General features: G+C 72.4%; 45 protein-coding genes and 1 pseudogene. 14 read left to right on the top strand and 32 right to left on the bottom strand.

The genetic code is table 11. From position 1 onward, the window contains the following. Positions 1-213 precede the first annotated feature (213 nt). Positions 214-636 (bottom strand): secondary thiamine-phosphate synthase enzyme YjbQ, encoded by a 423-nt coding sequence (locus tag ABTZ58_RS28255; protein ID WP_351362450.1) that lies wholly within the window; start codon positions 634-636, stop codon positions 214-216. A gap of 124 nt (positions 637-760) precedes the next feature. Here ABTZ58_RS28255 and ABTZ58_RS28250 point away from each other — a divergent pair, with 124 nt between their 5' ends. The 5 genes from ABTZ58_RS28250 to ABTZ58_RS28230 all read left to right on the top strand — a co-directional run bounded on the left by ABTZ58_RS28250 (position 761) and on the right by ABTZ58_RS28230 (position 4,798). Next, a complete protein-coding gene (locus tag ABTZ58_RS28250; RefSeq protein ID WP_313884353.1) occupies positions 761-844 on the top strand; it encodes a putative leader peptide in 84 nt (27 codons plus the stop codon). A gap of 157 nt (positions 845-1,001) precedes the next feature. Then, positions 1,002-1,871, top strand: a complete 870-nt coding sequence (locus ABTZ58_RS28245) for an ABC transporter permease (RefSeq protein WP_351362446.1) — start codon at positions 1,002-1,004, stop codon at positions 1,869-1,871. After that, complete coding sequence (locus ABTZ58_RS28240) at positions 1,844-2,584, top strand: ABC transporter ATP-binding protein (protein WP_351362443.1); 741 nt, start codon at positions 1,844-1,846, stop codon at positions 2,582-2,584. The genes ABTZ58_RS28245 and ABTZ58_RS28240 overlap by 28 nt, the downstream gene beginning before the upstream one ends. 70 nt (positions 2,585-2,654) lie before the next feature. After that, positions 2,655-3,683 carry an ABC transporter substrate-binding protein gene (locus ABTZ58_RS28235; protein ID WP_351362440.1) on the top strand — a complete coding sequence of 343 codons (1,029 nt, stop codon included), beginning with the start codon at positions 2,655-2,657 and terminating at the stop codon, positions 3,681-3,683. Positions 3,684-3,721: 38 nt separating this feature from the next. Further along, complete coding sequence (locus ABTZ58_RS28230) at positions 3,722-4,798, top strand: NAD(P)-binding domain-containing protein (protein WP_351362437.1); 1,077 nt, start codon at positions 3,722-3,724, stop codon at positions 4,796-4,798. A 67-nt stretch (positions 4,799-4,865) separates the two neighbouring features. Here the strand turns inward: ABTZ58_RS28230 and mltG are convergent, their stop codons facing one another. Continuing rightward, positions 4,866-5,708 (bottom strand): endolytic transglycosylase MltG, encoded by an 843-nt coding sequence (gene mltG, locus ABTZ58_RS28225; protein ID WP_351362434.1) that lies wholly within the window; start codon positions 5,706-5,708, stop codon positions 4,866-4,868. Positions 5,709-5,751: 43 nt separating this feature from the next. Next, on the bottom strand, positions 5,752-7,554 hold the full coding sequence (locus ABTZ58_RS28220) for an ABC transporter ATP-binding protein (RefSeq protein ID WP_351362431.1): 1,803 nt from the start codon (positions 7,552-7,554) through the stop codon (positions 5,752-5,754). An 87-nt stretch (positions 7,555-7,641) separates the two neighbouring features. On the opposite strand from ABTZ58_RS28220, the gene ABTZ58_RS28215 reads away from it, so the two are divergent. Then, positions 7,642-8,091: a MarR family winged helix-turn-helix transcriptional regulator gene (locus tag ABTZ58_RS28215; protein ID WP_351362428.1), complete on the top strand. Its 450-nt coding sequence runs from the start codon at positions 7,642-7,644 to the stop codon at positions 8,089-8,091. Between the two features lie 115 nt (positions 8,092-8,206). Here the strand turns inward: ABTZ58_RS28215 and ABTZ58_RS28210 are convergent, their stop codons facing one another. Beyond that, positions 8,207-9,790 carry a peptide-N4-asparagine amidase gene (locus ABTZ58_RS28210; RefSeq protein ID WP_351362424.1) on the bottom strand — a complete coding sequence of 528 codons (1,584 nt, stop codon included), beginning with the start codon at positions 9,788-9,790 and terminating at the stop codon, positions 8,207-8,209. Between the two features lie 224 nt (positions 9,791-10,014). On the opposite strand from ABTZ58_RS28210, the gene ABTZ58_RS28205 reads away from it, so the two are divergent. The 4 genes from ABTZ58_RS28205 (at position 10,015) to ABTZ58_RS28190 (ending at position 14,563) form a co-directional block, all read left to right on the top strand. After that, a complete protein-coding gene (locus ABTZ58_RS28205; RefSeq protein WP_351362421.1) occupies positions 10,015-11,820 on the top strand; it encodes an ABC transporter ATP-binding protein in 1,806 nt (601 codons plus the stop codon). After that, positions 11,817-13,598: an ABC transporter ATP-binding protein gene (locus ABTZ58_RS28200; protein WP_351362418.1), complete on the top strand. Its 1,782-nt coding sequence runs from the start codon at positions 11,817-11,819 to the stop codon at positions 13,596-13,598. The genes ABTZ58_RS28205 and ABTZ58_RS28200 overlap by 4 nt, the downstream gene beginning before the upstream one ends. Positions 13,599-13,785: 187 nt before the next feature. Further along, positions 13,786-14,256, top strand: coding sequence for a DUF5709 domain-containing protein (locus ABTZ58_RS28195; RefSeq protein ID WP_309094680.1), 471 nt, complete (start codon positions 13,786-13,788; stop codon positions 14,254-14,256). A gap of 61 nt (positions 14,257-14,317) precedes the next feature. After that, the gene (locus ABTZ58_RS28190; protein WP_309094679.1) at positions 14,318-14,563 is read left to right on the top strand and encodes a type B 50S ribosomal protein L31; all 246 of its coding nucleotides are present in this window, start codon (positions 14,318-14,320) and stop codon (positions 14,561-14,563) included. 42 nt (positions 14,564-14,605) lie between these two features. Here the strand turns inward: ABTZ58_RS28190 and ABTZ58_RS28185 are convergent, their stop codons facing one another. Then, positions 14,606-15,400: a metal-dependent hydrolase gene (locus ABTZ58_RS28185; RefSeq protein WP_351362415.1), complete on the bottom strand. Its 795-nt coding sequence runs from the start codon at positions 15,398-15,400 to the stop codon at positions 14,606-14,608. 145 nt (positions 15,401-15,545) lie between these two features. Here ABTZ58_RS28185 and ABTZ58_RS28180 point away from each other — a divergent pair, with 145 nt between their 5' ends. The 3 genes from ABTZ58_RS28180 (at position 15,546) to ABTZ58_RS28170 (ending at position 19,980) form a co-directional block, all read left to right on the top strand. Continuing rightward, the gene (locus ABTZ58_RS28180) at positions 15,546-18,059 is read left to right on the top strand and encodes a DEAD/DEAH box helicase (protein WP_351362412.1); all 2,514 of its coding nucleotides are present in this window, start codon (positions 15,546-15,548) and stop codon (positions 18,057-18,059) included. Between the two features lie 36 nt (positions 18,060-18,095). After that, positions 18,096-18,968 (top strand): acyl-CoA thioesterase, encoded by an 873-nt coding sequence (locus ABTZ58_RS28175; RefSeq protein WP_351362410.1) that lies wholly within the window; start codon positions 18,096-18,098, stop codon positions 18,966-18,968. A 106-nt stretch (positions 18,969-19,074) separates the two neighbouring features. Further along, the gene (locus ABTZ58_RS28170; RefSeq protein ID WP_502996142.1) at positions 19,075-19,980 is read left to right on the top strand and encodes a DMT family transporter; all 906 of its coding nucleotides are present in this window, start codon (positions 19,075-19,077) and stop codon (positions 19,978-19,980) included. Positions 19,981-20,060: 80 nt separating this feature from the next. On the opposite strand, the pseudogene ABTZ58_RS28165 reads toward ABTZ58_RS28170, so the two are convergent. Then, positions 20,061-20,789: pseudogene (locus tag ABTZ58_RS28165) on the bottom strand (DNA-formamidopyrimidine glycosylase family protein). Between the two features lie 37 nt (positions 20,790-20,826). Then, complete coding sequence (locus ABTZ58_RS28160) at positions 20,827-21,405, bottom strand: helix-turn-helix domain-containing protein (RefSeq protein ID WP_351362407.1); 579 nt, start codon at positions 21,403-21,405, stop codon at positions 20,827-20,829. A gap of 17 nt (positions 21,406-21,422) precedes the next feature. Between ABTZ58_RS28160 and ABTZ58_RS28155 the strand changes: the two genes are divergently transcribed. Beyond that, positions 21,423-22,643: an MFS transporter gene (locus tag ABTZ58_RS28155; protein ID WP_351362404.1), complete on the top strand. Its 1,221-nt coding sequence runs from the start codon at positions 21,423-21,425 to the stop codon at positions 22,641-22,643. On the opposite strand, the gene ABTZ58_RS28150 is transcribed toward ABTZ58_RS28155, so the two are convergent. From ABTZ58_RS28150 to ABTZ58_RS28030, 25 genes are all read right to left on the bottom strand, one after another. After that, positions 22,617-23,402: a helix-turn-helix transcriptional regulator gene (locus ABTZ58_RS28150; protein WP_351362401.1), complete on the bottom strand. Its 786-nt coding sequence runs from the start codon at positions 23,400-23,402 to the stop codon at positions 22,617-22,619. The genes ABTZ58_RS28155 and ABTZ58_RS28150 overlap by 27 nt on opposite strands. Before the next feature lie 339 nt (positions 23,403-23,741). Continuing rightward, a complete protein-coding gene (locus ABTZ58_RS28145; RefSeq protein WP_351362398.1) occupies positions 23,742-25,088 on the bottom strand; it encodes an MFS transporter in 1,347 nt (448 codons plus the stop codon). Then, the gene (locus ABTZ58_RS28140; protein WP_351362395.1) at positions 25,079-25,846 is read right to left on the bottom strand and encodes a thioesterase II family protein; all 768 of its coding nucleotides are present in this window, start codon (positions 25,844-25,846) and stop codon (positions 25,079-25,081) included. The genes ABTZ58_RS28145 and ABTZ58_RS28140 overlap by 10 nt, the downstream gene beginning before the upstream one ends. Continuing rightward, positions 25,843-26,604, bottom strand: a complete 762-nt coding sequence (locus tag ABTZ58_RS28135) for a thioesterase II family protein (protein ID WP_351362392.1) — start codon at positions 26,602-26,604, stop codon at positions 25,843-25,845. The genes ABTZ58_RS28140 and ABTZ58_RS28135 overlap by 4 nt, the downstream gene beginning before the upstream one ends. Continuing rightward, positions 26,601-27,500, bottom strand: coding sequence for an alpha/beta hydrolase (locus tag ABTZ58_RS28130; RefSeq protein ID WP_351362389.1), 900 nt, complete (start codon positions 27,498-27,500; stop codon positions 26,601-26,603). Before ABTZ58_RS28130 ends, ABTZ58_RS28135 begins: the two co-directional genes overlap by 4 nt. An 11-nt stretch (positions 27,501-27,511) precedes the next feature. Further along, on the bottom strand, positions 27,512-28,063 hold the full coding sequence (pat, locus tag ABTZ58_RS28125; protein WP_351362386.1) for a phosphinothricin N-acetyltransferase: 552 nt from the start codon (positions 28,061-28,063) through the stop codon (positions 27,512-27,514). A gap of 52 nt (positions 28,064-28,115) precedes the next feature. Beyond that, on the bottom strand, positions 28,116-29,951 hold the full coding sequence (locus tag ABTZ58_RS28120) for a non-ribosomal peptide synthetase (RefSeq protein ID WP_351362383.1): 1,836 nt from the start codon (positions 29,949-29,951) through the stop codon (positions 28,116-28,118). 33 nt (positions 29,952-29,984) lie between these two features. Next, positions 29,985-31,307: a hydroxymethylglutaryl-CoA lyase-like TIM-barrel protein gene (locus tag ABTZ58_RS28115; protein WP_351362380.1), complete on the bottom strand. Its 1,323-nt coding sequence runs from the start codon at positions 31,305-31,307 to the stop codon at positions 29,985-29,987. Further along, entirely contained in the window at positions 31,304-32,953 is a 1,650-nt protein-coding gene (locus ABTZ58_RS28110; protein ID WP_351362377.1) for a PhpK family radical SAM P-methyltransferase, read from the bottom strand. Before ABTZ58_RS28110 ends, ABTZ58_RS28115 begins: the two co-directional genes overlap by 4 nt. A 54-nt stretch (positions 32,954-33,007) precedes the next feature. Next, positions 33,008-34,408 (bottom strand): aldehyde dehydrogenase family protein, encoded by a 1,401-nt coding sequence (locus ABTZ58_RS28105; protein ID WP_351362374.1) that lies wholly within the window; start codon positions 34,406-34,408, stop codon positions 33,008-33,010. A gap of 62 nt (positions 34,409-34,470) precedes the next feature. Beyond that, a complete protein-coding gene (gene bcpA, locus ABTZ58_RS28100; RefSeq protein ID WP_351362371.1) occupies positions 34,471-35,361 on the bottom strand; it encodes a carboxyvinyl-carboxyphosphonate phosphorylmutase in 891 nt (296 codons plus the stop codon). A 57-nt stretch (positions 35,362-35,418) separates the two neighbouring features. Then, positions 35,419-36,624, bottom strand: coding sequence for an enolase C-terminal domain-like protein (locus ABTZ58_RS28095; protein ID WP_351362369.1), 1,206 nt, complete (start codon positions 36,622-36,624; stop codon positions 35,419-35,421). Then, positions 36,621-37,955 (bottom strand): CMP-5'-phosphonoformate--3-phosphoglycerate phosphonoformyl transferase, encoded by a 1,335-nt coding sequence (locus ABTZ58_RS28090; RefSeq protein ID WP_351362366.1) that lies wholly within the window; start codon positions 37,953-37,955, stop codon positions 36,621-36,623. The genes ABTZ58_RS28095 and ABTZ58_RS28090 overlap by 4 nt, the downstream gene beginning before the upstream one ends. Next, a complete protein-coding gene (locus ABTZ58_RS28085) occupies positions 37,936-38,490 on the bottom strand; it encodes an adenylyltransferase/cytidyltransferase family protein (protein ID WP_351362363.1) in 555 nt (184 codons plus the stop codon). Before ABTZ58_RS28085 ends, ABTZ58_RS28090 begins: the two co-directional genes overlap by 20 nt. Then, positions 38,487-39,680, bottom strand: a complete 1,194-nt coding sequence (gene aepY / locus ABTZ58_RS28080; protein WP_351362360.1) for a phosphonopyruvate decarboxylase — start codon at positions 39,678-39,680, stop codon at positions 38,487-38,489. Before aepY ends, ABTZ58_RS28085 begins: the two co-directional genes overlap by 4 nt. Beyond that, complete coding sequence (gene aepX, locus ABTZ58_RS28075) at positions 39,677-40,618, bottom strand: phosphoenolpyruvate mutase (RefSeq protein ID WP_351362357.1); 942 nt, start codon at positions 40,616-40,618, stop codon at positions 39,677-39,679. Before aepX ends, aepY begins: the two co-directional genes overlap by 4 nt. Positions 40,619-40,660: 42 nt before the next feature. Further along, positions 40,661-41,671 (bottom strand): C-terminal binding protein, encoded by a 1,011-nt coding sequence (locus tag ABTZ58_RS28070; protein WP_351362355.1) that lies wholly within the window; start codon positions 41,669-41,671, stop codon positions 40,661-40,663. Positions 41,672-41,681: 10 nt separating this feature from the next. After that, entirely contained in the window at positions 41,682-43,013 is a 1,332-nt protein-coding gene (hepD, locus tag ABTZ58_RS28065; RefSeq protein ID WP_351362352.1) for a 2-hydroxyethylphosphonate dioxygenase, read from the bottom strand. Continuing rightward, on the bottom strand, positions 43,004-44,185 hold the full coding sequence (locus ABTZ58_RS28060) for a phosphonoacetaldehyde reductase (RefSeq protein ID WP_351362349.1): 1,182 nt from the start codon (positions 44,183-44,185) through the stop codon (positions 43,004-43,006). Before ABTZ58_RS28060 ends, hepD begins: the two co-directional genes overlap by 10 nt. 63 nt (positions 44,186-44,248) lie before the next feature. Beyond that, positions 44,249-46,957 carry an aconitate hydratase AcnA gene (gene acnA / locus ABTZ58_RS28055; protein WP_351362346.1) on the bottom strand — a complete coding sequence of 903 codons (2,709 nt, stop codon included), beginning with the start codon at positions 46,955-46,957 and terminating at the stop codon, positions 44,249-44,251. Positions 46,958-47,200: 243 nt separating this feature from the next. Beyond that, positions 47,201-50,458: a non-ribosomal peptide synthetase gene (locus ABTZ58_RS28050; RefSeq protein WP_351362343.1), complete on the bottom strand. Its 3,258-nt coding sequence runs from the start codon at positions 50,456-50,458 to the stop codon at positions 47,201-47,203. A gap of 72 nt (positions 50,459-50,530) precedes the next feature. Next, the gene (locus tag ABTZ58_RS28045) at positions 50,531-52,276 is read right to left on the bottom strand and encodes a hypothetical protein (protein WP_351362340.1); all 1,746 of its coding nucleotides are present in this window, start codon (positions 52,274-52,276) and stop codon (positions 50,531-50,533) included. After that, positions 52,269-55,979 (bottom strand): non-ribosomal peptide synthetase, encoded by a 3,711-nt coding sequence (locus ABTZ58_RS28040; RefSeq protein WP_351362337.1) that lies wholly within the window; start codon positions 55,977-55,979, stop codon positions 52,269-52,271. Before ABTZ58_RS28040 ends, ABTZ58_RS28045 begins: the two co-directional genes overlap by 8 nt. Further along, positions 55,976-56,185: an MbtH family protein gene (locus tag ABTZ58_RS28035; RefSeq protein ID WP_351362334.1), complete on the bottom strand. Its 210-nt coding sequence runs from the start codon at positions 56,183-56,185 to the stop codon at positions 55,976-55,978. The genes ABTZ58_RS28040 and ABTZ58_RS28035 overlap by 4 nt, the downstream gene beginning before the upstream one ends. 570 nt (positions 56,186-56,755) lie before the next feature. After that, positions 56,756-57,523: a DUF6397 family protein gene (locus tag ABTZ58_RS28030; protein ID WP_502996141.1), complete on the bottom strand. Its 768-nt coding sequence runs from the start codon at positions 57,521-57,523 to the stop codon at positions 56,756-56,758. Positions 57,524-57,671: the final 148 nt, after the last annotated feature.

Below are 57,671 nucleotides of genomic sequence, written 5' to 3'. Positions count from 1 at the left end.
CCCGCTGCGCGAGCGTTTCTGCAGGGCGGGCCGGCCGGGTCCGGTGTCCGGGCGTTCATCCGCCTCACTCACGCCCCGCGCCTGCCCGCCGCCCCGGAAATGATCTCTCCGGGTCAGCACATCGCATCGACGAGGACGCGGGCCTTACGGGCACGCGTCACCGTGCGCCCGAGCGCCTCGGGCGCGGGGAGCGGGCGGGCCGGCCGGGTCCGCTCACCCCAGGAAGCTCAGCCGCACCTTGCGATCCGGGTTGTCCCGGTTGGTGTCGACCAGGCACACCGACTGCCAGGTCCCGAGCTCCAGCCGCCCACCGAGGACCGGCAGGGTCGCGTGCGGCGGGACGAGGGCCGGCAGGACGTGGTCGCGGCCGTGGCCGGGGCTGCCGTGCCGGTGTTGCCAGCGGTCGTCGGCGGGCAGCAGCGTGTGCAGCGCGGCCAGGAGGTCGTCGTCGCTGCCGGCGCCGGTCTCCAGCACGGCGATGCCGGCCGTCGCGTGCGGGACGAAGACGTTGAGCAGGCCGTCGCGCCCGGCGGCCGCCTCGCGCAGAAAGGACTCACAGTCGCCGGTGATGTCGACGACCCTCTCCGCGGAACCGGTGGTGATGTGCAGAACTCGGGTGGTGAAGGCATCTGGCATACCCTCCATCCTGACGCACCCGGCGGGGTTCACCCGGACCCGGCCGGCCGTGTTCCGGTACCGCCGGTCCACTGGACGAGACGCCCGTTGACCGTGCGCATGCCATCTGACTAGGTTTTGCGGCATGTTGCGTTCAGCCCTGCTCACCACGCGCGGTCACATCGACCTGCTGCGGGTGGCCTCCGCCGCGTGTCGCCGCGGCCGCTGACGCCCCTCCCCCCTCTTCCCCCTCTTCTCCTTTCGCCGCCCCTTCCCGCCTTCGTCGCGCCTGCCCGCCGGCCGGTACGGCCCGGGTCCGCTCGGCGTGACGCGCGTGTGAGGCGTGCCCTCACCTCGGCCCCCCGCTCTCCTCCCGTGGAGCCTTCATGAGCATCAGCCATGCCCCGCCCACCCCTTCGAAACCCGATATATCGCCTATGGAGGGTTCCGGTCCCGACCTTCAGCCCCTGGTCCCCGCCTCCTCCCGCCGTGCCCGGGTCCCCCGCTGGCTGCGCCGCACCAGCGGTCCCGTCCTGCTGCTGGCACTCTGGCAACTCCTCAGCAGTTCCGGCGTGTTGCCCTCGGAGGTCCTCGCCTCGCCCGGCCGCATCGCGCGGGTCGCCGGGGACCTGGTGGCGGACGGTTCACTGCCCGCGGCCATGGCCACCTCGCTGCAGCGGGTCGCCGCCGGGCTCGCGCTGGGCCTGGTCGTGGGGACCGGACTCGCCCTGATCTCCGGTCTGTTCCGGATCGGCGAGGACCTCGTGGACGCGCCGGTGCAGATGCTGCGGACCGTGCCGTTCGTGGGTCTGATCCCGCTGTTCATCATCTGGTTCGGCATCGGCGAGGCGCCCAAGGTCGCCATCATCACGCTCGGCGTGACCTTCCCGCTCTACCTCAACGTCTACGCCGGGATCCGTGGCGTGGACGCCCAGTTGATCGAGGCCGGGGAGTCGCTGGGGCTCTCACGCCGGGGACTCGTGCGGCACGTGGTGCTGCCGGGGGCACTGCCCGGCGCGATGACCGGCCTGCGCTACTCGCTCGGCATCGCCTGGCTCGCGCTGGTCTTCGCCGAGCAGGTCAACGCCGACTCCGGCATCGGGTTCCTCATGGTGCAGGCGCGGGACTTCCTGCGGACCGACGTGATCGTGGTCTGCCTGGTCGTCTACGCCTTCCTCGGCCTGCTCGCCGACTTCATCGTCCGCTTCCTCGAAAGGCTGCTGCTGCAATGGCGACCGACGTTCACCGGCCGGTGATCCCGCAGGCGGTCCACGTCCAGGGGCTCACCCGCTCCTTCGACGGGCGCGCCGTCATCGACGACCTGCGACTGGACGTCCGGCCGGGCGAGTTCGTGGCCCTGCTCGGCCGCAGCGGCTGCGGCAAGTCGACACTGCTGCGCATCCTCGCCGGGCTCGACCGCGAGATCGAGGGCACCGTGCTGGTGCCGCGCCGCAAGGCCGTCGCCTTCCAGTCGCCGCGGCTGATGCCGTGGAAGAAGGTGTGGCGCAACGTCCTGCTCGGTCTGCCCGGCAAGCCCGAGCGCGCCGTAGCCGAGCAGGCCCTGGACGAGGTCGGCCTCGGCCACCGCTCCGACGCCTGGCCCAAGACCCTGTCCGGCGGCGAGGCCCAACGCGCTTCCCTGGCGAGGGCTTTGGTGCGCGAGCCCGATCTGCTGCTGCTCGACGAGCCGTTCGGCGCGCTCGACGCGCTCACCCGCATCAAGGCCCAGCGGCTGGTGGGCGAGTTGTGGCAGCGCCGGGGCTGCGCGGTGCTGCTCGTCACCCATGACGTCGAGGAGGCCGTGCTGCTCGCCGACCGGGTCCTGGTGATGGACGGCGGTGTCATCGCGCACGAGCAGCGCGTCGGTCTCGACCGGCCCCGGGACATCACCGACCCGCGCTTCGCCGCGCTGCGCGCCGGCCTGCTCGGACGCCTCGGTGTCGAGGCGACGGCCGCCGGCACCGCCTGACCCTCCCCGCGACGACCGTAGGACCCGCCCGTACGCCCCTGCCGTTACGGCTCACACGAACGGAACCGCCATGCGACGACACCTCCCCCCCGCCGCCCTGCTCCTCCCCCTGGCCCTGCTGCTCACCGCCTGCGGCGGGAACTCGTCCGCCAGTACGTCGGACGGCGGCACCGACGGCCAGGGCTCGGTCACGATCAGCGTCGGTGATCAGAGGGGCGGCTCGGAGGCCGTCCTGCGGGCCGCCGGGGAGCTGGACGACCTCGACTACCGGATCAAGTGGTCGACGTTCACCTCCGGTCCGCCCCTGCTGGAGGCCGTCAACGCGGGGGCCGTCGACATCGGCGGCGTCGGCAACACCCCGCCGGTCTTCGCGGCCGGGGCGGGCTCGAAGATCAAGGTGGTGGCGGCCTGGCACGGCACCTCCAAGGGCGACACCATCCTCGTCCCGGACGACTCGCCCCTGAAGCGCCCGGAGCAGCTCAAGGGCCGCTCGGTCGCCGTCGCGCAGGGCTCCTCCGCGCACTTCCAGCTGGTCGCGTCCCTGAAGAAGGCCGGGCTGAAGCTGAGCGACGTCCGGGCCAAGTACCTCCAGCCGGCCGACGCGCTCGCCGCGTTCACCGCAGGCAAGGTCGACGCGTGGGCGGTCTGGGACCCGTACACCTCGCAGATCCTCAAGGGCGGGCAGGGCCGGGTGCTGACCGACGGCGACGGGGTGACCAACGGGCACACCTTCCAGGTCGCCGCACCGGCCGCGCTGAAGGACGGGAAGAAGGCGACCGCCGTCGAGGACTACCTGGAGCGGCTGCGGCGCGCCTACACCTGGGTCCACGACCACGAGGAGGAGTGGGCGAAGGTCTGGGCGAAGGAGACCGGGCTCCCCGAGGACGTGGCCCTGGCGGCGGTGAAGCGGACGTACACGACCCGGATCGCGGTGGCGGTCGACAAGCCGCTGATCGCCTCCGAGCAGGAGATCGCCGACACGTTCACGGCGCTGAAGCTCATCCCGCGCGAGGTCGACTTCGCCGCGTTCACCGACACCCGGTTCAACGGCGACCTGCCGCCGTCGACGTCGGCGGCCCGGCCCTCGAAGGCCTCGTAGCGGGGAAGATCCTCGCCTTCGGCACGGTTGGTAGAAGCGTGAACAACACACGCGAGGTCGAGGCGGTCGTCATAGGCGCGGGTCAGGCCGGTCTGGCCGGCGCCTATCACCTGCGGCGATCCGGTTTCGAGCCGGAGCGCGACTTCGTCGTGCTGGACCACTCCCCCGGGCCCGGCGGCGCCTGGCAGTTCCGCTGGCCGTCGCTGACCTACGGCAAGGTGCACGGGATGCACGCGCTGCCGGGGATGGAGCTCACGGACGCGGACCCGGCGCGGCCGTCGGCCGAGGTGATCAGCGCGTACTTCGACTCCTACGAGCGGGCCTTCGACCTCAGGGTGCGGCGGCCGGTCGACGTGCGGGCGGTGCGCGAGGGCACCGGCGGGCGGCTGCTGGTGGAGACCTCGGACGGGGTGTGGTCGGCACGGGCGCTGATCAACGCGACCGGCACCTGGGACCGGCCGTTCTGGCCGCGCTACCCGGGCCAGGAGACCTTCACGGGGCGACAGCTGCACACCGCGCAGTACCCCGGCCCGCAGGAGTTCGCCGGGCAGCGGGTCGTGGTGGTGGGCGGCGGCGCCTCGGGCACGCAGCATCTGCTGGAGATCGCCCCGTACGCCGCGGCCACCACGTGGGTGACGCGGCGCCCGCCGGTCTTCCGCGAGGGGCCGTTCGACGAGAACGCGGGCCGGGCGGCCGTCGCCCTCGTCGAGGAGCGGGTACGGCAGGGGCTGCCGCCCCGCAGCGTGGTCTCGGTGACGGGGCTGCCGCTGAACGACGCGATCCGGCAGGGCATCGCGGACGGGGTGCTGGACCGGCAGCCGATGTTCGACCGGATCACCCCGGACGGAGTCGCGTGGGACGACGGTCGGCACGTCGACGCCGACGTCATCCTGTGGGCCACCGGCTTCCGCCCGGCCATCGACCACCTGGCTCCGCTTCGGCTGCGCGGCCCCGGCGGCGGCATCCGCATGGAGGGCACGCACGCGGCCGCCGATCCGCGCGTCCACCTCGTCGGCTACGGCCCCTCGGCCAGCACGATCGGCGCGAACCGCGCGGGCCGGGCGGCGGTGCGCGACATCAGGCGGCTGCTGGAGCGGGAGCCGGCCGCCGCCTAGGGCTCACCCACCAGACGGCCGGCCGCGTCGGGAGCGGCCGCGGCCGGCCCGTCGGTTCCCCGTGTCCTCAAGGGCGCGCCTCCGCGCTCTTGGCGCGGTGGGCGTTGAACTCCGCCACGTTGCGCGTGTGTTGGCGGTAGTCGGCGGTGAAGCGGGTGTCGCCCGGGCGGACCGTGACGAAGTAGAGCCAGTCGCCCGGGGGCGGGTTGACGGCGGCGCGCACGGCGTCCTCGCCGGGGTTGTCGATGGGGGTGGGCGGCAGGCCCATGCGCTGGTAGGAGTTGTAGGGGCTGTTGATCCGGGTGTCGCTCGCCGTGGTCCGCAGGGTGGAGCGGTTCAGGGCGTAGTTGAGGGTGGAGTCCATCTGCAGCGGCATGCCGCGTTCCAGGCGGTTGAAGATCACCCGGGCGACCTTGCCCATGTCGGCGCGGGTGGCGGCCTCCGCCTGGACGATGCTGGCGATGGTGACGGCCTGGTAGACGTTCATGGCGTTGCGCTGCGCCCCGGCGGCGATGGGAACGCCGTTGAACTTCTCGTTGGCGGTGTCGACCATGAGCTGCAGGAGCTTCTCCGGCTTCGCCTTCTCCGGGAGCGGATAGGTGGCCGGGAAGAGGTACCCCTCCGGGTTGCCCTCGGCGTCGTTCGGCAGCTTCAGCATCGCCTTCGCGAGGGACTTCTTCGTGCTTCCGGCGGGCAGGGCGAGGGCCTTGTCGACGGCGGCGTAGACCTGGCTCGCGCGCCAGCCCTCGGGGATCACCAGGGTGGTGGGGCGGCTCTCCTCCTCGGGCGGCAGGGTCAGCAGCGGCACCGCCACGGCGGTACCGACCACGACGGCCCCGGTCACGACGAGGGCGATACGGCCCCGGCGCGTCAGTCGAATCGTGCTCCGTGGCGGAGTGTTCTTCTGCATGCGGGCACGGTAACCCGCATATCGCCACAAACCCGGCATATTTTCATCTTGTCGGCTCCAGTTGGGCGTCCCGGCGTACGAGGGCGGCGTAACGGCCGTCCTGCCGCAGGAGTTCCTCGTGCGTGCCGCGTTCGACGGCCCGGCCCGCGTCGAGGACGACGATCTGGTCGGCGCCCCGGACGGTGGACAGCCGGTGGGCGATGGTGATCGTGGTGCGGTTCGCCGACAGGGCGTCGATGGCGTCCTGGACGGCGGCCTCGGTGCGGTTGTCCAGCGCGCTGGTGGCCTCGTCGAGGACGAGGACCGGCGGGTCGCGCAGGATCGTGCGGGCGATGGCCAGGCGCTGCTTCTCCCCGCCGGAGAAGCGGTGGCCGCGTTCGCCGACGACGGTGTCGTACCCGTCGGGGAGGGACGCGATGTGATCGTGGATCTGTGCCGCCTTCGCCGCCCGGTGCAGCTCCTCGTCGGTGGCGTGGGGCTTGGCGAAGCGCAGGTTGTCGGCCACCGAGGCGTGGAAGAGGTACGTCTCCTGCGAGACGACGCCGACCGCGCGGGCCAGGGTGTCGAAGTCGAGGTCGCGGACGTCGACCCCGTCGAGCGTGACGCGGCCGCCGGTGACGTCGTAGAGCCGGGGCACCAGGTAACCGAGCGTGGATTTGCCGGCGCCGGTGGGGCCGACGATCGCGAGGCTGCCACCGGCCGGGACCGTGAGGTCGATGCCGTCGAGGACCGGGCCGCCCTTGTCGTCGTAGCCGAAGGAGACGTTCTCGAAGCGGACCTCTCCCTTGATCCGGTCGAGGCGGACCGGGTCCGGGCGTTCGGTGATGTCGATCGGCAGGTCGAGGTACTCGAAGATGCGCTGGAAGAGGGCGAGCGAGGTCTGGATCTGCACACCGGTCGACAGCAGGCTCACGGCGGGGCGGAACAGGCCCTGCTGGAGCGAGACGAAGGCGACGATCGTGCCGATGGAGACCTGAGGGCCGCCCAGCCGGAAGGCCATGCCGGCGGTCCAGTAGATGACGGCGGGCAGGGCGGCCATGACGATAGTGATGACGGCCATGCGCCAGCGGCCCGCCATGTTGGAGCGCACCTCCAGGTCGACGAGCTCCTCGGACTCGTCGGCGAAGGACTTCGTCAGCGAGTCGGAGCGGCCCATCGTGCGGCCGAGCAGGATGCCGCTGACGGAGAGCGACTCGGTGACCGTGGCGGCCATGGCGGCCATCTGCTTCTGACGCTGGGTGGTGATCTTCCGGCGTTCGTTGCCGACGCGGCGGCTGATCCACACGAACACCGGGAGCAGCAGCAGCGACACGACGGTCAGGCGCCAGTCGAGGACGATCATCGCGACGATGGTGGCGATCACGCTGGTGGCGTTGGAGACGAGCGAGGTCGCGGTGGAGGTGACGGTGGCCTGCATGCCGCCGATGTCGTTGGCGATGCGGGACTGCACCTCACCGGTGCGGGTGCGCGTGAAGAACGCCAGGGACATGCGCTGCAGACGGCCGTAGACCGCGGTGCGCAGGTCGTGCATGACGCGCTGGCCCACCGTCGTGGAGATCAGGGTCTGCAGCACGCCGAAGACGCTGGTGAGGACGGCGCTGAGGATCATGCCGAGGGCGAGCAGGCTGAGCAGGCCCGTGCGCCCCTCGGGGATGGCGACGTCGAGGATCTCCTTCAGCAGGAAGGGCGTGGCGACCGAGACCAGCGACGCGGCGCCGACCAGCAGGCCGACGATCGCGAGCCGGCCGCGGTAGGGGCGGAAGAGGCGCAGGATGCGGCGGACCTGCCGGGGCTGTTCCTCCGCTCCCGCGGGTGGGGTCCAGGGGGCTTCACGGTCGGGATGCATGGGCTCCTTCGAGAGGGTGCGGCGGGTCGGATCGTAGCTCATTGTTACCTACACTCACAATGAACATCATCCTGATATTGTTCCCGCATGACCACCCCCGATCCCGACGGCCTGCTCGCCGAGCAGTTGCTCCGGCTCACCCGCCGGGTGCACCGCATCCAGAAGCGTCATCTGGCCCAACGCGAGCTGGGCATCACGCCGGCGCAGTCCCGGCTGCTGCGCACGCTCGCGCACTGGGGTTCGCCGCCGCGCATGGCCGACCTGGCCGAGCGCCTGGAGGTGGTGCCGCGAGCCGTGACATCGCTGGTCGACGGGCTGGAGGCGAGCGGCAAGGTGCGGCGGGTGCCGGATCCGGCGAACCGGCGCGTGATCCGCATCGAGCTCACGGACGACGGGCGGGCCGCGCTGCGCGAGCTGCGGGCGGCGCGCAGGTCGGCGGCGGAGGAGATCCTCGCGCCGCTGACGGAGGATCAGCGGGAAGCGCTCGGGGAGTTGCTGGACACCCTCGTCGACGGCGCCCCCGTGCAGTCCTGCTGACCCGGGCGGTACCGGCAGCCGCCGGGGCCACCGCCGGTTCCGCCTCGGCGGCGACCGAGGCACGCGTCCGGAACCGGCCGGCCGGTTCCGGACGCGTGCTTGCGGTCCCTTCGCGTCAGCAGCGGTCGCGGTCCTCGGTGAGCACGCCCTGCACGGTGGTCAGCGTCCGGTCGTGGCAGCCGTGCGAGCCGTACAGGCGGTGGCGTTCGCTCGTGGTGCCGACCGCGTGGCGCTGGTCGCGGGGCACGTTCGCCGTGTAGGTCGCGTCGCCCGAGTAGGTGTCGTCGAGCCGTGACCAGGCGGTGCGCCGGGTGCCATCTGTCTCGACGGTCGTGGCGCGGTCGCCGAGGGTCAGGACGGTGCGCAGCCGGTCGCCCGCGCCGAGGGTGGTCGTGCCGTCCATCGTGTAGGTGCGGTACGTGCGCGTGGCGCGGCCGTCGATCGTCACCGACTCGGCGTCGGTCCACGTGGCTTCCAGCGCGTCACTCGTCTCGCCGTCGGTCCAGCGGTGCGCGGAGGTGTGGGCCAGAGCGCGGGCGACGGTGGTGTGGACGCGGCCGTGCGAGGTGTCGACGTAACCGGCGACGGTGAGGCGGTGGGCGCCCTCGGTGTCCACCCGGTGTTCCGGACCGGGTGTGTGGACGGAGGAGCCGGTCAGGTCTCCCGCACGGTGCGCGGTGAGCTGTCCGGTGACCCGCGCGCGCCGCTCGTCCTGCCAGACGAGGACCTTCACGGGCGTGCTCCAGCCGGTCTGTCCCTCGGGTACGCCCACCACCGAGACCTCGACGCGGTGCGGGCGGCCGTCGTTGAGGACCCCGGCGAAGGGGGTGAGGTCGTAGGTGATCGGCTTGACGTCGAAGGCGCGCGGGCCGGGGATCACGTACCAGAGGAACGGGTTGGACCAGCCCCCGGTCCACACGGTCGGGAACGGCGTGGCGATGCCCGCCAGCCGGCCGTCGACGCGGATCTGCACCTCGCGGTAGGGTACGCGGCCGGCCTTGCAGGAGTAGGGCGCCGGGTCGGGCACGGTCAGGTACCAGTACTCCTCGCAGCCGCCGCCGGAGCCGGTCGCGTAGACCTCGGCGACGATGCGTTCGCTGTTGCGCGGGGTGGTGAGGGTCGTGCCGCCGTCGAGGGTGAGGACCCGGTCGGGGTTCGCGGGGCCGGGGACGCCCGGGTGGAAGGTCAGTGTCACCTCGACGTCGAGCACGCCCGTGTAGGTGTCGTCGACGACGTTCCCGATGAGCATCTCGACGTCCTGGCTCCGGCGGAAGGTGTCGGCGTAGCGCGTGACGTCCTTCTCCACCGACCACTCGATGCCGTCGGGCGAGGGCTGCGGCGTCGAGGTGCGGAGGATCTCGACCCCGCCGACGCGTACGTGGCCGAGCCGGTCGTACTGACGGCCCTTCACCTTGCCGTCGAGCCGCAGCACCACCCTGCTCCAGCGGTCGCCGCAGTCCTGGGGCGGGGTGTAGGTGCCGCGGTAGGGGGTGAAGTCGCGGAACTGCGCCCGCGCGAGGGTGACGTCGCAGGACTTCCCGGGCGGCCGCTCGACGGGCGGGGCGGCCGTGACGGGGTCGTGCCAGTCGGTGCCGAACTCGGTGGGGACATCGGCCGCCTGGGCGGGACCGGTCCCGAGGAGGGTGCTCGCCAGGAGCGTCGCCCCGGCAAGCATGGACATGACGATTCGGCTCTTCATGTGCGGTGTTCTACGGGCAGTCCGCCGCCCGCGCAATGCGCACCGGTGCGCCGGGGCCGCCCTGTTCCCACCCGTGTCGGCCGGTTCCGTTCGGTGGGCGGAAAACCTGTTGCCTCCGACCACGTGGCGACGCGAACCTGTCACGGTTTGCTGCCTCCGGCCCGCACCCCTCACCCCGACTCCCCCTACCCCCCGTTCTCCCTGACACGAGCCACTGGGACGTCATGCAGATTCAAGACCTTCCGTATCCCGACCCGGGCGTGCCGGACGCGCGTTCGGGGCCCCGATTCCTGTGGTGGCTCTTCCGCAACCAGCTGGGCGGTCAGCTCAAGTCACTGGGCTGGGGGCTGCTGCACTTCGCCTCCGTCGCCGCCCTGCCGTTCTGCGTCGGTGTCGCCGTCCAGGCCGTCGTCGACCGCTCCGGCTCCCACCTGGCGCTGGCGGGCGGCCTGCTGGCGCTGGCCTGTGTCGGCAACGCGGTCGGGGACACCTTCCTGCACCGCACCGCCATCACCAACTGGATCACGGCCGCCGCCCGCGTCCAGCAGCTCCTCGCCCGCAAGGCCGCCCGGTTGGGCCCGGCGCTGACCCGGCGCGTCGCAGCCGGTGAGGTCGTGGCCGTGTCCACGGGCGACGTGGAGAAGATCGGCTGGTTCGTCGAGGCCCTGTCCCGCTTCACCGCGGCCCTCGTCACCATCGTGCTGGTCTGCGCCGGCCTGCTGGTCTACCAGCCGGCGCTCGGCGTGGTCGTCGCCGTGGGCCTGCCCGCGCTGGCACTCGCCGTGCTGCCGCTGCTGCCGCGCGCCACCCGGCGCGCCGACGTCCAGCGGGAGAAGGCCGGACGCGCCACCGAACTCGCCTCGGACACCGTCGCCGGCCTGCGCGTGCTGCGCGGCATCGGCGGGGAGGAACTGTTCCTCGACCGCTACCGCAGCGCCTCCCAGGAGGTTCGCCACGCGGCCGTGCGCAGCGCCCGGATGTGGTCCCTGATCTCCGCGATCCAGGTCCTGCTGCCGGGGCTGCTGCTCATCGCCGTCGTCTGGCACGGCGTGGGGCTGGCCCGCCAGGGCCGGATCACCGTAGGTGAACTGGTCACCGTCTACAGCTCGGTGATGGTCCTCACCTATCCCCTGCGGCACTTCGAGGAGATCGCCATGGCGTACTCCTTCTCCCGGCCCTCGGCCAAGCGGGCCGCGGGCGTGCTGTCGCTGGAGCGGGCCACGGACACGGCCGGATCGCGCGCCGCCGAGATCCCCTCGGGCGACCTGTACGACCCGGGGACCGGACTGCTCGCGCGGGCCGGCCTGCTGACCGCCGTGGTCTGCGGCGACCCGGACGCGGCGGGCCGGCTGGCGGAACGGCTCGGCGGACACCCCTCGCAGGAGGGCGTGCCCGTGCTGCTGGGCGGGGTGCCGCTGGACGACCTGCCGCTGGACAGCGCCCGTACGGCCGTCCTCGTCCAGGACAAGGACCCGGTGCTGCTGTCGGGCACACTGCGCGAGCTGCTCGACGTGCCCGCCTCGGGCGACGTCCCGCCCGAGGCGGCACTGGCGGCCGCGCAGTGCGACGACGTGCTGGCGGCGCTGGTGCAGGGCTCGCTGAACGCGGCCGACCCCATGGACGCGCGGATCACCGAGCGCGGCCGGTCCCTGTCCGGCGGCCAGCGGCAGCGGCTCGCGCTCGCCCGGTCGCTGATCACCGACCCGGAGGTGCTCGTCCTGGACGAGCCGACCTCCGCCGTCGACTCGCACACCGAGGCACGGATCGCCCAGGGCGTACGGGAGGTGCGTGCCGGACGCACGACCGTGGTGTTCACCTCCTCGCCCCTGCTGCTGGACCGCGCCGACCGGGTGGCGTTCCTGCACGAGGGCGAGGTCGTGGCGGTGGGCACCCACCGCGAACTGGTGCACACCGAGCCGCGCTACCGGGCCGTGGTCACCCGCGAGACGGACGACGAGGCCGCGCTGGACGGCTCCGTCGCCCTGAAGGACGTACTGCAGGAACTGGAAGAGATCGAGGAGAAGGCATGATCGGCGTCGCGCCCCCGGCGTACGACCCGGCGGCTCCGACCACGGCGAGCACGCTGCCCGTCGGTGCCCCGGCGACCGTCCGCGCGTACGTGGCCGAACTGCTGCGGCGCCACCGCCGGGCGTTCCTGCTGCTGATCGCCGTCAACACGGCGGCCGTCCTCGCCTCGATGGCCGGTCCGTGGCTGCTGGGCGGGCTCGTGGAGCGGGTGTCCGACGGGGCCCGGGACCTGCGGCTGGAGCTCACCGCCGGGCTGTTCGTGGTGGCACTGGCCGTGCAGGCGGTGTTCGTCCGTCAGGTGCGGCTGCGCGGCGCCATGCTGGGCGAGCGGATGCTGGCCGACCTGCGCGAGGACTTCCTCGTGCGGTCGGTCGGGCTGCCGCCGGGCGTGCTGGAGCGGGCCGGGACCGGCGACCTGCTGTCCCGGATCACCACGGACGTCGACCGGCTGGCCAACGCGATGCGCGAGGCCGTGCCGCAGCTGTCGATCGGCGTGGTGTGGGTGGTCCTGCTGATGGGCGGGCTGGTCGTCACGGCACCGCCGCTGGCGCTCGCCGTGCTGGTCGCGCTGCCGCTGCTGATCGTCGGCTGCCGCTGGTACTTCCGGCGGGCGCCGGCCGCCTACCGCTCGGAGGCCGCCGGGTACGCCGCGGTGGCCGCCGTCCTCGCCGAGACCGTGGACGCGGGCCGGACCGTGGAGGCCCACCGCCTGGGCGAGCGCCGGATCGCGCTGTCGGAGCAGCGGATCCGGGAGTGGACGGCCTGGGAGCGCTACACGCTCTGGCTGCGGTCGGTGCTCTTCCCGGTCGTCAACGTCACCCACGTGACCGTGCTGGCCTCGGTGCTGCTGATCGGCGGTGTGTTCGCCCTGGAGGGCTGGATCGACGTCGGCCAGCTCACCACCGGCGCCCTGATCGCGCAGATGCTGGTCGACCCGGTCGGCATGATCCTGCGCTGGTACGACGAGCTGCAGGTGGCGCAGGTGTCGCTGGCCCGGCTCGTCGGGGTCCGCGACATCGAGCCGGACGCCGGGGACGCCGCGGTGGTGCCCGAGGGACGCCAGGTGCGCGCGGACCGGGTCCACTTCGGCTACCGGGAGGGCGTGGACGTCCTGCGCGAGGTGTCCCTGAAGGTCGCGCCCGGCACCCGGCTGGCCCTGGTCGGCCCCTCCGGTGCGGGCAAGTCCACCCTGGGACGGCTGCTCGCCGGGATCTACGCGCCGAGGAACGGCCGTGTCACGCTGGGCGACGCCGAGCTGTCCCGGATGCCCGCCGAGCGGGTCCGCTCGCACGTGGCCCTGGTCAACCAGGAGCACCACGTCTTCGTCGGCTCCCTGCGCGACAACCTCCGGCTCGCCCGGACCGGCGCGGTCGACGCCGAGCTGTGGGCGGCGCTCGGCGCGGTCGACGCGGACGGCTGGGCCCGGGCCCTCGACGACGGCCTGGACACCGAGGTCGGCTCGGGCGGCTTGGCGCTCACCCCGGCGCAGGCCCAGCAGATCGCCCTGGCGCGCCTGGTGCTGGCCGACCCGCACACGCTGGTCCTGGACGAGGCGACGTCCCTGCTCGACCCGCGCGCCGCCCGCCACCTGGAGCGGTCCCTGGCCCGGGTCCTCGACGGCCGCACGGTGGTCGCCATCGCGCACCGGCTGCACACCGCGCACGACGCCGACGTCATCGCGGTCGTCGAGAACGGCCGGATCAGCGAGCTGGGCAGCCACGAGGAGCTGGTCGCGGCGGACGGGGCGTACGCGGCGCTGTGGCGGTCCTGGCACGGCTGAGCGGGCTGGGGCTGGGCGCCCGGGGGTCGTGGCGTTGCGCGGTGCCGAGGCTCGGTGGAAGGCTGGAAGCAGGCACCGGCTCGGGGAAGCCGGCGGGCGAGCGGTCCCCGGGCGGCGCCGGTGCGGTGCGGCGGCGGCCCGGCGCGGGCCCCGACGGCGGGCCCGTCCCCACCCCCTGGAGGTACCCGTGAACAGCTCCGACGGCTGGGGAGACGACGTCTACCAGCCGGATCAGGACGAGCAGAGAGAGGACACGGGGCTGCTCGACGCCGAGGACACCCTGGAGTACGACGGCGTCGACGATCCCCTGGACCGGGGCTGGTCCCCGCCGGAGCGGCCGTGGGCCGTCGAGCACCTCGGAGTGACGGCGGCCGAGCGGCTGCGGGGCGAGACGCTGGACCAGCGGCTCGCCGAGGAACTGCCCGACACCGTCGCCCAGGACGGCGACGGTCTCGGGGACTGCGCGGGCAGCGACGGGGAACTCCTGGACAACGAGGTCGGCGCCGCCCGCTCCGGCCGGCTCGTCGCCCCCGACGAGGGCGCCCACGAGGACGAGGAGCCCGCGCTGGTCGCCACGGACGTGGGCATCGACGGCGCCGCGGCGTCGGCCGAGGAGGCAGCCGTCCACATCGTCGACGAGGACACCCTGCCCGGTTGATCGCACCGGTTGATCGCACCCGTTGATTGCAGAACGGACCCGAGCCGCCCGAGGAGCATCCATGCAGCAGGACAAGCACCCCGACTACCACCCCGTCGTCTTCCGCGACCGCGCCGCCGGGTACGCCTTCCTCACCCGGTCCACGGCGACCAGCGACCGGACCATCGAGTGGGACGACGGCGAGACCTACCCGGTCGTGGACGTGGAGATCTCCTCGGAGAGCCACCCCTTCTACACGGGCAAGGCCCGCACGGTGGACTCGGAGGGCCGGGTCGCGGCCTTCGAGCGGCGGTACGGCAGCGGCTGAGCCCCGTCCCCCGGCGCCGCGGGCCCGGCTGGTGGACGGCGCTCAGATCACGTTGAGCGCCGCCGCGCAGCCCACCCCGCCGAGCAGCATGAACGCCGGCATCAGCACCCTGAGTTCGACCCAGCTGCCCGCCCGGAACCGCATGAACCTCGGCGGCCCGACCGGGTACCAGCGCTTGCGCCCGACCGGGATGGGCCACAGGATCGGGCAGCCGGAGACGGTCAGCGCGTCCCCGATGTCGTGCACGATCGCCCCCAGCACCACCGGCAGGCCCAGCCACAGGTACTCCTGGCCCGGCGCCGTGAACAGCCAGTCCGCGCCGTTGCCCGGCTTGGCGAGCATGCCCGCGAGGATCCACGCCGTGGTCGCGGCCAGCAGCCACACCAGGACGTCGGCGCTGGAGCCGCGGGTCGCCCGCCACAGCAGGCCCTCGATGGCCAGGACCAGGTGCACGAAGAGGATGGCGAGCACGCCCCAGCGGTCACTGCTGATCGCCACGAACGAGGTGCCCACGCCGATCAGCACCGCCCACAGCCAGGTGTGCGTGAGCGTGCGGTGCCCGCCGGAGCGGCGCGGGTCGCCCTGCTTCTTCGTGGCCTTGTAGACGGCGTACGACAGCTTGTCGACGATCTCGCACAGCCAGCGCGACAGCGGCCCGAAGGACCGGGAGATGGTGGCGGCCTTGTGGTCCAGGTCCGGGGCGAGGGCGGCTCCGGCGCAGATCAGGGCGCCGACGAGGAGGACCGGCCAGGGCATCGGCTGCCCGGCGGCGGCCGCGGCCGCACCGACGCCGAGCCAGGCGGCGGCGCCCGACAGTGAGTGTGCTGGTCCCATCATGGCCGTTGCCCGCCCCATTCCTCGTGTGCCGCTGTCCAGTTGACCGGGAGCGCTGACGCGTCGTCGGCGCCTCAGCGTAGCGTTCGTGATCTTCCGGACCGCAGCCGATTCCCGCATCGGGGACCGGGCCAGGCAAGATGGGGGCGTGACCCTCATCGATCAGCTGCCGCCGACCGCCGACCCCGACGCCCTGTACGAAGCCTTCGAGGCGTGGGCCGGTGAGCGGGGGCTCACGCTCTACTCCCACCAGGAGGAGGCGCTGATCGAGGTGGTCTCCGGCGCGAACGTGATCGTGTCGACGCCCACCGGATCCGGCAAGAGCATGATCGCGGCGGGCGCCCACTTCGCGGCCCTGGCCCGGGACGAGGTCACCTTCTACACGGCTCCGATCAAGGCGCTGGTGTCGGAGAAGTTCTTCGAGCTGTGCAAGATCTTCGGCACGGAGAACGTCGGCATGCTCACCGGCGACGCGTCGGTCAACGCCGACGCCCCGGTCATCTGCTGCACCGCCGAGGTCCTCGCCTCGATCGCGCTGCGCGACGGCAAGGACGCGGACGTCGGCCAGGTCGTGATGGACGAGTTCCACTTCTACGCCGAGGGCGACCGGGGCTGGGCCTGGCAGATCCCCATCCTGGAGCTGCCGCAGGCACAGTTCGTGCTGATGTCGGCGACGCTCGGCGACGTCTCCTTCTTCGAGAAGGACCTCACCCGCCGCACCGGCCGCCCGACGGCGGTGGTCCGCTCGGCGACCCGCCCGGTCCCGCTGTCCTACGAGTACCGCTACACACCGCTCACGGAGACGCTGACCGACCTGCTCCAGGCCCGGCAGGCTCCCGTCTACATCGTGCACTTCACGCAGGCACAGGCGGTGGAGCGGGCACAGGCGCTGATGAGCATCAACATGTGCTCGAAGGAGGAGAAGGAGCAGATCGCCGACCTGATCGGCAACTTCCGCTTCACCACCAAGTTCGGCCGCAACCTCTCCCGCTACGTCCGGCACGGCATCGGCGTCCACCACGCGGGCATGCTGCCCAAGTACCGCCGCCTGGTGGAGAAGCTCGCGCAGGCCGGACTGCTGAAGGTCATCTGCGGCACCGACACCCTCGGCGTCGGCGTCAACGTGCCCATCCGCACCGTGCTGTTCACGGCCCTGACCAAGTACGACGGCACCCGCGTGCGCACCCTGCGGGCCCGGGAGTTCCACCAGATCGCGGGCCGGGCCGGCCGGGCCGGCTTCGACACGGAGGGCTTCGTCGTCGCGCAGGCCCCCGAGCACGTCGTCGAGAACGAGAAGGCCCTCGCCAAGGCCGGCGACGACCCCAAGAAGCGCCGCAAGGTCGTCCGCAAGAAGGCCCCGGAGGGGTTCGTCGCCTGGTCGGAGCAGACCTTCGAGAAGCTCATCGTCTCCGAACCGGAGCCGCTGGCCTCCCGGTTCCGGGTGACGCACACGATGCTGCTGTCGGTGATCGCCCGGCCCGGCAACGCCTTCGAGGCGATGCGCCGCCTGCTGGAGGACAACCACGAGCCGCGCAGGCAGCAACTGCGGCACATCCGCCGGGCCATCGCCATCTACCGCTCGCTGCTGGACGGCGGCATCGTCGAGAAGCTCGACGAGCCGGACCCGACCGGCCGGATCGTCCGGCTCACCGTCGACCTCCAGCAGGACTTCGCCCTCAACCAGCCGCTGTCCACGTTCGCCCTCGCCGCGTTCGAACTGCTCGACCCCGAGTCGCCGTCGTACGCGCTCGACATGGTGTCCGTCGTGGAGTCGACCCTGGACGACCCCCGGCAGATCCTCGCCGCCCAGCAGAACAAGGCGCGCGGCGAGGCCGTGGCCCAGATGAAGGCCGACGGCGTCGAGTACGAGGAGCGCATGGAGCGCCTCCAGGACATCACCTACCCCAAGCCCCTGGAGGAGCTGCTCTTCCACGCGTACAACACGTACCGCAAGAGCCACCCCTGGGTCGGCGACCATCCGCTGTCGCCGAAGTCGGTCATCCGCGACATGTACGAACGGGCGCTGTCCTTCACCGAGTTGGTGTCCCACTACGAGCTGGCCCGCACCGAGGGCATCGTGCTGCGCTACCTCGCCAGCGCCTACAAGGCCCTCGACCACACCGTCCCCGACGACCTGAAGTCCGAGGACCTGCAGGACCTGATCGAGTGGCTGGGCGAGATGGTGCGCCAGGTCGACTCCAGCCTGCTCGACGAGTGGGAGCAGCTGGCCAACCCGGAGGAGATGACAGCCGAGGAGGCCCAGGAGAAGGCCGACGAGGTCAAGCCGGTCACCGCCAACGCGCGCGCCTTCCGCGTCCTGGTCCGCAACGCCATGTTCCGCCGCGTCGAACTGGCCGCCCTGGACCAGGTCGAGGAACTGGGCGAGATGGACGCCGAGTCCGGCTGGGACGCCGACGCCTGGGGCGAGGCGATGGACAAGTACTGGGACGAGTACGACGACCTCGGCACCGGCCCCGACGCCCGCGGCCCCAAGCTGCTGCTCATCGAGGAGGAGCCGCGCAACGGGTTGTGGCGGGTCCGGCAGATCTTCCACGACCCGAACGGCGACCACGACTGGGGCATCAGCGCGGAGATCGACCTCGCCGCCTCGGACGCGGAGGGCCGCGCGGTCGTGCGCGTCACCGACGTCGGCCAGTTGTGACCGGCCGGGCAGCAGCGAGCACAGGAGAATCCATCCATGACGACGAACCCGGCCGAGAGGCTCGTCGACCTGCTCGACCTGGAGCAGATCGAGGTCGACATCTTCCGTGGCCGCAGCCCGCTGGAGTCCCTGCAGCGGGTCTTCGGCGGGCAGGTGGCGGGCCAGGCGCTGGTCGCCGCCGGCCGCACCACGGAGGGTGACCGGCCCGTGCACTCGCTGCACGCCTACTTCCTGCGCCCCGGCCGCCCGGGCGTGCCGATCGTCTACCAGGTGGAGCACGTGCGCGACGGGCGTTCCTTCACCACCCGGCGGGTCACGGCCGTGCAGCAGGGCCGCACGATCTTCAACCTCACCGCCTCCTTCCACAAGCCGGAGGACGGCGGCTTCGAGCACCAGCTGCCCCCGGCCCGCGAGGTTCCCGACCCCGAGTCCCTGCCCACGGTCACGGACGAGATCCGCCAGCACCTGGGCGCGCTGCCCGAGCAGCTGGAGCGGATGGCCCGCCGCCAGCCGTTCGACATCCGGTACGTGGACCGGCTGCGCTGGAGCGCCGAGGAGGTCCGCGACGCCGAGCCGCGCAGCGCCGTGTGGATGCGCGCCGTCGGGCCCCTCGGCGACGACCCGCTCGTGCACACCTGCGCCCTGACCTACGCCAGCGACATGACCCTGCTGGACGCCGTCCGCATCCCGGTCGAGCCGCTGTGGGGGCCGCGGGGCTTCGACATGGCGTCGCTGGACCACGCCATGTGGTTCCACCGCCCCTTCCGCGCGGACGACTGGCTGCTGTACGACCAGGAGTCCCCCATCGCGGTCGGCGGCCGCGGTCTGGCCCGCGGGCGTATCTACGACCGGGACGGCCGGCTGGTGGTCTCGGTCGTGCAGGAGGGGCTCTTCCGGAAGCTGGGCTGACCTGCGGCGTGCTCCGGCCGGACGGCTCCGATCGCGCCAGTGCCCCGATCCGGTGACCATGGCAGGAGGCGGCCCAGCCGGCGTCACACGTCCGCCGATCCGGGAGGTGTCCACGCTGCTCCCCGTGCTCCCCGTGCTGTTCGCGGTCTGCGCGGCCCTCAGCAACGCCGTCGCGACGGTGTTGCAGCGCAAGGCGGCGTTGTCCGTGCCGCGCTCCGAGGGCCTGCGGGCCGGGCTGATGCTCGATCTGCTGCGCCGGCCGGTCTGGCTGGCCGGCATCCTCGCGGTGATCGGCGCCGCCGTCTGCCAGGCGCTGGCGCTGGCGACCGGGCCACTGACGATCGTGCAGCCGGTGTTCGTGCTGGAGCTGCCGCTCACGTTGGTCGTCGCCTCCCTTCTGATGCACCGGCGGCTGCCGGGTTCTGGCTGGCTGGCTGTGACGGTGGTGGTGGCGGGGCTGGCGGTCGCGCTCGCCGCGGCCTCCCCGTCCGGCAACCGCACCCACGTGCAGCTGGACCGCTGGATCCCCGCGCTCGCCGTGTGCGCGGGTGCCGTCGCCGGTCTCGCCCTCGCGGCTCTGAAGCGCCCGGAGGGCCGTGCCCGGGCGGCTTGCCTCGGTGCGGCGACGGCGATCAGCTACGCGGTGACCGCTGCCCTGATGAAGGCGGCCACGCACATCCTCGACAAGCAGGGGCTGGCCGGCTTCCTCACCGCCTGGCAGACGTATGCCTTCGCCGTGACCGGGGTGTGCGCGCTGTTCCTGCTGGAGAACGCCATGCAGGCCGGTCCGCTGGTCGCCTCGCAGCCGGCGCTCACCCTCGGGGACGCGCTGGTGAGCCTCGCGCTCGGCATCCTGCTGTACGAGGAGACGGTCCGCTCCGGGTGGTGGCTGCTGCCCCAGCTGTTCGGTGTGGCACTGATCGCCGCGGGGGTCCTCGCCCTGGCGCGCATTCCGCTCACCCAGTCGCTGGTGGCACCGGACGAGGAACGCCGGACGGTGGACGCGCCCTGATCGGCGGACCGCCGGTCGGACGCCCCTCGGGTGACGACGCCCTTCGGGTGACAAGACCCTTCGGGTGACGGCGGTGCGGGTCAGTCGTCCGGCTGGCAGCGCGGGCACCACACCGTGCCGCGGCCCGCGATCCGGGAGCGGTGCAGGGCGGTGCCGCAGCGCGGACACCTCGGACCGCGGTCGTCGCGGCGGCCGGTGAGCCAGGAGTCGCGCGGCGGGACGCGGCCGGTGGGGACGGAGGCGCGCAGCGTCCGCCGCATCTCCCGGTACAGGCGCCGGCGGTCGGCCTCGGTGAGATCGTGCGCCGGGAGGTCGGGACGCAGCCGGGCGCGCCACAGGATCTCGTCGGCGAGCAGGTTGCCGAGGCCGGCGAGGACGGACTGGTCGGTGAGCGCCGTCTTGAGCCGGCCGCGGCGGTCCCCGGGCACACGGTCGAACTCCGCCCGGGCGTGGGCGAGCCGAAGTCCCTGGAGTTCGCGCTGGTCCCGGAAGCGCAGCGGCCGGCCGGCGCCCAGGGTGAACAGGACGCGGTCATGGGCTTCGACGGTGTCGTCGGCGCGGCCGCAGACGAGGCTGCCGGTCATGGCGAAGTGCAGGGCGAGGGTGGGGCCGCCGGTGGGGGCGAGCAGCCACTTGCCCTGCCGCCGGGGTGAGCCGAACCGCCGTCCCGCCAGCGCGTCGCGCAGCCCCGGCGCGTCGACGCCGTACAGGACACCCGGGTCCCGCACGTCGACGCGGCGGACGAGCCGGCCCGTCGCGCAGGACTCCAGCACCTGCCGGAATCCCTCGACCTATGGCAGCTCGGGCATGGCACGACGCCCTTCCTCCGGCCGGTGGCGCGCGCCGTCAGGGGCTCGTGCGCCCGCCGCGGCCCCGGGAGCGCATGATCAGGGCGGCGACGTAGTAGACACAGGGCGTCCCGCCCGGGTTCACGTAACCGTGTACCGCGTCCGCGGCGAAGTAGGCGGAATCGCCCGCGCCGAGTTCGGTGACCGTCTCGCCGACGGTCAGCCGCAGGACCCCTGACTCGACGAAGACGAACTCGTGGGAGCCGGGGGCGTACGCGGGGTACTCCCCGGCGTCGCAGTGCGGCGGCAGGACGGACCGGATCCACTCGAAGTTCACGCCGGGGACGACGGGGCTCAGGATCGTGCGCCGCCAGCCGCCGGGTTCCTCCACGACGTCCTGCTCGGCGGCGCGGCGCACCCGCACCGGCGCGAGTTCGGTCAGCAGATGCGCGGCGGTGACGCCGAGCCCCTCGGCGATACGGGACAGCACCACGACCGTGGGCGCCTTCCGGCCCCGTTCCACAGAGGAGAGCATGCTGACGCTCACGGCCGCGCGATCGGCGAGGTCCTGAAGGGTCATCGACTGGCTCAGGCGCAGTTCCTGGATCCGGCTGCCTAGTGTTGCGAGAGCGACCATCGTAGTACTATAGCGATGTGATTTTCTCTATAGAGAAACACAGGGAGGAGCCGCGGACCGATCCGGCGTTGCGCCGGGCCCTGGTCGCACTGTCGGTCACGGAGATCGTGAGCTGGGGGACGCTGTACTACGCGTTCCCGGTGAGCCTGACGAACATCACGGGCGACACCGGCTGGTCGGTGACGGCGACCATGTGCGCCTTCTCCGTCGGCCTGATCGCCAGTGCAGTGGCCGGCATCCCGGTGGGGCGCCTGCTCGACCGGTACGGTCCCCGCTGGGTGATGAGCGCGGGATCCGTGCTGGGCTGCCTCTCCCTGGTCGCGGTGGCGACCGCGCCGGGACTGGCCTGGTTCACAGCCGCCTGGGTCCTCGCCGGGACGGCTCAGGCGGCGGCGCTCTATCCCCCGGCCTTCGCCGCGCTCACCCGGTGGTACGGCCCGCGCCGGCTGCGCCCCCTGACCCTGCTGTCCCTGGCGGGTGGGCTGGCCAGTGTGGTCTTCGCACCGGTCACGGCGCTGCTGCTGGCCTATCTGGACTGGCGTGCCACGTTCCTGCTGCTCGGGGCGGTCCTGCTGGTCACCGCCACGCCGCTGCACCTGTTCTGCCTGCGGGCACCCTGGCCGGGCGCCGAGGGACCGCGGCCGGGCACGGCCTTCTCCGACGTCCGGCCCGTGGTGCTCAGCCGGGAGTTCGCCCTGCTGGCGGCGGCCCTCGCCCTGGCGGCGCTCAGCCTCTACGCGACGACGCTCAACCTGGTGCCGTTCCTGGCCGAGAGGGGCTTCGGCACCGATATCGCGGCCGGCGCGATCGCCCTGTGCGGCACGGGGCAGATCCTCGGCCGGCTCGGCTATCCGGCGCTGACCCGGAGGACCAGCACGCACCACCGGATGACCCTGCTGCTGACGGCCGGCGCGCTCGCGATCGCCTTCCTCGCGCTCGTGCCCGGCCCGGCGCCCCTGCTGTGCGTGGCGGCCATGGCGGCGGGGGCGGTCCGGGGCATGTTCACCCTACTGCAGGCCACGGCGGTCAGCGACCGATGGGGCGTCAGACGCTACGCGACGCTCAACGCGTTCGCCACGGCCCCCGCCGGTACGGCACTGGCCGTGGCACCGGCGGCGGGAGCCCTGCTCGCCGCCGGACTGAGCAGCTACCCCGGAGCGTTCCTGGTGCTGGCCGCACTGGTCGCGGCCGGTGCCGCCCTCGCGGCGATGTCACCTGCAGGGGACGGAGGACCATAGGAGACGGTATTCCTCGGCCCGTGCCCCCATTTGGAACCGGCTGCTGACGCCGAGTTTTCCCATCATGTCCGTAATGGCCCGCCGGAGCGTACGCGTGGACACGCCCAGGGCGCGCGCCATGGCCTCGTCCTTCATGCCGTTCGCGAGCATGCGCAGAATGATCAGCTCACGCTCGGAGAAATTCAGCGGAATGGAATCTTCTTCGATGATTCTTGAGGAAGTCTTTGCCAGCCAGCAGTAGTCGAATACCTGGTGCACGAATTGACACGTGCCCGCATTCGTGATCTCCAGACGCGGCATGCGGCCATCCCGGTCGGCCACATACACATAAGCGATGCGACTGTCGACGAGGAGCAGCCGGAACGGTAACAGGACAGTCACCCTGATTTCCGCTCCCGCCTCCTGAAGATCCTGGATATGTGATCGCCCACCCGGGACATTCACCATCGACTCGGCGCAGATGCAGCGGATTCCAACACCTCGGGCGGACGCTTCCCGGGCATACCGCAGCAGTGCGCTGAAACGGTCCTCCTCCAGATCCATCGGGTCGAGGCAGAGGAGGACCTCCGTGGCCGCCGGCGGCGGGGTGTCGCCGCCGAAGACGCACTCCACGACCCGGCATTCCGGCTCCTCCGAGGCGTCCACGGGCCGGGTCGCCGCGGAACGCAACAGGTCCGAAAGGGCGGACTCCAGCGCCTCAAGCAGCCGGCTCTGATCGTGTACGACTTTGCGGTTCGCGCTGATGATCTGGGAGATCACGGATTCCGCGTCGTCTCCGGACTCCGCGGCGGCGAGTACCGGCCGCAGGCCCTCACGAGAGAAAAATCGGGCGGGTGACCCATTTCTGTGTGCCGCTTGGGAAAACTCGTACGCCGCCACTTGCTCGAAAGACAATGCCGCCTCCCCTGAAAAATTATGTGCGGCACCCTTGACGCACCAGTTCACACGTAATCTGCCAGTGTAGCGAACTGACTCGCGCAAACAAGGCCGTCCTGCGGACGAAACGAGGGATGTCCGGAATTCGCCCTGCCAGTGCCGAGCTTTCTCAGGAAGACTTCATATGAACATGCCTGCGGCGTGGCGCACCGGCAGAAAAACTTAGCGGCTCTGCCGGGAATCCCTGGGAAGACTTCCCGCGGTATCGGGCGTTTCCCGTGGCATGGCCGGGGCCGCGCGGGGCAGTCGTGTCGCCGTCAGGGCTGTCACGGCACACAGCGTCGCGACGTACCAGGGGAACAGGCCGCCGTGCCCGACGGACTTGAGCCAGGTCCCCACATAGGGGGCGGTCCCGCCGAACAGCGCGACCGCCCCCGCGTACGGCAGTCCGATGCCCCGGCCGCGCAGGGCGGGCGGGAACAGTTCGGCGTTGACCGCCCCGGCGATCGAGGTGTAGGCGGTCAGCAGGAACATGCCGGCGCACTGCACCACGAGCACCGACCAGAACGACGGACCCAGCGCCGTCAGCAGAGGGACCGTCAGCACGGCGGAGGTGACGCCGAAGGCGATCATCATCGGTCTTCTGCCGATCCGGTCGCAGAGCATGCCGCCGAAAGGCTGGATCAGACCGAAGAAGATCAGGGAGACGGTGCCCGCGAGGACGGCGTCCTCCTTGTCGGCGCCCGCGTTGACCGTGGCGTAGGCGGGCAGGAACGTGGTCCAGGTGTAGAAGGCGACGGTGCCGCCGGTGGTCAGGCCGACCACCATGGCCACCTGCCGCGGGTGTTCGCGCAGCGCCGCGAACGCGCCCGGGCGCGCCCGGCCGTCGGCCCGGTCCGGATCGGGCCGGTACGTCTCCTGGGCCGAGTGGCGGATGAACAGCCCCACCAGGGACAGGACGGCGCCCCACACGAACGGCAGCCGCCAGCCCCACTGGTCCATGCCGTCGTCCGACACCTGGACGGCGGCCAGGGTGGAGAGCCCGGCCATGATGTGGCCCGCCGAGGAGGCGACGTACTGGAAACTGCCGAAGAACGCGCGGCGGCGGGGTCCGGCGGACTCGACGAGGAAGCTGACCGCCGCGCCGTACTCACCGCCGAGCGAGAAGCCCTGGATGAGCCGGGCCACCACCAGCAGGGCCGGGGCCAGCGGCCCCACCGTCGCATAGCTCGGGGTGAGCGCGATCAGCAGGCTGCCGAGGCCCATGAGCAGGATCGTCACCATGAGCGCGCTGCGGCGGCCGAAGCGGTCCGCCCAGACGCCCATCACGGTGGCCCCGACCGGGCGGGCGGCGAAGGCGATCGCGAAGACGGCGAAGGAGTTGAGCAGCGGCACCAGCGGATCGCCCGACGACTTGGGGAACATGTCGTCCGCGAAGTAGACGGCGAGGAAGGTGTACACGTACCAGTCGTGCGACTCGACGGTGTGTCCCACTCCCCCACTGAGCAGCTGGCGCCAGGGCCGCGCCGGTGGGGTCTCGGCGGCCGGATCGGTTTCTCTCACTGCCATGCACGGGCCTCCCCCGACAACACCGGCATCAGTTCGGACAGCAGTTCCTTGGTGTGCGAGAACAGGTAGAAGTGGTCGCCGGGCAGCTCCAGCAGCCGGAAGCCGCCGCTGGTGGCCTCGGACCAGGACGTCATCAGGGCGCGCGGGCTGGCCCGGTCGTCCCGCCCGGCGACGGCGAGTACCGGTGCCCGCACCCGCGTGACCGGCACGGACGGATGGTTCTCCAGCAGCCGGCAGTCGTCGCGCAGCACGGGCAGCAGCAGATCCCGCAGCTCCGGGTCGGCGTAGGCGTCGGCGTGCGGCTGCATGCCCATGCTGCGGGTCCGGGCGAGCAGTTCCTCGTCGTCGAGCAGGTGCAGGCCCGCCGGGCCGACCTGCGACGGGCCCTCGCGTGCGGAGACCACCAGCAGCACGGGCCGGATGCCGTGGAGGTTCTCCAGCCGTGCCGTGACCTCGTGGGCGATGACCGCGCCCATGCTGTGGCCGAAGAGGGCCAGGGGGACCTCGCCGCCCAATCCCGCCGCGACGGCGTCGGCGATCTCGTCCGCGAGCTGCGCCAGGCTGAGGGCGAAGGGATGGACCAGCCGGTCCTCGCGGCCCGGGTAGCGCGGGGCCCACAGCTCGGTGCGCGCGGGCAGATCCTCGGCCCAGGGGCGGTAGACGCCGGGCCCCGCGCCGGCGTGGGGGAAGCAGAGCAGCCGGACGGCGGGATCGGGCACGGTGCGGTGGGCGCGCAGCCACTGGGCCGGATCGCTCACGTATCCCTCCCCGGTTCGGTGGACCGTGCCACGTCCAGGGCGAGATCCCGGACGAGCGAGACCGGTTCGTCGCTCTCGTGCAGGAAGAAGTGACCGCCCGTCAGGGCGCGGGCGGTGAACGCGCCGGTGGTGTGGCGCCGCCAGCCGTGCAGGTCGTCGACGGTGACATAGGGGTCGCCGGCGCCCACGAGGGCGTGGATCGCCGACGGCAGGGGCGCGGTCTCGCAGTAGCGGTACCCCTCGAAAGCGGCGAAGTCGGCGCGGAGCATCGGCAGCATCAGCTCGAACAGTTCGTCCTCGTCCAGGACGGCCAGCGGCACGCCGCCGACCTCGCGCAGCCGCTCCCTGAGGTCCTCGGCGCTGCCGTCGGAGTAGGGGCGCTCGGTGCGCATCCGATCGGGGGCCGGGTAGGAGGCGACGACGAGGCAGCCGGGGGCGGCGGCGCCGAGCCGGCGCAGGGCGCTCGCCGTCTCGAAGGCCACGAGGGCGCCCATGCAGTCGCCGAAGAGGAGGAAGGGGCGCGGCGGCAGCGTGGTGAGGGCGGCGGCGACCTCCTCAGCGATCCGGTGCAGGTCGCTCAGCGGCTCCTCGTGGAACCGGTCGAGCCTGCCCGGCAGTTGGACCGCGCACAGCTCGATCTCCTCGCCCAGCGGTTTGCGCCACTGGTCGAAGTCGCGCGCGCTGCCGCCCGCTCGGGACAGGCAGACCACGCGGGCCGCCGCGTGCGGGGCCGCGGCACTCTGGATCCAGTCGGTCACTTCTCGCCCTCCTCGGTGGCGCGGCGCAGGAACGCGCCCGCCGCCTCGACGGCCGCGCGTCCCTCGGGGAGCACCGGGTGGTACCAGTGCCAGACGTGAAACATCTCCGGCCACTCGTCGAAGGTGACGTCGACACCCGCCTTGACCGCCGCCTGCTCCAGGGCCCGGGCGTCGTCGTACAGCACCTCCTCGGAGCCGACGTGGATCAGCAGCGGCGGCAGGCCGGTGAGATCGCCGTGGGCGGGAGAGGCCAGGGGGTTCCTCGGGTCGGTACCGGCCAGGTAGCGGCCGGCCATGCGGAGCAGGTCCTCGGTGTCGAGGAGGATCTCCCGCTCCTTGCGGGTAGTGTGCGACGCGCCCTCACAGGTCAGGTCGGCCCACGGCGAGATGCACACCGCGGCGGCCGGCAGCGGGTCCCCGGCGTCGCGCAGCACCTGCAGCGCGGCGACGGCGAGGCCCGCGCCGGCCGAGTCGCCGGCGAAGGTGACCCGGCCGGGCGGGCAGCCCCGCTCCAGCAGCATCCGGTAGGCCGCCACCGCGTCCTCCACGGCCGCCGGGAAGGGCGACTCGGGCGGTCTGCGGTAGTGCAGGGCGAGCACCGCCGCACCGGCCACCGCACCCAGGGCGCTGGACAGATGGCGGTGCGACTGGGGCGAACCCAGCGCGTACGACCCGCCGTGCAGGTACAGCAGGGTCCTGCCGTCCTCCCGGGCGGGCCGCACCCACTCCGCCGTGCAGGCGCCGACGCCGACCGTCTCGCCAGGGGGCAGGCCCAGGTTGCCGAAGGCCTCCTGGGCACGGTCGTAGGCGATCCGCCGTGGCTCCACATCGCCGTTGCGGGTGTGCCAGTTGAGTTCGATCAGTTCCCGCACCAGCTCCAACTCCGACGATGCCATGCGCTCTCCGCTCAGATCTGGGTGACGGGCCGGACCGGGCGCGGCGGAGCCGGCAGCGGGAAGTCGCGCTGCCAGAACCCCACGTCGTGCCAGTCCCCGTGCTTGTAGCCGGCTGCCCGCAGCGTTCCGCACGCGGTGTATCCGAGCGCCTCGTGCAGGCGCACGCTCGGATCGTTGGGCAGTCCGATGACGGCGACCACGCTCCTGAAGCCCTGGGCCTCCATGGACTTCAGCAGGTGGGTGTAGAGGGTGGAGCCCAGCCCCAGCCGCTGGTGGCGGTGGGAGACGTACACGGTCGACTCGGCCGTCCAGTCGTAGGCGTTGCGCGCTTTCCAGGGACCCGCGTAGGCGATGCCGGCGACCACGCCGTCGACTTCGGCGACGAGCCAGGGATAGCGCTCCCGGAGGTGCTCCAGGTCCTGGATCCACTCCTGGGGAGTCTGCCGCTCGGTACGGAAGTTGACGGTGCTCGTCTCGATGTAGTGGTTGACGATGTCGCAGACGGCGGGCATGTCGGCGACGGTGGCGGGGCGGATGTCGACCGGGCGTCGTTCGGGGCTCACGTGTGGGCTTCCTTCGGCGTTTCTCGGTATCGGATGGGCGAGCACCTCTTTACTACGTCCGGTCCAGTTCTCGGAGCACCGATTCGGCCACCGCTTCCAGGGACGGCGTTTCGAAGATCACGGCGAGCCGCAGCGGCACACCGAAGTCCTTGCGGATGCGGGAGACCACGCGCAGCGCCGAGATCGAGGTGCCGCCGAGGGAGAAGAAGTCGTCGCCGGGCAGCACCGGACCGGCCCCGAGGACGTCGCCCCAGATCTCCCCCACCTGGGCGAGGACCCGGGCCCGCAGACCGTCCGCAGCCGCGGAGGCGGTGGCCGGCTCGGCGGCGGGCCGGCCGGTGGCGGTGCCACTGGCGCGGTCGGGCAGGGCCTTGCGGTCGATCTTGCCGTTCCGGGTGCGCGGCAGCCGGGGCACCAGCAGCACAGAGGACGGCACCAGATGGGCCGGCAGAGTCTCGGAGAGGGCACCGCGCACGGCGGCGTCGGTGAGGTCGGGGTCCTTGGCGACCACGTAGGCGGCGAGTTCGGTGGCGTGTTCTTCGGTCTCGTAGGGGACGACGGCGGCCTCGGCCACGCCCGTCACGGCGGACACGGCCGACTCCACTTCCACCGTCTCCACGCGGTAGCCGCGGACCTTGACCATGCCGTCCACCCGTCCGAGGTGGATCAGGCGGCCGGAGCCGTCGATGCGTCCGCGGTCGCCGGTGCGGAAGTCCCGCGCGGCCGGGCCGAGCGCCCCGGTCTGCGGCGCCGGCTCGGTGAGCGGCCTGGGGCCCTGGTCCGTCCACTGCGCCGGATGCAGGTGGGCGCTGCGGACCACGATCCGCCCTGCCTCGCCCGTAGCCGTGGGCCGGCCGGGGGCCGCCTCGACGTGCACCTCCACCCCGGGCACCGGCTCGCCGACGGGCACCGGGTCCGGCACCTCGGCGTCCGGGGGGATCAGGTGGAGCCGGGTCAGGCCGGTTTCCGTGGAGTTGAGCCCGACCGCGACGGTGGCGGCCGGAAACAGTCGCCGGGCGGCGAGGACGTCGCTGCGGTGGACGCTCTCGCCGCCGAGGTAGGCGAGGCGGACGCGCTCCGTCGTGCGCCCTTCGGAGACCGCGGCCGCCTGCCGCAGGAATGAGGGGAACGAGTAGTAGACGGTCGTCCCCGCGGCGTCCAGCCGCTCGATCAGGTCGTGCACCCCGTCCCGCTGGAAGGAGTACGGCACCAGTGCCGCGCCGTTGAGCAGGGCGGTGTACGGGTTGGACACGGCGGCCACGAAGCCGTCGGCGTTGATCAGCGTGACGCGGTCCTCGGGGCCGATGCCGAGCGCGGCGTGCCGGTCGACGTTCTGCCGCATGTCGGCGCGGTTCTGCAGGATGCCCTTGGGCAGACCGGTCGATCCGGAGGTGTACAGGGCGTACGCCCAGGCGTCCGGCTCAACGGCCGGGCCCGGGGTGGCGGGCGCGCCGGGCCGGACGTCGAGGTTGGCCACGCGGATCACGGCGGTTTGCCCGGGCGACTGCCCGGGGCCGTCGGTGACGACGACCGCGGCGCCGAGCCGGGTCAGCAGGTTCCGGTTGCGGGCGTCCGGGTGGTGGGGGTTGAGCGGGACGTAGAACTTGCCCGCCTTCAGCACCCCCAGGCACGCGGCCAGCATCCACGCCGGGTCGAGCACCATCAGGGGCACGGGCTCGGAGCCCTCGCCCCGGGCGTCGAGCAGCGCGCGGGTGACGGCGTCGGCCCGTGCGGCGAGTTCACGGTAGCCGACCGTCTCCTCGGGTGAGACGATCGCCGGGCGGTCGGGTCCGGCCTCGGCCTGCCGGGCGAAATCCGCGACGACGGGGCAGTCCCCCGGGGGCGGGCCGGTCCGCTCCGGTGCCGTGTCCGGTGTTGCGGCGGTCATGCTGTGCTGCCTCCTCGGGCCTCTTCCTGCACGTCAGCTCGTCTGCTCGTCGGTGGCGAAGACCTTCTCGACGACCGGTTCGAGCTCGCTCCACTCGATCGCCGAGACGCGCCCGGCGTCCCACTGCTCGTCCATCCAGGCGAGCAGTTCCACGACCCTCGGGTCGCCCTTCTCCAGCCGCAGTCCGAGCCGCTTGTTCAGCACGAAGACCAGCCCGGCCTGGCCGGAGTCCTTGGTGAGGGCGACGTCCAGCTCCCGGCCGGTGAGCAGGGGCGCGTTGAACGGCGCGTACATCCACCAGAACTTGTTGAGGCCGTCGGCGTGGATGCCGGCCCGGGTCACGTAGGCGTCGCGGCCGAAGAGCGGGTACTTCTGCGACGGGCCGGCGCCGATGCCGTCGTAGAGGTCGACGAGTTTGTTGACCGCGGTGAGGTCGATCCCGCCGTCGGGCCAGTAGCCCATGCCGAGCAGGTGCACCATGACGGCTTCCAGCGGGGCGTTGCCGGTGCGTTCGCCGGTGCCGAGCGTGGTGCCGCTGATCACCCCGCAGCCCTCGCGCACGGCGGCCAGGCAGTTGGCGACGACCAGCCAGGTGTCGTTGTGCGGGTGGAGCTCTATCTGGGAGGGCGTCAGGCCGAAGCCGCGCAGCAGGCGGATCCAGCGCGGGATGCTGCGGGGCAGGGCGACGTCGTCGTAGGGCAGGCCGATGCCGAGGGTGTCGCAGACCCGGAAGCGGGGCTGGAGTTCGGCCGGGTATACGGCGGAGATCCGCAGGACCTCCTCGACGAGGGCGCGGACGAAGTCCGGGTCGGAGCGGGTAGTGTCCTCCAGGTGGACGCGCGGCTTGATGCCGTGGTCCAGGGCCATGGAGACGGCGTCCAGGTACATCGACGCGGCCTCGGTGCGGCCGCCGGAGCCGAACTTGTGGAAGGTGTGGTAGTCGGAGGAGGAGCTGAGCAGGCCGGTCTCCTTGACGCCGATCCGCTTGATCAGCTCGACGTCCTCGCGGCGGGCGCGGATCCAGGTGGTCGGCTCGATCGGGGCGCCGTCGCGGTGCCGTTCCAGCGCGTAGATCAGGGCGTTGCGGTCGGAGTCGCGGTACGGGAAGAACTCGGCGTGGCGGATCGCGGTGGACTCGCCGGTGATCTCGCAGAGGATGTCGTAGATCGCGCGGCTGGTGGCCAGGGAGAGGGGCAGACCGCCCTGCTGGCCGTCGCGGTGGGTGGTCTCCGACAGCCACACCTCCTGCGGCAGGGTGAGCGGCCGCATGCCGTCGTCCCAGGTGTGGCGGGGGAAGGCGTCACGCGGGAAGACCTCGGGGAAGTACTCCGGTTCCTCGGGGTTGTGGATGGTCATCGAAACTCACTCCCTGCGGTGCGGTAACGGGCGGGTGCAAGGTCCAGGCCGGTGACGAACGCGCGGAACCGGCGTTCGGCGGCGGCGGTCTCCTCCGCGCCGCCGCGGGAGACGTTCGCCACCGTGAGCGGTTTGGCCAGTTCGAGGAAGCGGACGATCTCGGATCGGTCCATGCCCTTGCCGAGGAGGTAGGGGACGCCCCAGAAGTCGAGGCCGTTGACGGGCATCCAGGCCGCGTTGACCACCGAGTCGAAGATGTGGTCGGCGGCCTCGAGGGCCTCGCGGGAGTTCATCGTGCGGTGCGACCAGGTGTGGCCGTTGCCGGTGAGCTCGAACTGGGGCGCCCGTACGTGGATGGGCGTGGCGTGCATGTAGTACCAGTGGTTGACGGCGAAGGTGTCGGGGCCCGCGGAGTTGATGAAGTTGATGGTGTTCTCCACCGTCTGCGGGCTCTCGCCGGGGAACCCGACCACGAACGAGGCGTGGGTGAAGATGCCGCGGGCCTTCAGCTGTTCGATGCCGTAGTGGTAGTGCGCGGTGGTGGCGCGCTTGTCCATATTGAGCAGGACCTGGTCGTCGCCGGACTCGATGCCGAGCAGCACGCCGCGGCAGCCGGAGTCGTACATCAGGTCGTAGACGTCGGGTTCGCGGGCGTGGCCGCAGCGGAAGTACGAGAACCACTCGATGCCGAAGTCGCGGCGCACCAGCATGCGGCACAGGTCCTTGAAGCGGCGCATGGGAACGTTGAACGTGTCGTCGATGAACGCGACGCGTTTGACGCCCATCTCGGCGAGTTCCTCGAGTTCCCGCTCCACGGTGGCCAGGTCGGCGAGGGTGAGGGCGCCGGCCCGCTCGGGGTAGTCGCAGAAGGCGCAGCTGAAGGCGCAGCTGCGGGCGGTGCGGGTGGACAGGGTGGGGCCGAGGACGGCGGGGTCGAAGCGGTTCCACCGCACCGAGCAGGCGTTGAGGTCGTTGGCCTCAGGGCGTTTGCGGGTGAGTTGCCACGTGCCGGCCGCGGAGCGCACGAAGACGTTGGGCACCTCGGTGGGGGCGTCGCCGTTGACGATGGCCCCGACCACCCCGGCCAGGGCGGCCTCGCCCTGCGATTCCCAGACGTAGTAGTCGGCGCCGACCCGGTCGAAGAAGCGGTCGAGCTTCTCGCCGCGTCCGGCCCGGCACTGGTTGTCGACGAGCGGGCCGCCGACGATGATCGGCACGGCGGCGTTGTGGCGCCGGATGAAGCGGATGATCTCGATCACCGGCGCCGGCATCATGTAGAAGGTCGTGGTGATGGCGACCGAGGCCGGGTTGTCGGCGAGCAGTTTGACCAGTTGGTCCTGCTCGAAGGTGAAGCTGTTGACGAAGTCGGCCGGATGGCCTTGTTCCTGGAGGTAGTTGACGAGGTAGAGCGTGCCGAGGCTGGGCAGCTCGGAGACCGTGTAGGCGTGGCCCGTGCTCCGGTCTTGGTTACGCACCTCGCTCAGGGCGTCCATGTAGGAGTAATGGGCGCCGCCGAATGTGATCTTCGTGCGGAGCATGCTGCGGATGGGCGCGGGTAAATCGTCTCCCCCGTGCTCCAGCGCCAGTTGCAGCTCCTCGCCGGACATGTCCGTCTCGTGGTATCCCACCACGATGCAGTGCTTCACCGTCTCTCTCCTCTCGCGCGCCCGGGCGTTCGGCGTCGGCCGCCTGCTGTGGGGTCAGCCGGTGGGGTAGGGGCCGGGCAGGGTGACCGTCTTGGTGACGGTCATCTCGGCGATGCTGTAGCGGATGCCTTCCCGGCCGACTCCGCTCGCCTTCACGCCGCCGAACGGGATGTGCGGAGAGTCGAAGTGAGGGCCTTCGCCGAGGTTCACCGCGCCCACCCGCAGCCGTGCGGCGATGTCCCAGAAGCGGGCGCTGTCCCGGGTCAGGACGCCGGCCTGGAGGCCGTACGCGGTGCTGTTGGACTGACGTACCGCCTCGTCCGCGTCCCGGACCCGGATCACCGGGGCGACCGGGCCGAAGGTCTCCTCGGTCACGAGCTCGGTGTCCGCCGGGACGCGGTCGAGCACGGCGGGGCGCACCAGGGCCCCGTCCCGCTCGCCGCCGGTGACGAGGCGCGCCCCGTCCTCGACCGCCCGGGCGATCCGGCGCTCCACCACGCGGGCCGCCTCCTCGCTGACGAGCGGACCGAGGTCGGTGTCGTCCCGGCGCGGGTCGCCGACGCGTTTGACCGTGACGGCCCGCTCCAGGAGGACGGTGAACTCGTCGGCGACCTCCTCCCAGACGAAGACGCGTTTGATGCCGCGGCAGGACTGGCCCGCGGTGGCGCAGGCCCCGTCCGCGGCCAGCCGCGCGGCCCGCTCCAGGTCGGCGTCGGGCAGCACGAACAGCGGGTCGTTGCCGCCCAGTTCGAGCAGTTGCCGCTTGCCGGCCGCTTGCGCCGCCACCGTGTGCCCGGTGGCCACGCTGCCAGTGAACGTCACCATGGCGACGTCCGGGTGGGCGGCGAGCAGCGGGCCGAGTTCGCCCGGTTCGCCGGTGACGACGGCGAGCATGTCCTTGGCACAGCCGGCCTCGACGAGCAGTTCGGCGAAGGCCAGTGCCGTGAGCGGGGTCTTCTCCGAGGGCTTGAGCAGCAGGGGGCAGCCCGCCGCGAGGGCGGGTGCGGCCTTGACGACGACTTGGTTGAGCGGGCGGTTGAACGGCGTGATGCCCAGGACCACGCCGACCGGCTCGGGCAGGGTGACGGCGAGCCGGGTGCCGTCGGGCAGGGGGATGGACTCGCCGCGGATCCGCTCCGCCTCGGCGGCGGCCACCCTGAGATTTGCGGCGGCCCGGGCGACCTCGCGCAGGGTCTCCTTGCGGCAGACCCCGGACTCGGCCGTGATGAGGGTGGAGAACTCCTCGGTCCGGGCCGTGAGCAGGTCAGCCGCCCGGGCCAGGACGGCCGACCGCTGCTGGGGAGTCATGGCACGGCGGCCGGCGGCCAGCGCGGCGACGGCGGCCGCCGCCTCCTCGGCACTGTCGCGCGGCACGGACCCGACGGGCTCGCCCGTCCAGCGGTCGTGCACGGTGGTGTGCCGGCGGGCCGGCTGCAGTGCTCCGTTGACGAACATCGTGACTCCCGAGCCGTGGTTTCTTCCGGGTGGGTTCTTTTCCGGGGGTGTGGCGGGGGCGGTCAGTCCTGGTCGCGCACGAACCGGGCCTCGAGCTCGGAGATCTTCTCGTACTCGAAGACCTCGAACAGCTCGGCGAAGCTCATCTTCAGGCCCATGTCGTCCCAGAACTTCTGGGTGGTTCCGGCATCCCGGAGTTCGGCGAAGAGCTTGCGCAGGACGGAGGCCGCGGCCATCCAGCCGGACAGCGGGTAGATCGCCAGGTTGTAGCCGATCGCCTCCAGCTCCTTGGTGGTGAGCCAGGGGGTCTTGCCGCCCTCGACCATGTTGGCCAGCAGCGGGGCGTCGAGTTCGTCGCGCACCCGCTTCATCTCGTCGACGTCGAGCATCGCCTCCAGGAAGATGCAGTCGGCGCCGGCGGCGAGGTACTCGCGGGAGCGGCGGATGGCCTCGTCGAGGCCGAGCGACTCACGGGCGTCGGTGCGGGCGATGATGGTGAAGTCCTCGTCGACGCGTGCCTCCACGGCCGCCTCGATCTTGCCGATCATCTCCTCGGTGGAGATCAGCCGCTTGCCCTCGAGGTGGCCACAGCGCTTGGGGTTGACCTGGTCCTCCAGGTGGTAGCCGACGATGCCGACCCGCTCGAACTCCCGGGTGGCCCGCCACACCGACATGGCGTTGCCGTAACCGGCGTCCGCGTCCATGATCACCGGCAGGTCGTCGACGGCCAGCACGATGTTCTTGGCGTTGGTGGCCTGCTCCGACACGCTCGTGAAGCCCAGGTCCGGCAGGCCGAGCATGCTGGCGGAGGTGCCGGAGCCGGTCATGTGCACCGCGGGGAAGCCGGCCTGCTGGATGACCTTGGCGCTCAGGGCGTCGTACGCACTGGGGACGACGAGGATCTCGGGGGCGTTCATCAGCTCGCGGAAGGTACGTGCCTTGGTCACGGCCATCTCTTCTCTCCTCGGAGGTGCCTTGCGTCGGTATCGGCGCGGGACCGCGCCGACGGGTCATCGGGTCGAGGGGGCGGCCACGAGGTCCGCCAGGGACTCGTCGAGCCGGAGGAGCTGGTTGTACTTGGCGAGGCGGTCGCCGCGGCGCGGCCCGCCGACCTTGATCAATTCCGCCGCGACGGCGACGGCCAGGTCGCACATGGCGGTGTCCTCCGTCTCGCCGGAACGGTGGGACACGGCGAGCAGCATCCCGGCCCGGCGGGCGGCGGCGGCCGCGGCCAGGGTGGCGCTCACGGTTCCGGCCTGGCTGAGCTTGAGCAGGATGCCGTCGGCGCGGCCCGGGGTGATCCGCTCCGCGTCGGTGGCGAAGAGGTCGTCGCCCACGACGCTGGTGGCGGCGGGCAGGGAGCCGCGCAGCCGGTCCCAGCCGGCGTCGTCGGCCGGGTCGAAGGGGTCTTCCAGGAAGGTCAGCCGGAAGCGGCGCGCCAGTGCCGCGAGGTGCTCGGCGAACTCCCCGGTGGTGAAGTGCCGGTCCCCGAAGCGGTAGCGGCCGGAGTCCTCGCGCAGGTGCTCGGCCGCCACGTCCACCCCGAGGGTGCACGCGCCGGAGTGGCCGGCCTCGGTCACGGCGGCTTCGAGCAGGGCGAGTTGCTCCTCGCTGTCCAGCGGCACGAGCAGGCCGCTGGAGGCGGAGAGCGGGACCGGGCCGAAGCGGCGTTCCACGGCCCGGTGCGCCGCGGTGAACACCTGGTCCGCGACCTCGATGTCGGTGTGGATGCGGCCCGTGGCGGGGAGCACCATCACCTGCTGGAAGCCGCGCGGCGGCCCCTCGCGGTGGATGCCGCCGGAGAACACGTTGACCATCAGCCGAGGCAGTCCCGGCCCGCCGAGGCCGTACTGCTCCGCAAGGTGGGCGTGGAGCGGGAGCCGCCGGGCCGTCGCCGCGGCGCGCGCGTAGGCCAGGGACACCGCCAGGGTGAGGTCCGAGCCGGCCTCCCCCGCCTCGTACACCTCGGCGAGCCGGGTGTCGCACTGCCGCTGGCCGGTGACGGTGCCGTCGGTGAGCGCGGCCGTGAGCAAGGGTGCCGTGACCGGGCCGAGGACCGGATCGGGACCGCGGCGGCGCTCCAGCCGGCCGGGAGCGATGGCCCGGGGTGCCGAACCGGTGCCGGTGTGGCCGGAGTCCAGGGAGACCTCGGCCTCCAGGGTGATGCGGGCCCGCGAGTCCAGGATGCCGCGCAGCCGGACGGACGTGATCGTCATCGACGCCTCCCGTCGGGCCCGGCCAGCAGGACGGCGAGCAGGTCGCTGGCGCGGCGCGCGCCGAGCGAACCGCCGAGCGCGGCCTTCTCGCCGAACTCCGTCACCGCGTCGGCGGCGATCCGGGGGCCGACCGCGACGGCGGGCACCAGGTCGGGGCTGTGGATGCCCAGTTCGCACGGGGTGGCGTGGTCGCAGGTGACGACCAGCGTGTCCTGCTCGGTGAGGGCCTCGACCAGGGGCCCGACGAAGTGGGCGTCGATCTCCTCGACGGCCCGGACCTTGTCGTGCGGCCGCCCGTCGTGCCCGGGCTCGTCCGGGCCCTTGAGGTGGACGAACACCGCGTCGGCCGGGTCGGCGAGCAGTTCCGGCAGCAGTTGCCGGTAGTAGTCGGGTTCGCTCTGGCCGCGGGCCGGCCGGGAGCGGGTGAACCGGGCGCCGATGAGGTGCGCCAGGCCGCGCTCGGCGGGGACCTGCCCGTACATGGACAGCGACAGGCCGGTCCGTTCGGTGAATCCGGCCAGGCGCGGCAGGGTGTCTCCGGCGTCCCGCACCAGCAGCAGGTTGGCGGCCCGCCGGCCCAGGTCGCGGCGGCGGGCGTTGACGGCGCTCGCCTGCATCACCTCGGCGCTGGCCGCGACGAACCGGTTGACCAGCTCCGCGGTGGTGGCGGCGGCCGGGGCGTCGTCGAAGGGGACGCAGGTGGCCGGGGTGGCCGCCGGTGCGTTCACGGGGACCCCGAAGGGGCCCCGGCTGACGAATCCCGGGTCGGTGTTGGTGACCTTCCCCGACAGCGGGACGGTGTCGCTGGTCAGGGCGAGGATGCCGCGGTGCCGGCCGAAACCGGTGAGCCGGAAGGCGACGCCGTCGGGGAGCGACACCCGTTCGGTGATCTCCTCCACCAGCGTGGTCTGGTCGTCCTCGTCGAGGTCTCGGGAGGTACGCCGGTCCAGCCGCCGCGTGACGGGGTCCCAGCTGGCGAAGTTGACCCGGAACGCGACGGAGTACCCGTCGGGCTGCCAGAAGTCCATGCCGAGCCCTTCCAGGGGGCCGCGACCGGTGTAGTGCGTGATCGGGTCGTAGCCGAGCAAGGCCATGGCGCCCGAGTCGGACTCCGGCGGCACGTCCGGGGCGATCACCTCCAGCGCAGCGGAGCTCCCGCGCCTGGCCAGGGCGTCCAGGTGCGGGGTGGCCGCCGCCTCGAAGGGCGTCAGCCCGCCCAGTTCCGCCCCCGGCCGGTCGGCGCCGCCGCACAGGACGGCCAGGAACAGCCGTCCGCCGCGCGGCACCCCGCCGGGCCCCGTGGACCGGTTGTCAGCCCCGGATGCGCTCATCGATTCCACACTCCTTGACGACCCTCGCGACGGCGGGCGGCACCAGGTGCTCCCAGGGCTGCCCCTCGGCGATCGATCGGCGGACCAGGCCCCCGCTGATCGGTTTGTCGGTACGGCGCCACATCACCTCCGTGCGCAGCCCGAGCGCGTGAAAGCGGTCGAGCTTGGCGTCGCCCCAGTCGTCGTAGACGGTGACGAAGTAGCGGGCGTCGGCAGGCGCGTAGTGCGCGAGTCTCTCGGGGAAACTGTGCGGGAAGGGCACGATGCGCAGCCGCTCGCGGGAGACCTCGGCCTCGGTGAGGGCGCCCTCGACCATGAGGTGGCGCTCGTAGTACGTGCAGGGGTTGGACTCGGGTAGGCCGCGCTCCGGGTCCGTGCTCTCCTCGGCGGTGGTCCACGGGTCGGGGTTGGTGATGCCCACGACCAGGGTGCGGCAGCGTTCCGCGCCGGCCAGCAGGTACTCCAGGTGGCCCAGGTGCAGGGGCTGGAACCGCCCGTGGATGACGCCCGTCTCGGCGATCCGCTCGCCGCTCATCGGCCGATCACCCCTCCGGCGTGTGCCGGGGCGCCCGCACCGGCGGGCGTCCCGGTGACGAACGCCCGGAAGCGGCGCGCCACGTCGGCCGGGGTGACCTTCGGCCGGCCGAGTCCCTCCAGGGAGCCGGGCCGGATCGCCAGGTGGAGCAGGGTGGGACCGTCCGTGGCCTGCGCGGCGGCGAGCGCGTCGGAGAGGTGCTCCAGAGTCGAGCCGGCGTGCACCGTGCGGTAGCCGCAGGCGGCGGCGACGGCGGGCAGGTCGACGGCGCCGGACAGGGTGCGTTGGCCGCCGGTGGAGTCGTGCACGCCGTTGTCGAGGACGACGTGGATCAGGTTGCGCGGGGCGTGGGCGCCGACCGTGGCGAGGCTGCCCAGCCGCATCAGCACCGAGCCGTCGCCGTCGACGACCACGACCGGCCGGGGCGTGTGCAGCGCGACGCCCAGGCCGACGGTGACCGCCGAGCCCATCGCCCCGACCATGTAGAAGTGCTGGTCGCGGTCGTCGAGGGTGTACAGCTCCCGGCTCGTCTTGCCGGTGGTGGACACCACCGCCGCGTCGCCGGGCAGTTCGCCCAGGATCCGCTCCAGGGCCGCGATCCTGGTCGGGCGGGCCCCGGGCGCGGCGGGCCGGGCGTGCCGGACGACCTGTCCGGGCACGGACACCGGCGCCGCCTCGTCCAGGGGCTCGTCGGCGACGACTCCTTGCGGGAGCAGGAAGCCGTACGGCAGTTCGCGGTGCTCCAGGGAGGCGCGGCAGCCGGCGAACGCGGAGGGCAGTTCGTCCACCCGGTCCGGGACGAGCGTCCATTCCATGTCGCACAGGTCGAGCAGGTCGCCGGTGACGCGGCCCATCAGGTGGTGCTGGGGTTCGTCCTTCTCGCCGGGGCGCCCCCGCCAGGTCGTGACGACGACGGCGGGGATGCGCGCGGGGTGCAGCAGGGAGGTGAGCGGGTTGGTCATGTTGCCGAGGCCGGAGTTCTGCGTGATGGCGCAGCCCAGGCCGCCACCGAGCCAGGCGCCCGCCGCGACGGCGGCCGCCTCGCCCTCCTGCGTGACCGTCAGGTAGCGGGTGGTGGGGTCGCTGATGACGCGGTTGATCAGCGGGGTCAGGTAGGAGCAGGGCACCCCGGCCACGGTGGTCACACCGAGGCCGGTGAGCCCGGCCACCAGGTCGGCCGCGCCGATCATCCCTGCACCGGCGCGAGGTCGGGGGCCTGCGTGTAGCGGGTCTCGTCCTTCTCCAGGCTTTCGTAGTCGAGCAGGCCGAATATCTCCTTCAGCGGGGCGACCCGCTCCTCGACGCCGAAGATGCCGCGGTCCGCCTTGATCTGCTGGCATACGTCGCGCATCGCGGAGAACGCGGCCCGCATGCTGTGGTTGGCCCAGATGCAGCCGGCGATGCCGAGCGCGGCGAAGTCGTCGAGGGACGGGGTGTGGTAGGTCGTCGGGGCGATGAGGATCGGCGCGCTGCCGTCCCACTGCCCCATGAACTCGGCGATCTGCTGCGGGGTGCTCATCCGGGAGTGGATGAACAGGGCGTCCGCGCCGGCCTCGACGTAGGCGTGGGCCCGGGTCAGGGCCTCCTCCATCGGCAGGTTGGAGATCAGCGCCTCGGTGCGGGCCACCACGACGAAGTCGGGGTCGCGCTGGGTCTCCTTGCAGGCCCTGATCTTTCCGGCGAACTCGCCGACGGGGGCCAGCTGGTGGCCGTCGCCGAAGAACGAGTTCATCTTCGGGAAGACCTTGTCCTCGAAGCACACGCCGGCCGCGCCCACCCGTTCGGCGCGGGCGGCGAAGCGGCGGGCGGTGTTGAAGTTGCCGTAGCCGGTGTCGCCGTCGACGAGGACGGGCGCCCCGGGCGCGGCCTCGGTCATCGTGCCGACGAGGGTGAGCAGTTCCGTCCACGACGCCTCGTCGCTGTCGCGGACACCGCGCGCCGTCGACATGCACAGACCGGACGCCCACAGCGCCTCGAAGCCCTCGGCGACGGCTATCCGCGCGCTCAGCCCGTCGTGAACGCCCATCAGCTGGCAGGTACCGGGGCCGTACAGCAGGTTCTTCAGCCGCCTGCCGACGGACTCCGGGAAGTCCGTACCGTCGCTCGCCGACTGCTCCGTCGCGTTCATGGGTCCTCCAATGGGGACGTGCGTGGTGGGGTGGGTGAGGAGTCAGGCCACTCGGCCCTCGGCGGGCGGCGTGCCGTCGCGCAGTACCGAGCGGACGCCCTCGGCCACGCGCCGCCGCAGGCTCTCCTCCGACTCCGCGGACAGGAACGCCCGGTGGGAGCTGACGATCACGTCGTCGCGTTCCAGGAGCTTGCGGGCGACAGGGGACTGGTTGGGGTCCTCAGGTGAGAAGACGTCCGAGGCGAATCCGCCGAGGCGCTCGCTCTCCAGCGCCCGCAGCACACAGCCGGGGTCGACGAGCGCGCCCCGCGCGGTGTTGACGAGGAAGGCGCCAGGTTTGACGCGGTCCAGGACCGGGCCGCTGATCAGGTCGCGGGTCTCGTCGGTGAGGGCGGTGTGCAGGACGACCACGTCGCAGCGTTCGAGGAGTTCGGCCAGGGAGCCGACCGGCTGGACGCCATGGCCGGCCATCACGTCGGCATGGACGTAGGGGTCCACGGCGAGCACCTGGCGGTAGAACACCTGGAGCTTGCGGGCGGTGGCCCGGCCGATGCGGCCGAAGCCGACGATGCCGACGGTGCGGTCCGAGGTGCGGCGCGGTATGCCGCCGCGGTGGATGCCCCACCGGTCCGCCCGCACCAGGCGGTCCTGGACGCTCACGCCGCGCTCCAGGCCCAGCAGCAGGGCGAGGGTGTGGGTGCTGACCTCGTCGCCGCAGTAGTCGGGGACGTTGAAGCCGATCAGGCCGTGCCGGGCGAGCAGCGGGGCGTTGAGGTTGTCCACGCCCACGCCGCTGCGGGCGATGACCTTGCAGCCGGGCGATACGGCGTCGACCAGTTCCGGGGTGACCTGGCAGCGGTAGATGACGAGGGCGTCCGCTCCGCGCACGTGCTTCAGGAAGCGCTCGCCGGAGGTGACGTAGGAGTCCTCGAACAGGCCGAGTTCGATGTCGATGTCCGGGCCGAGCACGGTGCGTTCGACGGCGGCGAGGGCGGGGTCGGGACGCCCGTCGGCGTCCAGGGCCCAGGCGGGGTCGGTGTAGACGACGCGCACGGGTCTCCTCCTAGTTGTCGTATCCCCAGCCGACCAGGTCGCGCCGGCCCCGGCGCAGCGTGGCCGCGGGCTCGAAGGTGTTGGTCAGCTCCAGCCAGTCCTGGTAGCCGAGGTGGGCACCGGAGCCGAACTTCAGCACCGTGCCGGTGCCATGCCAGCGGTGCCGGACGAACGGGCCGGTCCACGCCGAGCCGTCGGGGCCCAGCTCCACCGAGGCGGGGCCGTCGGGGCCGTCCCATTCGAGGGTGAGCCGGCCCTCCGTGACGACGTAGTGGTTCTCCGCGTGGTCGACCAGGTCGGCGCCGCGGGTGTCGGCGCCGACCCGCAGGAAGGTACCGACCAGGTCGGGCAGATGGGCGGCGGAGGCCATCGAGGCGGCCTCGTAGGTGCCGACGGCGCGGCGGGAGCGGCGGGAGTCGTCGATCGTCGTCCAGGTCTTGCCGACCCCGTCGTGCTGGTCGTCGGCGGGCAGCAGGATCCGGTAGTCGAAGCCGAGGGCGCGGCCGAGTCGCCGCAGCACGGTCAGGCCCCGGTCCGACGCCGGGGAGCGCAGCGCCGCTTCCAGGGCGGCCGGTTCCACTCCGGCCGCCTCAACGGCGGAGGCACGGGTGTGGACCCGGCGGGCCAGGAAGAGGTCCAGGACCGAGCCGGCGCTCACCTTCCCGGACAGCGCCTTCAGGGCCTCCTCGAAGGCGCCGGAGGACCAGTTGTTGGCCTCGGTCATGAGCGGCGCGATGTTCGACTGGGCCGTGTAGGACACGATCCGCGCGGGCGCGTCGCCGGTCAGCGAGTAGCTGTGGGGGCAGTACGACGGCTCCACGTACGAGTCGCCGGTGATCCAGCGGTCGGTGCCGTGGTTGGCGTGCAGGACGCGCCAGGTCTGCGGGGTGATCTCCTCGCCCCAGCGGCCGTTGATGTCGCCGGGTCCGAGGTTGACGGTGATGGCCGGTTCGAGATGTCCGTTGTTCAGGGCGGGCAGCCGGTCGGCGGGGCAGAGGATGTCGAGCACGACGGGGGCGACCCGGCCTTCCGGCGCGGCCAGCGTGTAGTAGTTGTAGAAGTGGATGCCGTCGCGCTGGATGGGGCGGCGGGAGGCGTGCATCTCGTCGGCGGACTTGTGCACCACGGCGAGGTTGCGGTGGGCGTCCGCGGCGAGCTGGGCGAATTCGACGCCGAGGGCCTTGGCCAGGGCCTCGGCGGGTGCCGGGCCGAGGTCGCCGTCCTCGTCGCGGAGCAGGCGCCGCAGGTCGTCCAGGGGCAGCCCGGCGAGGTCGGCGGTCTGGGCGGCCGTGTACTTGCGGGCGTTCATCCAGTGAGCGAGCTTGAACGGGTCTATCCGCACGTCTCCTCCAGTTCCGATCGTTCGCCCAGGAGCCGGCCCAGCGACACGGGGTCCAGCCGGCGGGGGTTGTCGTGGCAGCGGGGGTACGTCACGGCTTCGGCCGCCACGGCGTGGTGGTCGACGTCAAGTTCGTCGTAGGGGGTCAGCCCGCAGCCGGTCAGGAAGCGCTCCACGCGGAGCGCGGCGCGGGCGGGGGTGCCGCCGAGTGGCTCCGCGAGGAAGTCGATCACGCGGCGTACGTGGCCCGTGCCGCGCGGGTCTGCGCAGTCGCCGGCGGGCACGGCGTGGTTGTGGCGCAGCAGCCGGCCCAGCGTCACGCCGCAGGCGTGGCCGTGGGCCAGGCCCAGCCGGAGGGTCAGCGGGTAGGAGATGGCGTGGCACGAGGAGGTCTGGGCCAGGGCGATGGCCCGCCCGGAATGGTGGGCTGCGCGCTGGAGTTCGAGTCGGGCGGCGGCGTCCAGGGTGTCGCCCTGTACGCGGTCGAGGACCCCGGCGGCCAGGGTGACGGCCGAGGTGCCCCAGCGGATGGACTCCGGCGTGGAGCGGACGGACCAGGAGGCCTCGGCGCCTTGGCAGAGGGCGTCCAGGATGCCGGTGGCGAGGTCGCGGCGGCTCAGGCCCGCCAGGAGTTCGGGGGCGAGCACGGCGGCGGCGGGACGTACGCCGGGCCCGGTGAGCGAGAGCTTGCGCCGGTGCTCGAGGTCCCACAGGGTCGCGAAGGGGGTGGCCTCGGCTCCAGTGCCGGCCGTGGTGGGTACCGCGACGACCTTCGCCGCGGGCGCGGCGGGGACCGGTCCGGCGGCACAGGCCTGGCGCACCCGGTCGGCGTCGGGCGGATCGCCGTCGGCGAGTGCCGCCGCCGCTTTTGCTGCGTCCATGACAGTGCCGCCGCCGACGGCGATCACGACGTCCGCGCCGAGCGCCCGCAGGTGCCGGGCGAGGCCGGCGACGCTGTCCGGCGTGGTCGGGCCTTCGTGGACCACGACCACCGGGTCGAAGGCACGCAGGGCGTCCTTCACGCGTGGCGCCCAGGGGCGTCCGGTGAAACCCGGGCCCACGACTTGGACCACGCGCGGCGTCCGGCGGAGCGGGCCGGTCAGGAGCGCGGCGAGCCGGGCTATCCCGCCGACGCCCTCGGCCACCGGCAATTTGCCGGGAAACGTCACGGTCATGGGGTCACACTCCTTTCGTCCCTGGTGCCCTCGGTGTCATTCCAGACGGTGATCATTCGGTCATCAGACGGTCTCGGACGGCATTCCGGCGGGGTTCAGGAAATCGCGCAAGGTGTACGGGAGGATTCCGCCGTGCCGGATGAATTCCGCCTCCATGGCCGTGTCGACGCGGACCACCGCATCGAAGGAAACGGATCCCGCGGTCACCCGGACCGTACGAGGAAGGGCATCCGAGAATTCTCTGACACCGCTGATGTCGAATCCCTCGGTGCCGCTGAGGCCGAGCGTGCGGGCGTTCTGCCCGGCCGGGAACTCCAACGGCAGGATTCCCATGCCGACGAGATTCGACCGGTGAATGCGTTCAAAGGATTCCGCGATCACGGCGCGCACCCCGATCAGGGCCGGGCCCTTGGCGGCCCAGTCCCGGGAGGAACCGGTGCCGTACTCGCGTCCGGCCAGGATCACCAGGGGCACGCCCGCCTCCCGGTAGGCGACGGCCGCCTCGTGCACCGTCGTGATCTCGCCCGTCAGGTGGTTGAGGGTGTAGCCGCCCGTCCTTCCCGCGGCCAGGCGGTTGCGCAGCCGGGGGTTGGAGAACAGTCCGCGCAGCAGCACCTCGTGGTTGCAGCGCCGTGCGCCATAGGCGTTGAAGTCCTCGGGCGGCACTCCGAGGCCGCGCAGGTGGGCACCGGCCGCCGAGTGCGCGGGAATGCTGCCGGCGGGCGAGATGTGGTCGGTGGTAACCGAGTCGCCGAGGTCTGCCAGGACCCGTGCGCCGCGGATGTCGTCCAGGGCCGGCGGTCGGGCCGTGGTGCCGGCGAAGTAGGGCGGCGGGGCGATGTACGTGGACTCCGCGGCCCACGGGAACAGTTGCTGCGGGTGAACCGGGAGGGCGCGCCACTGCTCGTCGCCCGCCATCAGGGATGCGTACATCGCCGCGTACGTGTCAGGTCCGACCGCCGTCCGGGCCACCTCGTCGATCTCCCGGCCGGCGGGCCAGATTTCGGCCAGTGTGACGGGTCGGCCGTCGGCCGCCACGCCCAGCGGCTCGGTGGTGAGGTCGATGTCCATCGTCCCGGCCAGGGCGTAGGCGACCACCAGCGGGGGCGAGGCGAGGTAGTTCATCCGGACGTCGGGGTTGATCCGGCCCTCGAAGTTGCGGTTGCCCGACAGCACGGCCACCGAGGCCAGGCCCGACGCGCGCACCGGGCCGGCCACTCCCTCGGGCAGCGGCCCGGAGTTGCCGATGCAGGACGTGCAGCCGTAGGCGACCAGGCTGAAGCCGAGTTTGTCCAGGTAGGTGTCGAGCCCTGCCCTGGCCAGGTACTCCATGACCGCCGCGGACCCCGGCGCCAGCGTGGACTTCACCCAGGGGCGCGGCTGGAGGCCCAGCTCGACGGCCTTCCGGGCGAGCAGTCCGGCCGCGATCATCAGGGCGGGGTTGGAGGTGTTCGTGCACGAGGTGATGGCGGCCAGCACCACGGCGCCGTCCCCGAGCGTGTGGCGGCTGCCGTCCGGTGCCGTGACCTCGGCGCGGCGCGGCGTGCCACCGGTGATCTCGGGCACTGCCTCGGCGAAGGCGGAGCGTGCGGTGGCCAGCGGCACCCGGTCCTGGGGGCGCCGGGGGCCGGCGATGGACGGGACGACCGCGGCCAGGTCGAACGAGAGTCGTTCGGAGTAGCGGATTCCGGCCGCGGCGGAGGCGTCGTACCACAGCCCCTGCGCCTGGGCGTAGGCCCGCACCCGCTCGACGTGGCGCCGCGGGCGGCCGGTGGCGGCCAGGTAGCGCAGCACCTCGTCGTCGACCGGGAACAGGGCGGCGGTGGCGCCGAACTCCGGGCACATGTTGGCGATGGTGGCCCGGTCGGCGGCGGTCAGCGCGGCCAGGCCGGGGCCGTGGAACTCGATGAACGCGCCCACCACGCCGTGCGCCCGCAGCCGTTCGGTGAGGGTCAGCACGATGTCGGTGGCCGTCACCCCGCCCGCCGGACGGCCGGTCAGTTCGCAGCCGATGACCCGCGGGACGCGCAGCGACAGCGGCTGGCCCAGCATGGCCACCACCGCCTCGATGCCTCCGACACCCCAGCCGAGCACGCCCAGTCCGTTGACCATCGGGGTGTGCGAGTCGGTGCCCACCACCGTGTCCGGGTGGAGCGCGGGGAGGCCTCCGGCGGTGTCGTCGGCGATCACCACGCTCGCGAGCCGCTCCAGGTTGACCTGGTGGATGATGCCGGTGTTCGGGGGGACGATCCGCAGTCGGTCGAAGGTCGCCTCGGCCCAGCGCAGCAGCTCGTAGCGCTCGCGGTTGCGGGCGTGGTCCAGTGCGGCGTTGCGGGCGAAGGAGTCCGGCGTGCCGAACACGTCGGCCATGACGGAGTGGTCCACGACCAGGTCCACCGGGATGCGCGGGCTGAGTGTCCCGGGCTCGCCCCCGAGCCGGACGAACGCCTCCCGCATAGCGGCCAGATCGACCAGGCAGGGCACCCCGCTGTAGTCCTGCATGACCACCCGGGCCGGGTGGAACAAAATCTCGGGCGCGGTCCCCCGCGGGTCCCAGCCGGCGAGCGCGGTGACGTGACCGGCGTCGACCCGGACCCCGTCCTCGTGCCGCAGCAGGTTCTCCAGCAGGATCCGGAGGCTGTACGGAAGGCTCTCGGCACCCGGTACCGCATTCTGCAGCCGAAATATTTCGAACGACTCGCCCGCGACGTCGAGAACGGCGCGCGCTCCGAAACTGTCGGGGTGTTCCGAATTTCGAAACGTGCCCTTCACCCAGCCCCCTCCGCAGATTGCCGACTTTCCTGAACTGACTCAATCATCGCCCGAGGGATAGTTCGGCACCAGTGGGTCGGCTATTCCACTTGTGGCCATGTCCGGCTACGGAAGTTCCCCCGGCTACGGAAGTTCCCCCGGCTGCGGAAGTCCTCCGAGTACCGAAGTTGCTCCGGCTGCGGCAGTCCTCCGAGTACCGAAGTTGCTCCGGTTAGGGCAGTTCCTTCGACTACGGCAGTTCGACTACGGCACTTCCTTCGAACGCTCGGCCGTGACGCTTCTGGCCAGGCCGGACAGCGTGGGTTCCACAAAGAGCGAGCGCACCGGCAGGCGTACCCCGAAGGCCTGGTTGACGCGGGCAATGATCCGGGTGGCCGACAGGGAGTTGCCGCCCACTTCGAAGAAATTGTCCGCGCCGGCCGGCGGTGCGATGCCCAGCACCTCCTGCCAGATGGCGGCGATCCGCTCCTCCACCGGGTCGAGCGGCGGCCGTTCCCGGTCGGCGTCGCCGTGCCGGGCGAGCGGATCGGGCAGGGCGTCGCGGTCGAGTTTGCCGTTGGGGCTGGTCGGCAACGCGTCGAGCACCAGAAAGAGTTCAGGGACCATGTAGCCGGGCAGCCGGTCCTTGAGCCACTGGCGCAGAGCGGCCGCGGTGGGCCGCTGCCGCCCGGGCGCCGGTACGGCGTAGCCGGCCAGCCGGCGATCCGGGCCCTCGCCCCGGACCAGCACGACGGCGGTCCGTACGTCCGGGTGGTCTGCCAGCCGGGTCTCGATCTCGCCCAACTCGATTCGGAAGCCGCGCAGTTTGACCTGGTGGTCGGTGCGCCCGAGGAACTCCAGTTCACCGTCGGCGCCCCAGCGCACCACGTCGCCCGTGCGGTACAGCCGGGCGCCCGGCTCGGTGCCGGACGGGTCGGGGAGGAAGCGCGCGGCGGTGACGTCCGGCTGGGCGAGGTAGCCGCGGGCGAGCCCCACTCCCCCCAGGTACAGCTCGCCCTGCCGCCCGAAGGGGACGGGGCGCAGCGTGTCGTCCAGGACGTGCACCGTGTAGCCGGTGACCGGACGGCCCAGGGGCGGCACCCGGTCGGGTGTGCAGCGCGCGATGGTGGCGAGGACGGTGGCCTCGGTGGGCCCGTAGCCGTTGAACACGTCACGGCCGTCGCACCACTGCTGGGCGAGCTCCAGGGTCGCCGCCTCACCCGCCATGACGACCGTGCGCAGTCCGGGCAGGTCGGCGGCGGCGAGGGTGGACAGGGCCGAGGGCGACAGCAGCACCGTGCTGACCCGGCGGTCGCGGATCAGCCGGGCCAGGTCCTCGCCGGGGACGAGCAGGGCACGCGGTTCGAGGACCAGGGTCGCTCCGGCGTCGAACGTCATCAGCAGTTCGAGCAGGGAGACGTCGAAGCCGGGTGAGGCGAAGCGCAGCACCCGGCTCTGCGGTGTCTGGGCGAACTGCTCCACGCTGCGGGTCAGACTGCCGATGCCGCGGTGCGGCACCATGACGCCCTTGGGCACTCCGGTCGAGCCGGAGGTGAAGATGATGTAGGCGAGCTGGTCGGGCGCGACGGGGAGCGCCGGCCGGTCCGCGGGACGCGCGGCGAGGGCCGAGCGGGTCGTGTCGTCGTCCAGCAGGACCACCCTGACGTCGTTCCCAGCGAACCGGCCGGCCAGCGAGCGCTGGGTGAGCAGCAGCCGCGCCCCGCTGCGGCGCAGGATGTGGTCCAGCCGCTCCGCCGGGTACTCCGGGTCCAGGGGCAGCAGGACGGCACCGGCCTTCAGCACGCCGAAGGTGGCGACGACGGCGTCCGCCGTGCCGTCCAGGGCCACGGCGACGGGCTGTTCCCGCCCGGCACCGCCGGCGAGCAGGTGGTGGGCGAGGCGGTTGGCGGCCTCGTCCAGCTCCCGGTAGGTCAGTCGGCGGTCGGGCGCCTCGACCGCGGTGCGGCCGGGGCGGCGCAGGGCCGCGTCCTCCAGCACCCCGTGCAGGGTGCGGTGGTGCCGGGCGTCGTCGGCGGCGCGGCTGTTGACCTGGCTCAGGTGCCGGGTCTCGTCCTCGGTGAGCACGGGCAGCGCGGCCAGCTCCCGGTCGGGGTCGACGACGACCGCCCCGGCCAGGAGCGCCAGCCGTTCGGTGAGCCGGTCGATGGTCACGGGCTCGAACAGGGCGGTGCTGTACTCGAAGTACCCGGTGTAGGCGCTATCGCGGTCGGTGAGCACGAGCGTGAGGTCGAACTTGGCGGAGTCCGGTGTGTGGCCCTCGCGGGCGCGCCGCGGCAGCAAGGAGTCCAGCTCGCCGGCGTCCCGGCCGTCCTCCATGACGAACGCCACCTGGAACAGCGGGTTGTGGGTGAGGGTGCGCTCGGTGCGCGCCTCCTCCACCAGCCGCTCGAAGGGCAGGTCCTGGCGGTCCAGCGCCTCCGCGACCGTCTGCCGGACCTGGGCGAGCAGCTCGCTGAAGCGCACGCCCGGTTCGGCGCGGACGCGCATGGCAAGGGTGTTGGCGAAGAAGCCGATCAGATGGTCCAGTTCCGGACGGGCCCGGTTGGCCACCGGTGTGCCGATGACCATGTCGCGCTCCCCGCTCCAGCGGTGCAGCAGCGCGGCGAACACCGTCAGCATGGTCATGAACGGGGTCGCACCGCACCGTCCTGCCAGGTCCCGCAAGGCCGTGGTGAGCTCGGCCGGCAGGGCGAACCGGCGCCGGGCCCCCTCCGTCGTCGCGACGGCCGGGCGCGGCCGGTCGAAGGGCAGGTCGATGGCCGGCGGCGCTCCGCGCATCCGGTCGCGCCAGTACCCGAGCAAGTCCTCCAGGCGCTGGTCGTCCAGCAGCCGCCGCTGCCAGGCCGCGAAGTCGGCGTACTGGACGGGCAGCGGGGGCAGGTCTGCCTCGGCACCGGTCTCGGCGGCGTGCAGCAGCGCCGTCAGGTCACGCCGCAGCAGACCGATGGACCAGCCGTCGAACACGGTGTGGTGGAAGGTCAGAAAGAGCAGGACGTCGTCATCGCGCAGCCGCAGCAGCAGACAGCGCAGCAGGGGCCCGGACGACAGGTCGAAGGGACGTTGCTTGTCCTGTCCACACAGGCGCAGGGCCGCGGCCGCCCGAGCGCTGTCGGGCAGGTGGCGCAGGTCCGTCTCGGCCAGCGGTGGGGACAGGCTCTCCGCGATGTGCTGCCGGGGCTCCCCGCCGTCCGCCGGGAAGGTGGTCCGCAGCACCTCGTGCCGTGCGGTCAGCTCGCCCAGCGCGGCGCGCACGGCCTCGGTGGTCACGGGCCTGCTGATCCGGAGCGAGGCGGAGACGTTGTAGACCGCACGCCTCGGCTCCATCTGGTCGAGGAACCACAGGCGGTGCTGGGCGAACGACAACGGTGCCGGCCCGCCGTCGTCCGGCCTGCGCGGAATCGCCGGGTCGGGGCCCGGGGCCGCAGCGGCCCGCAGCCGACTCTCGAACAGGGCTCGCTGCTTGGGCGACAGTGCGGCGATCCTGGTCCGGAGGTCTTCCACTGCTGTTACGTCCCCTCTGTGTGACGACGTTGGCGAGGGCGAATCCGGCGGCGGATGGCCCGGGCCGGTCCGCTAACCAAAGGCGCGGGCCGCGACGATGACGGCCGAGACGATCCCCTCCCCGATGACGAGACCGGAGGCCACCGTGCCGACGGTCTCCTTGAGATGCGGCGCCTTGCGGACGGTCAGCCAGGCCGCGGCGCCACCGAGCGACATCACGAGCACCGTGTCCGGCGGCAGCAGCAGCCCGAGCCCCAGGGCGGAGGGCGACACCGGGGCGAATGTGAGCAGGAACCCGGCCGGCAGGGCCGCGGCGAGCGGTGTCCCGACCTGCTGGGCATGGGAGGAGTCCAGTGAGTAGGCGCTCGCGACGAAGTGGAAGGCCCGGGCGAGCGGGGCCGGGAACTCCGGTTGCCCCACCAGTCCGGAGCGCAGCAGCACCGCCATCAGGAACAGTCCGACGACGGCGCCGAGCCAGCCGCCGAGGGCCTGGGTGGACAGCACCCGGCGGGGCGAAGGGCGTGCGGTGACCGTCGTGTCCGACACCCGCACCGCGTAGGTGTAGTACAGCGCCGCCATCGCGGCCCCGGCGACGGCGGTGCTCAGCACGATGGCGTCGGACATCGGCAGTCCGGTCAGCTGCAGCAGGATGATGCCGAGGAAGATGGCGGGCGACAGTGGCGCGATGCCCGTCTCGGCACCGACCCGGACGAAGAACAGCGCGAACAGCAGGGTCATCACCGAGATCAGCGCGGCCACACCGAGTCCCCGGCCGGCCCCGTAGTGCCAGCACAGCGCGGCGGCACTGGCGACGAGCAGCGCGCACAGGACCCCCGCGGCGCGGCGGTCGCCGGGGATCCCGGTGGCGACCGGGCCACGGCGGAGCACCGAGACGGACCGGACCAGCGTGGCGACCGAGTACCCGATGATGACGCCGATGCCGATGGCGAGGACCGGCCCGTGGGAGAGGTGCTCGGTGTAGTCGTCGGCGGGGTCGCGCCGGGCCCAGACCACCGCCGAGCACACGCCGCCGGCGAACATCCACAGCGCCGAACGGCTGCCGGCGAGCGCGCCGACCCCGAGCAGCATGGGCGACAGGGCCAGTCCGACGAAGGCGGGTGTGCCGGGGAGGTGCACTGTCCCCTCGTTCGTCGTGAGCGAGGCGACGAGCGCGACGAGGACCGAGGCCAGCGCCGACCAGTACAGCGGCCGGGCGGACACCTCCCGCTTGCGGCTGAGGCTCTCCATCAGCATGATCGCCGGCCGCAAGGTGGGGAACGGCAGCTCCTCACGCTGGAGCATCCGGGCCGCGAAGAGGCCCAGCACCAGGCCGACGGCGTTGGCGAGCAGGACGATGACGGCGAGGGCGGCCCATGAGGGCGGCCCGGCGCCGCGCAGATGGTTGGCGGCGATGCCGGAGCCCACGGCGGCGGCCGAGAGGTACCCGCTGGAGGCGATCGAGAAGACGACGAACAGGCCGGACCAGGACAGGCGCCGGCGCGTCCGCAGCCACACCGCTCCGACCACCACGACGAGGGCTGACCCGCCGAAGGCGACCCCGGTCTTGAAGATGACCAGGATGTTGAAGACGCACAGCAGCGCGCCGATCAGGACGCCGCCCGCCACCGCCCATCCGTCCACGCGCCCGCCGGTGCCGGAGCCGGGGCGCACGGGGGCGCCGTCGCCACGGGGGCCGCCGGCGCCACTGCCGGCTCCGATGCCGCTGTCCGCTCCGGTGCCGCTGTCGCCGCCTGCTCCGATGGTGCTGCCGGCTCCGGTGCCGCTGCCGCTGCCTGCTCCGGTGGTGCCCTCACTCACTGCACGGTCCCGGGAGGTCCGCTCGGGGGGAGGTCCATGGGAGAGGTCTCCGCTTCCGGTGCGTCTCGGCGAGTCCCCCGAGTCCTTCGGCGGCCTCCAGCGCCTCCAGTTCCGCAAGGAGCCGCTCCGTGGCCGCGCTGTCCGTGGCCGCCTGCGCGGTGACCACCGCGAGGGCGAAGTCCCGCAGGACGGGGTGCTCGAACGCCAGGCTGACCGGCAACTCCACGCCGAACGCCGCCGAGACACGGCCGGTCATCCGGGCGGCGAGCAGTGAATGGCCGCCGATCTCGAAGAAGTTGTCGTCACCGCCCACCTCACCGGTGCCCAGCAGCTCCGCCCAGATCTGCGCCAGTTCCCGCTCCGCGGGGGTGGCGGGCGGCTCGTCCCGCCCGAACCCGGACCCCTCCCCCGGCGCCGGGTCGGGCAAGGCCTTGCGGTCGGTCTTGCCGCTCGGGGTGAGGGGGACGCGGTCGATGGTGACGTAGGAACCTGGCCGCATGTACGCGGGCAGCCGGGCGGCGGCCAGCTCGCGCAGCTCCGCCACCAATTCCCTGTCCCCGTCGTGCCCGGGCCGGGCCGGTCGAACGTAGGCGACGAGCCGCCGGTCGTCCGGGCCGGTGCCCCGGACGTCGACGACGACGTCGGCCGCCCTCGCGTGACCCGCCAGGGTCGCCTCGATCTCTCCGAGTTCCAGCCGCTGGCCGCGCAGCTTCACCTGGCCGTCCTCGCGGCCGAGGTACTCCAGAACACCGTCCCGGCGCCATCGGGCCAGGTCCCCCGAGCGGTACATGCGCGAGCCGGGCAGCCCGTAGCAGTCCGGCAGGAACCGCTCAGCGGTCAGATCCGGCCTTCCGTGGTAGCCGCGGGCGACCGGAACGCCGCCGAGCCACAACTCCCCCGGCACCCCCGGCGGCACCGGGTTCAGTTCGCCGTCGAGCACATAGCAGCGGGCGTTCGCGATGGGACGCCCGATCGGCACGCTGGGCTCACCCGCGCGGCACCGCCAGTGCGTGACCTCGATCGCCGCCTCGGTCGGACCGTAGAGGTTGTGCAGTTCGACCTCGGGCAGGCGGGCGAAGAGCCGGTCGCGCAGGTCCGCGGGGAGCGCCTCGCCGCTGCAGAACACCCGGCGCAGCCGCAAGTCGTCGGGGAGTGTGCCGACATCGAGGAAGGCCGCGAGCATGGAGGGCACGAAGTGCACGTCTGTGACGCCCTCGGCGGCGAGCCGGGCCGCCAGGTACGCGGGATCGCGGTGCCCGTCGGGCCGCGCGAGCACCAGGGTCGCGCCGGTGGCCAGGGTCCAGAAGATCTCCCAGACCGAGACGTCGAAGTGGATCGGTGTCTTCTGCAGCACGACCGTGCCGGGTCCGGCCGGGAAGGCTTCCATGCCCCAGCGGATCCGGTTGCACGCCGGTCCGTGTTCACCCAGCACGCCCTTGGGCCGGCCGGTCGAGCCGGAGGTGTAGATGAGGTAGGCGAGGTGCCCGGGGCCGACGGCGGGCAGCGTCGCATCGCCATCGGTGCCCTCGGGGTTTCCGGGGTTTCCGGGGTCCTCAGGTTCCTCGGACAAGTCCGGGCCGTCCAGAGGAATGACGGTCGTACCGTCCACCTCGGGCAGGTTCGCCGTGTGCCGGTGCAGCGTGAGCAGCAGACGGGCGCCGCTGTCGCGCAGGAGGAAGGCGGCCCGCTCGGGCGGATCGCCGGGGTCGATCGGCAGATACGCGCAGCCCGACTTGAGCACGGCCAGGAGCGCGATGACCATCTCGAAGGAGCGTTCGCAGGCGACCGCCACCACGCTCTCCGGAGCGAGGTCGTGGGCGAGCAGACTCCGGGCCAGCCGGTCGGCACGCTGGTCGAGTTCGCCATAGGCCAACTCGGCCCCGTCATCGGTCCGCAGGGCCACGGCGGCGGGGGTACGGCGGGCTTGGGCGGTCACCAGCCCGGGCAGGGAGCCGGCCTCGTGCCCACCGGGCAGGACGACCGCGGTGTTGTTCCAGTCCTGGACCATGCGGTCGCGGGCCACCGGCTCCTGGAGCGGCAGGAGAGCCACCGGCACGTCCGTCCGGTCGAGCGCCGCGTCGAGCAGGGTGACCAGCTGCGGGCCGAGGTCCGCGATCCGCTCCCGGTCGAACAGGTCGCTGTCGTACTCCCACTCCCCGCGCAGGCCCGACGCGGACCGAGTGACGAAGAGCGTCAGGTCGAACATCGCGGTCCCGGTGTCCCCGGCGCCCTCCTCCCGTACGAACGACCCCTGAGCGGGGTCCCTGGCGTCGCGGTCGGGTGTGTTCTGCAGCGCGAGCATCACCTGGACGAGCGGGGTGTAGGCCGGACTGCGCACCGGCGCGAGCTCCTCGACCAGGCGGTGGAAGGGCAGTTCCTGCCGGGCGAAGCTCTCGACGACGCTCTCCCGCGTCCGCCGCACCAGCTCCAGGAACGACGGCCGGCCGGCCACACCGCACCGCACCGCGACGGTGTTCACGAACAGCCCGACCACGCCCTCCGTCACGGTGTGCGTACGGCCGGCCACCGGCGAGCCGACCAGGAGGTCCTCCTGTCCCGTCAGCCGGTGCAGCAGCGCGGCGAAGCCGGCGAGCAGCACGGGGTAGAGGGTCGTTCCCTCGTCGTGGGCGAGGCGTTCGAGCCGCCGGGTGACGGACTCGGGGACGGTGAAGGAGAGCCTGCCACCGCGGTGGCGTTTGACGGCGGCACGCGGCCGGTCGCTCGGAAGCTCCAGCAGCGGCGGCACCCCGGCGAGGTGCCCCCGCCACCACTCCAGCAACTCGACTTCTGTGTCCACCAGTTCGGCGCGCTGCCGCACGGCCCACTCGTGGTACTGGACGGGAAGCGGCGGCAGTTCGGGCGCCGCTTCCCGGACGTGGGCCCGGTACAGCTGGTTCAGCTCCCGCACCAGGATGTCGTCGGACCAGGCGTCGGTCACGATGTGCGGCATCGTCAGCAGCAGGCGCTGACACGTGTCGGTCAGGCGCACGACGCGGACGCGCAGCAGTGGACCGGCCGCCAGGTCGAAGGACGTGCGCGCCTCCTCGGAGGCGATCCGGGCGGCGACGACGGACCGCTCGGCCGCGGGGAGTTCACGCAGATCGGACTCGGCGAGGGGAATCCGCACACGATCCAGGATCTGCTGGCGCGGCCTGCCCCCCACACTCGGGAAGACGGTGCGCAGGACCGCGTGCCGCTCGACGAGGTCCCGCACACACTGGTCGAGCACCTCCAGGTCCAATGGACCCTCGTGACGCACCGCGAAGTGGATCGTGTAGGTGGCACTGCCCGGCTGCATCTGCTCGAAGAGCCACATGGACTCCTGCTGGAACGACAGGGGCGCGGTGGCGGGCTCGCCCTGAGAGACGGTCCCAAGGTCGCTCCCGGCGACAGCGACGAGTGCGTTCTCGGGAACCATGGTGGCCGGTGCAGGAGGGGGTGTGGCCGACGTCCTCGAGGCGGCGCGACCGGCCCGGATGCGCTCGGCCAGAGCGGCGGGCGACGGCGACTCGAAGACGTCCCGCAGCGGCAGCGGCGTGTCCAGAGCCTCGCGGATCCGCGCCGCCGCCCTGACGGCCATGACCGAACTCGCCCCAAGCCGGAAGACGTTTTCGTCGGCGCCGACCTCCGGCCGGTCGAGCAGTCCCGCCCAGATCTCCGCGATCCGGTCGGCGACGCCGTCGTGTGTCCCCTGAGCCGTCACGCGCCGCCCTCCCCGAAGGTGCGCCGCAGGCTCAGGGGCCGCATGTCGTCCCAGTGCGCGCGGATGGCGTCCAGGCATTCGGCACGGGTCCCGCGTGCCCCGTGCGCCGTCCAGCCGGCGGGCAGCTCACGCTCCTCGGGCCACACCGAGAACTGGCCTTCGTGGTTGACGACCACCAGGAAGCGTGTCGTCGCGCCGTCGAGCATCAGTGTTCTCCCCCGTCGCGCCGTTTACACGTAACGTCCACATCCAGAAGCAAACAAGGTCCGATCATCGTCCACACCCGTCACGGCTTTCACCCGGTCCGGACTTCCGCCAGTGGACATGACCGCAAGTGGACTCACCCACTCGGTCCGGCCCGGACCCGGCTGCCGGATCGTGCGTGCCCCTGCGGCCGACGCCGCCCCGGTACAGGTCGGCGGGCGGCCACCAGGACTCCCCCGCGAACAGATCCAGCAAGCCGGCCGAGGGGACAGCGCTGGTGGGTGTGGGCGAAAGCCCGTCCCTGTCCTCGGCGTCGAGCGGGACATCCGGCACGGCAATACTCCCGTCGCTCGGGGAACGCAGGGACGTCACTGGAGGAACGCCGGTACGGACCGCGGACTCCCCGGCCCGGCAAGAGGTGCAAGTACGCCGTGGCCGACCAGGAGCTGTCAAGACGTCACGGACCGGCTCACACCGTTCACACCGCAAAGTTCGAGACAAGCAGGCGCGTTTTTCTGCGCGCTGGCATCACCCTCGTTCTCGGGCGGCGTCACTCTCGCCTCGGGCGGGCGTCACGAACTCCTGACGGAGCGTCGGCCTCTGCCCCGCAGCCGACTCAGCAGGCCGGTGGGCCTCGGCACGGCAGGCGGTGTCGGCTCTTGCGCAGGTGGAACCGGATGGGGTGCCGTTGACGCCGGGGCCGGCCCCGGCGCCGGGCGCGGTGCGGGGCGTGGGACCGGGCGTTGCCTTCGCGCCGTTTCCATCGTGTGGGCCAAGTCCGCTCGGAACCAAGCCACTTCGTCCGGCTCACCGGCCATCCTGAGCTTCTCGGCCAGTTCGGCGGCCAGCGAGCCGGGGGTGCCGTGCGTGGGGAGCCGGGGACGGAGGCGGTCCAGCCGGGCTCGCTCGTAGGGGTCCTCGACGACTTCCGCCACGTCGGCGGGGGCGAGGAGGCAGGCGACGGCTGCCGCGCGAGCCCATGGGTCGTCGCCCGCCTGCCGCAGCAGGAATCCGTTGTGGCGTCCCCTCCAGTTGCGGGGGCGGCGGTCCACCCCGGCCTTCAGACCCTCCCGGATCTCTGCGGGCGTGCGCTCCGTAAGCAGCGGTGCGTTGCTCGCCTCGGCCGCGAACTGGCGCAGTTCCTCCGCCAGATACAGCCAGACGACGGTCCTGTAGCGGTTCAGGTAGTACTTGACCGGCACGAGCAGGCCGAAGCGGGCGAGGCTGGTGAACCTGGTGCGCGCGATGTCCATGAGCTCGGCGCCCTCGTTGGTGCCGGCGGTTTTGACGCGTTCCCGTAGTCCGTCGGGAAAGCCGTCGATCGCCCGCAGCCGGTCCAACTCGGTGTGCGTGACGCGCCGGCCTCCGCCTCCTCCGTCCGGGACGGTGTGAATAAGACGGTGTCCTATGTGGTGAGGCGGACGTACCGCTTGTAGCAGCAGAGGGCTGCGGCGAGGCCGAGAAAGGCCAGGTAGTTGCGTGGATTGC

Origin of the sequence: Streptomyces sp. NPDC094143 (assembly GCF_040303825.1) — a bacterium.
In the GTDB taxonomy this organism is placed as follows: Bacteria; Actinomycetota; Actinomycetes; order Streptomycetales; family Streptomycetaceae; genus Streptomyces.
The sequence above is the reverse complement of the archived record's forward strand: the minus strand, read 5'-3'. Positions and strand labels throughout refer to the sequence as shown.

What these genes read in the sequence shown, in the direction of transcription:
- ABTZ58_RS28255 (WP_351362450.1), bottom strand. Translation starts at nt 636, where the DNA reads ATGCCAGATGCCTTCACCACCCGAGTTCTGCACATCACCACCGGTTCC.
- ABTZ58_RS28250 (WP_313884353.1), top strand. Translation starts at nt 761, where the DNA reads ATGTTGCGTTCAGCCCTGCTCACCACGCGCGGTCACATCGACCTGCTG.
- ABTZ58_RS28245 (WP_351362446.1), top strand. Translation starts at nt 1,002, where the DNA reads ATGAGCATCAGCCATGCCCCGCCCACCCCTTCGAAACCCGATATATCG.
- ABTZ58_RS28240 (WP_351362443.1), top strand. Translation starts at nt 1,844, where the DNA reads ATGGCGACCGACGTTCACCGGCCGGTGATCCCGCAGGCGGTCCACGTC.
- ABTZ58_RS28235 (WP_351362440.1), top strand. Translation starts at nt 2,655, where the DNA reads ATGCGACGACACCTCCCCCCCGCCGCCCTGCTCCTCCCCCTGGCCCTG.
- mltG (WP_351362434.1), bottom strand. Translation starts at nt 5,708, where the DNA reads ATGCAGAAGAACACTCCGCCACGGAGCACGATTCGACTGACGCGCCGG.
- ABTZ58_RS28220 (WP_351362431.1), bottom strand. Translation starts at nt 7,554, where the DNA reads ATGCATCCCGACCGTGAAGCCCCCTGGACCCCACCCGCGGGAGCGGAG.
- ABTZ58_RS28215 (WP_351362428.1), top strand. Translation starts at nt 7,642, where the DNA reads ATGACCACCCCCGATCCCGACGGCCTGCTCGCCGAGCAGTTGCTCCGG.
- ABTZ58_RS28210 (WP_351362424.1), bottom strand. Translation starts at nt 9,790, where the DNA reads ATGAAGAGCCGAATCGTCATGTCCATGCTTGCCGGGGCGACGCTCCTG.
- ABTZ58_RS28205 (WP_351362421.1), top strand. Translation starts at nt 10,015, where the DNA reads ATGCAGATTCAAGACCTTCCGTATCCCGACCCGGGCGTGCCGGACGCG.
- ABTZ58_RS28200 (WP_351362418.1), top strand. Translation starts at nt 11,817, where the DNA reads ATGATCGGCGTCGCGCCCCCGGCGTACGACCCGGCGGCTCCGACCACG.
- ABTZ58_RS28190 (WP_309094679.1), top strand. Translation starts at nt 14,318, where the DNA reads ATGCAGCAGGACAAGCACCCCGACTACCACCCCGTCGTCTTCCGCGAC.
- ABTZ58_RS28185 (WP_351362415.1), bottom strand. Translation starts at nt 15,400, where the DNA reads ATGATGGGACCAGCACACTCACTGTCGGGCGCCGCCGCCTGGCTCGGC.
- ABTZ58_RS28175 (WP_351362410.1), top strand. Translation starts at nt 18,096, where the DNA reads ATGACGACGAACCCGGCCGAGAGGCTCGTCGACCTGCTCGACCTGGAG.
- ABTZ58_RS28160 (WP_351362407.1), bottom strand. Translation starts at nt 21,405, where the DNA reads ATGGTCGCTCTCGCAACACTAGGCAGCCGGATCCAGGAACTGCGCCTG.
- ABTZ58_RS28145 (WP_351362398.1), bottom strand. Translation starts at nt 25,088, where the DNA reads ATGGCAGTGAGAGAAACCGATCCGGCCGCCGAGACCCCACCGGCGCGG.
- ABTZ58_RS28130 (WP_351362389.1), bottom strand. Translation starts at nt 27,500, where the DNA reads ATGGCATCGTCGGAGTTGGAGCTGGTGCGGGAACTGATCGAACTCAAC.
- ABTZ58_RS28120 (WP_351362383.1), bottom strand. Translation starts at nt 29,951, where the DNA reads ATGACCGCCGCAACACCGGACACGGCACCGGAGCGGACCGGCCCGCCC.
- ABTZ58_RS28115 (WP_351362380.1), bottom strand. Translation starts at nt 31,307, where the DNA reads ATGACCATCCACAACCCCGAGGAACCGGAGTACTTCCCCGAGGTCTTC.
- ABTZ58_RS28105 (WP_351362374.1), bottom strand. Translation starts at nt 34,408, where the DNA reads ATGTTCGTCAACGGAGCACTGCAGCCGGCCCGCCGGCACACCACCGTG.
- bcpA (WP_351362371.1), bottom strand. Translation starts at nt 35,361, where the DNA reads ATGGCCGTGACCAAGGCACGTACCTTCCGCGAGCTGATGAACGCCCCC.
- ABTZ58_RS28095 (WP_351362369.1), bottom strand. Translation starts at nt 36,624, where the DNA reads ATGACGATCACGTCCGTCCGGCTGCGCGGCATCCTGGACTCGCGGGCC.
- ABTZ58_RS28090 (WP_351362366.1), bottom strand. Translation starts at nt 37,955, where the DNA reads ATGAGCGCATCCGGGGCTGACAACCGGTCCACGGGGCCCGGCGGGGTG.
- ABTZ58_RS28085 (WP_351362363.1), bottom strand. Translation starts at nt 38,490, where the DNA reads ATGAGCGGCGAGCGGATCGCCGAGACGGGCGTCATCCACGGGCGGTTC.
- aepY (WP_351362360.1), bottom strand. Translation starts at nt 39,680, where the DNA reads ATGATCGGCGCGGCCGACCTGGTGGCCGGGCTCACCGGCCTCGGTGTG.
- aepX (WP_351362357.1), bottom strand. Translation starts at nt 40,618, where the DNA reads ATGAACGCGACGGAGCAGTCGGCGAGCGACGGTACGGACTTCCCGGAG.
- ABTZ58_RS28060 (WP_351362349.1), bottom strand. Translation starts at nt 44,185, where the DNA reads ATGACCGTGACGTTTCCCGGCAAATTGCCGGTGGCCGAGGGCGTCGGC.
- ABTZ58_RS28035 (WP_351362334.1), bottom strand. Translation starts at nt 56,185, where the DNA reads ATGCTCGACGGCGCGACGACACGCTTCCTGGTGGTCGTCAACCACGAA.